Annotated in this window: 31 protein-coding genes and 1 tRNA gene; 17 read left to right on the top strand and 15 right to left on the bottom strand. The window is 28.9% G+C overall.

Annotated elements, in window-relative coordinates:
- Positions 1-208 precede the first annotated feature (208 nt).
- Genes KI686_RS15225 through KI686_RS15215 form a run of 3 tightly spaced genes read right to left on the bottom strand, consistent with a single transcriptional unit; the run spans position 209 to position 6,067 of the window.
- On the bottom strand, positions 209-1,078 hold the full coding sequence (locus KI686_RS15225) for a hypothetical protein (protein ID WP_237590194.1): 870 nt from the start codon (positions 1,076-1,078) through the stop codon (positions 209-211).
- A gap of 31 nt (positions 1,079-1,109) precedes the next feature.
- Entirely contained in the window at positions 1,110-2,978 is a 1,869-nt protein-coding gene (locus KI686_RS15220) for a SusD/RagB family nutrient-binding outer membrane lipoprotein (RefSeq protein WP_237590193.1), read from the bottom strand.
- Between the two features lie 8 nt (positions 2,979-2,986).
- The gene (locus tag KI686_RS15215) at positions 2,987-6,067 is read right to left on the bottom strand and encodes a SusC/RagA family TonB-linked outer membrane protein (RefSeq protein WP_237590192.1); all 3,081 of its coding nucleotides are present in this window, start codon (positions 6,065-6,067) and stop codon (positions 2,987-2,989) included.
- A 399-nt stretch (positions 6,068-6,466) separates the two neighbouring features.
- Here KI686_RS15215 and porQ point away from each other — a divergent pair, with 399 nt between their 5' ends.
- From porQ to KI686_RS15200, 3 genes are read left to right on the top strand one after another with little or no spacing between them, the layout of a single operon-like run.
- On the top strand, positions 6,467-7,489 hold the full coding sequence (porQ, locus tag KI686_RS15210; RefSeq protein ID WP_237590191.1) for a type IX secretion system protein PorQ: 1,023 nt from the start codon (positions 6,467-6,469) through the stop codon (positions 7,487-7,489).
- Positions 7,490-8,176, top strand: a complete 687-nt coding sequence (gene cmk / locus KI686_RS15205; RefSeq protein WP_237590190.1) for a (d)CMP kinase — start codon at positions 7,490-7,492, stop codon at positions 8,174-8,176. It abuts the gene before it with no gap.
- Positions 8,177-8,224: 48 nt separating this feature from the next.
- Positions 8,225-9,664 (top strand): hypothetical protein, encoded by a 1,440-nt coding sequence (locus tag KI686_RS15200; RefSeq protein ID WP_237590189.1) that lies wholly within the window; start codon positions 8,225-8,227, stop codon positions 9,662-9,664.
- A gap of 336 nt (positions 9,665-10,000) precedes the next feature.
- Here KI686_RS15200 and KI686_RS15195 read toward each other — a convergent pair whose 3' ends face one another.
- The gene (locus KI686_RS15195; protein ID WP_237590188.1) at positions 10,001-10,630 is read right to left on the bottom strand and encodes a 7-carboxy-7-deazaguanine synthase QueE; all 630 of its coding nucleotides are present in this window, start codon (positions 10,628-10,630) and stop codon (positions 10,001-10,003) included.
- Between the two features lie 243 nt (positions 10,631-10,873).
- Between KI686_RS15195 and rpsA the strand changes: the two genes are divergently transcribed.
- From rpsA to KI686_RS15180, 3 genes are all read left to right on the top strand, one after another.
- On the top strand, positions 10,874-12,694 hold the full coding sequence (gene rpsA / locus KI686_RS15190; protein WP_237590187.1) for a 30S ribosomal protein S1: 1,821 nt from the start codon (positions 10,874-10,876) through the stop codon (positions 12,692-12,694).
- A 291-nt stretch (positions 12,695-12,985) separates the two neighbouring features.
- Positions 12,986-14,377 (top strand): phosphoglucosamine mutase, encoded by a 1,392-nt coding sequence (glmM, locus tag KI686_RS15185; protein ID WP_237590186.1) that lies wholly within the window; start codon positions 12,986-12,988, stop codon positions 14,375-14,377.
- Between the two features lie 4 nt (positions 14,378-14,381).
- On the top strand, positions 14,382-15,233 hold the full coding sequence (locus KI686_RS15180) for a hypothetical protein (protein WP_237590185.1): 852 nt from the start codon (positions 14,382-14,384) through the stop codon (positions 15,231-15,233).
- Positions 15,234-15,304: 71 nt separating this feature from the next.
- Here KI686_RS15180 and KI686_RS15175 read toward each other — a convergent pair whose 3' ends face one another.
- Positions 15,305-15,892 (bottom strand): hypothetical protein, encoded by a 588-nt coding sequence (locus tag KI686_RS15175; RefSeq protein ID WP_237590184.1) that lies wholly within the window; start codon positions 15,890-15,892, stop codon positions 15,305-15,307.
- Between the two features lie 33 nt (positions 15,893-15,925).
- The gene (locus tag KI686_RS15170; protein ID WP_237590183.1) at positions 15,926-16,819 is read right to left on the bottom strand and encodes a lysophospholipid acyltransferase family protein; all 894 of its coding nucleotides are present in this window, start codon (positions 16,817-16,819) and stop codon (positions 15,926-15,928) included.
- 86 nt (positions 16,820-16,905) lie between these two features.
- Here KI686_RS15170 and KI686_RS15165 point away from each other — a divergent pair, with 86 nt between their 5' ends.
- Positions 16,906-17,562, top strand: coding sequence for a rhomboid family intramembrane serine protease (locus KI686_RS15165; RefSeq protein WP_237590182.1), 657 nt, complete (start codon positions 16,906-16,908; stop codon positions 17,560-17,562).
- Between the two features lie 87 nt (positions 17,563-17,649).
- On the opposite strand, the gene KI686_RS15160 is transcribed toward KI686_RS15165, so the two are convergent.
- The 9 genes from KI686_RS15160 to KI686_RS15120 all read right to left on the bottom strand — a co-directional run bounded on the left by KI686_RS15160 (position 17,650) and on the right by KI686_RS15120 (position 34,176).
- A tRNA-Gly gene (locus KI686_RS15160) sits at positions 17,650-17,722 on the bottom strand.
- Between the two features lie 66 nt (positions 17,723-17,788).
- The gene (locus KI686_RS15155; protein WP_237590181.1) at positions 17,789-18,229 is read right to left on the bottom strand and encodes a GNAT family N-acetyltransferase; all 441 of its coding nucleotides are present in this window, start codon (positions 18,227-18,229) and stop codon (positions 17,789-17,791) included.
- A 223-nt stretch (positions 18,230-18,452) separates the two neighbouring features.
- Positions 18,453-18,815, bottom strand: coding sequence for a response regulator (locus tag KI686_RS15150; RefSeq protein WP_237590180.1), 363 nt, complete (start codon positions 18,813-18,815; stop codon positions 18,453-18,455).
- A 1,307-nt stretch (positions 18,816-20,122) separates the two neighbouring features.
- Positions 20,123-20,776 carry a response regulator gene (locus tag KI686_RS15145; RefSeq protein WP_237590179.1) on the bottom strand — a complete coding sequence of 218 codons (654 nt, stop codon included), beginning with the start codon at positions 20,774-20,776 and terminating at the stop codon, positions 20,123-20,125.
- A 3-nt stretch (positions 20,777-20,779) separates the two neighbouring features.
- Complete coding sequence (locus KI686_RS15140) at positions 20,780-26,695, bottom strand: PAS domain-containing protein (RefSeq protein ID WP_237590178.1); 5,916 nt, start codon at positions 26,693-26,695, stop codon at positions 20,780-20,782.
- 353 nt (positions 26,696-27,048) lie between these two features.
- Complete coding sequence (locus KI686_RS15135) at positions 27,049-28,755, bottom strand: RagB/SusD family nutrient uptake outer membrane protein (protein WP_237590177.1); 1,707 nt, start codon at positions 28,753-28,755, stop codon at positions 27,049-27,051.
- A 16-nt stretch (positions 28,756-28,771) separates the two neighbouring features.
- On the bottom strand, positions 28,772-31,996 hold the full coding sequence (locus KI686_RS15130; protein WP_237590176.1) for a SusC/RagA family TonB-linked outer membrane protein: 3,225 nt from the start codon (positions 31,994-31,996) through the stop codon (positions 28,772-28,774).
- A gap of 363 nt (positions 31,997-32,359) precedes the next feature.
- A complete protein-coding gene (locus KI686_RS15125) occupies positions 32,360-33,070 on the bottom strand; it encodes a LytR/AlgR family response regulator transcription factor (protein ID WP_237590175.1) in 711 nt (236 codons plus the stop codon).
- 35 nt (positions 33,071-33,105) lie between these two features.
- Entirely contained in the window at positions 33,106-34,176 is a 1,071-nt protein-coding gene (locus tag KI686_RS15120; RefSeq protein ID WP_237590174.1) for a sensor histidine kinase, read from the bottom strand.
- Positions 34,177-34,305: 129 nt separating this feature from the next.
- Between KI686_RS15120 and KI686_RS15115 the strand changes: the two genes are divergently transcribed.
- The 10 genes from KI686_RS15115 to KI686_RS15070 all read left to right on the top strand — a co-directional run.
- Positions 34,306-36,555, top strand: a complete 2,250-nt coding sequence (locus KI686_RS15115; RefSeq protein WP_237590173.1) for a GH92 family glycosyl hydrolase — start codon at positions 34,306-34,308, stop codon at positions 36,553-36,555.
- Complete coding sequence (locus KI686_RS15110; protein WP_237590172.1) at positions 36,555-38,438, top strand: sodium:solute symporter family protein; 1,884 nt, start codon at positions 36,555-36,557, stop codon at positions 38,436-38,438. The genes KI686_RS15115 and KI686_RS15110 overlap by 1 nt, the downstream gene beginning before the upstream one ends.
- Positions 38,439-38,468: 30 nt before the next feature.
- Positions 38,469-39,434 (top strand): glycoside hydrolase family 130 protein, encoded by a 966-nt coding sequence (locus KI686_RS15105; RefSeq protein ID WP_262914011.1) that lies wholly within the window; start codon positions 38,469-38,471, stop codon positions 39,432-39,434.
- Positions 39,435-39,465: 31 nt separating this feature from the next.
- Positions 39,466-40,515 carry a carbohydrate-binding family 9-like protein gene (locus tag KI686_RS15100; RefSeq protein WP_306665759.1) on the top strand — a complete coding sequence of 350 codons (1,050 nt, stop codon included), beginning with the start codon at positions 39,466-39,468 and terminating at the stop codon, positions 40,513-40,515.
- Between the two features lie 8 nt (positions 40,516-40,523).
- Complete coding sequence (locus tag KI686_RS15095; RefSeq protein ID WP_237590170.1) at positions 40,524-41,636, top strand: family 10 glycosylhydrolase; 1,113 nt, start codon at positions 40,524-40,526, stop codon at positions 41,634-41,636.
- A gap of 4 nt (positions 41,637-41,640) precedes the next feature.
- A complete protein-coding gene (locus KI686_RS15090) occupies positions 41,641-43,893 on the top strand; it encodes a GH92 family glycosyl hydrolase (protein WP_237590169.1) in 2,253 nt (750 codons plus the stop codon).
- 8 nt (positions 43,894-43,901) lie between these two features.
- Positions 43,902-44,921 (top strand): glycosylasparaginase, encoded by a 1,020-nt coding sequence (locus KI686_RS15085; RefSeq protein WP_237590168.1) that lies wholly within the window; start codon positions 43,902-43,904, stop codon positions 44,919-44,921.
- A 13-nt stretch (positions 44,922-44,934) separates the two neighbouring features.
- Complete coding sequence (locus tag KI686_RS15080; protein ID WP_237590167.1) at positions 44,935-47,265, top strand: glycoside hydrolase family 20 protein; 2,331 nt, start codon at positions 44,935-44,937, stop codon at positions 47,263-47,265.
- 9 nt (positions 47,266-47,274) lie between these two features.
- A complete protein-coding gene (locus KI686_RS15075; protein WP_237590166.1) occupies positions 47,275-49,500 on the top strand; it encodes a GH92 family glycosyl hydrolase in 2,226 nt (741 codons plus the stop codon).
- Positions 49,501-50,005: 505 nt separating this feature from the next.
- Positions 50,006-50,696 (top strand): 6-phosphogluconolactonase (locus tag KI686_RS15070; RefSeq protein WP_237590165.1); only part of this gene is annotated, 691 nt, incomplete at its 3' end.

The following is a 50,696-nucleotide window of genomic DNA, read 5'->3' as shown; positions in this document are numbered from 1 at the left end:
AAATAGCCCAGACAATTAACGACTGTCCTCGACGCATATCGCCTGCTGTAAAGATGTTCTTTACATTGGTCTGGTATTTACCATATGATGCCTGGTAATTTGATCGAGAATCTCGTTTAAGGCCTAATAGGGGACATTTATTCTAATAAAAAAGGCAATTAATTTATAAATTAATTGCCTTTTTTATCATATTTATATATTCAATTCTCTATAGTGCCGTATGCTGGTATACTCTACCATAAAAAGATGTGTTATCTACTCGATATCTAGAAAGGATATGTTGTCTATAGCTACCTATATACCCTGTCCAATAATCTCCATATTCTACCATACCCCATGATCTTTCTACTGTTAAATTTCCTTGATCAGAGCCATCATCTCCAATTATTCTAATACGGTAATCAACTCTTGCATAACCAGAAGAAATTTCTATTGTTTTATTAACAGTTACTGGTTCCCATCCAGTTGCTTCTCCAAAAGACACTGGTTCTCCAACATTAATCCATTCACTTTTTTCACCTGTATCCCAATCTGTAGTATATTGATATTGGTATTGTAATTTTAAGGTAGTTGGAACTCCTGGTGTTTCATAAAGAGAATTATGGAACTTTATCCATGTTGTTTCTCCTGTATGTTCTGTAGTTATTTTAGGATATTCTCCATAATCAACCATTGTAGGCATTTTATCAAAGTCATGAATAATTAAAGTTGTTTTTCCTGCTGGTAATTCTATTTCTTTATCGTAAACTAATGTTAAATTATCTGCAGAACCTTTGTATAATTTTAGATTTATTACCCCTGAATCTGTTGTAAAGAATTTACCACCTGTTGCACTATACGGAATAAAATAATTTGTATACAAAGGAAATGTTTCATTTGTAAGTAGCTGATCATTTAATTCTATTCTATTTATATCATTTGCGGTACCACTTGAAAGAGGAACCATATAGTGTATTTGAAATTGAGCTGTTGTTTCAATATCAATTTCTGTGGTATCGTATTCTACTATGTGTTGCTCACATGCTACAATTAAAAAAGTGTATACAAGAAAGAGAGCTATTCTAGTTATTTTTTTCATGTTTTTATATTTCTTAAGTTAATATGTGCTGTTATTCTGGTATATCTCCTGGATAAACAAACCATGGAATAGAAGTATGATAATTATCTGCTGTACCTGGTGTAGGTTTTATAGCTTCTAGTGAAGGTAAATTCCACATATATTCTGAATTAAAACGCGGTCTTATTCTATAACTCGGAGAACCTTCATTTTGAGTATAATATGATCCTTTTCTTCCTTCTACTTGTGCTGGTGCTAAATACAGACCTTTATAAACTTTTGTATCATCTGTATCCTTTTTTTGTTCAACAATTCCATGTACAAAACCATTACCATTGCTAGGAATTTCACCAGTATATTCAATATCATAATTATATTTACGCATATCAACCCATGCTTCTGATGCTCCCCAAGGATATAAAGCAACCCATTTTTGCATCATAATATGAGATAATGTAAAATCATCTATAGCTAAGGCTCCAACAAAAGGACCATTTAAATAATCAGAAGCAAGTGAGTTAAAAACTCCGGTTGTTATTTTATCACCACCAGAAGCACTACCTTCTGTACCTGTAGTTATATATCTAGCAGCAGTTTGCATATCTGCACTAACACCTCTTTTAAAAGCTTCATAAGCTTCTGTTTTTTGATTTAATTTCCAATAAGCTTCTGCTAAACAGAACTGTATTTCAGCATAAGTTGTTAATATATAAGGAGCATCATCTCTATATATCCAACGACCTGTACCGTCGTGAACAGTACCCTGATATTGAGATGTTAAACTTCTACCATAAAAAGAAGGAGCTTGCCCAATTGGACCTGTTTTACCAGTAAACGTTCCTCCATAATATTCGTAAGTTTTTATACTATCTGCATTATTTAGGTTTAAATATGTAGGATTGCTTTCTGTTGCTAGTTTAACAGTAACTCTAGGATCAAAATGACCTGTTTCATTAACTAAAGTGTCTGTAATTATTTGTTTATCTGCAAGTTCGAAAGGGTGGTATGGATTACCATCTATAATGTGAATTTTATCTCCTGTTGATTCTTCATATTCTGGTACAGTACCTGTAAATACTTGAACTGCATAATCGTGCTGATAGTAGTTATAACTTAAATTACCTCTTGCTGTACCCCAGAAATTATTATAACTACTATAAGGAGCAGACTGTGAACCACCGCCAATTTTTACGGTAGCATCATCACTAGGACTTTGGAAAGATTTGCCTGCTGCAGTAATTAACTCTTGAGCATATGTTCCTGGAAAATCTGTTTTATTAGTTAGAGAAGCCAAATTACGAACAATAACAGCGTAACAAAACTTAATCCACATTTCTTTATTGCCACCATAAATAAAATCATTACTACTTATTTTATCTCCATATGATTGGTCATCAGTTTTTTCTAGTAACTCAATAGCCTCATATGCCCATTGACGAACTTGATCATAAACTTCTTTTTGATAATCATAATCATGTTGTAATAAGCCAGGAACAAAAGCATCATTCATAGGAACTTCTCCATTAACTTTTGTTAATAAATCCCAACTAAAAGCTTTCATAGCTAATCCAATTCCGGCTAAAGTCCAATCTTCTGCTTCTAGAGATTGATTTATTAAATTTTCTAGGTTTTGACCTTGAGTAAAATAAACCATTTTCCAGATTTCACCTCCAGAGTCACTACCTAAACTATAATAATGATTTGCAAAACTTGTATAACTTGTTGTACCCATCATTTGAGTCATCGGAGCAATTGCTCTAAGGTCCCAGTATATACTTTGGTATTGTTGCGTTATTCCTGCTAGATATAAATATCCGTCTACATAATCCGGAGCATCTATATTTTCATTTACATCAAGGTAATCTTCACAACTACTTAAGCTAAAAAAGACGATTAGTATGTATATTAATTTATTTTTCATGATGTTTTTTAATTTAAGGTTAAACTTAATCCGATTGAATAACTACGAGGGTTTGGCATTGAGAAAACGTCAATACCTTCTCCACCAGTACCTCCAGCAGCAGCAGAAACAGTGTTACCAACAGCATCAATACCAGAATAGTTTGTCCAAGTAAATAAATCATTTGCTACAAAGTATAGATTCATTTGAGAAAAAAGTTTTGATTTATCAAAAAGATCTTCTGGTACACGGTAAGAAAAACGTAATTCTTGCATTCTTAAATAGTTAACATTTTTTTCTAACCAATCTTCATCTCCACCCGTAAATATAGAAGAACCATACATACTATAATCAACAGCAATAGTGTTTACAGTAGGATTATCACTATTTTCATTACCATCTCTAATAACACCATTAAACACTTGAGGACCACTTTCTCTTAAAGCAACAGATTCCCAACTTGTTCCTCTTTCCATCATATACCTTTTTGTACCGTTAACAACAGTAGCACCTAAACGTCCGGCAAATAAACTAGATAATCTAAAGTTTTTATATTTAAAACCAGTTGTTATTCCAAAACGTAACTTAGGTTCTCTATTACCTATTATAGACCATTCACTAGCAGTAATAGGTAGCCCTGTAGTTGGACTAATTAATATATCTCCGTTGTCATTACGTTCATAAGCTCTACCTGTTATGGTAGAAATAGGCTCACCTTGCATAATTCCATTTCTAATATTTCCAGAATTCCAAGTATAAGAGTTATAGTATTCTGTTACATTTTCTGGAAGTGAAACAACTTCAGAAGTTCCTTTAGAACCATTAACTCCAACATTCCAAGTAAAATCATTTGTTCTAATAACATCTACATCTATATTAGCTTCCCAACCTTTAGTTTTAAAAGTACCCACATTTAATGTATTTAATACGAAACCTGTTGCATAACTTAATCGGAAACCTTGTACTATTTGATCTGAATTTTCTGTTGTAAAATAAGTGAAGCTTGCTTTTACTCTATTTTTAAATAAACCTAAGTCAATACCAATTTCATTGGCAGTTGTAATTTCTGGTTTAAGATTAGGGTTTGGTCCTGTAAAACCATATTGAAAACCACCACCAGTTAAATAGGTTTGTTGTAATTGAGGATCAATTTGTAACGGTCTTGCATCTTTACCAACTTGAGCCCAAGAACCTCGAAGTTTTAAATGATTTATTGTTTCTAATTTTTTCATAAAATCAAAATCAGAAACGATTAAAGATCCTTCTATAGCAGGATAAAAATAACTATTATTTTCTACAGGTAGTGTAGAAGACCAGTCGTTTCTAGCTCTTAAAGTAACAAAAGCCATATTATTATAACCAAATTCAAAAGAACCAGAAATTCCCTGTACTCTTCTTGTCGTATTTCTTTGACTAGATGTTTGTGTTAAAGGATCTGTATTGTTGATAGATTGAAAATCTGTTTCTATAAAATTACTACCATAGCTGCTAGATCTAGTTACTCCATTTTCAACTTGGTGATATCCTAATTGAGCAGAAAAAGAGAATTTATCATCAAGAAAATTATTAGTATAACCTGTTATAATATTAACTGTTGGATCAGAAAAATTTGATTGAGTTATACTGTAACTACCTTCACCTGCATTAGCATTTGCATAATATGGATGAGTTGATGTTATGTAAGTTTGCATACCAACATCCCAACCAACTTGAGCTCTTAAAAATGCATTTTCTATAGGGGTAATATTAACAGATATATTACTAATAAACCTATCAGATTCATCATAATATTTATTTTTATGCATCCCAAAAAGAGGATTTAATAAATCGTCATCAAGGTAATAATCTGGTGTTCTCATATGACTACCATCTTCTGCAAGGTAATTACTCATATCATCTACCATTGGCCATAACATAGCACGATATAAAGGACCAGCAGTACCTGTTCTAACTTTATTGTTTTCTGTACTAGTGTATTGTAGAGCTCCTTCGAATGTTAACCAATCAGTAATATCAGCTTTACCAGATAAGCTTAAATTAGTTCTTTTATATTTAGTAGTTTTAATTACACCTTTTTCATCTAATTGAGAAAAACTACCACGTATTGTTGCTTTTTCTGACCCTCCTTCTACAGAAACATTGTATCGTTGTTGAAAACCTGTTTGAAGGACAGCATCAATATTATCATAAATTTTTGTACCCTCTGGGTATAATCCTCCGTATTTACTTGTATAATAGTAATTGGTTGTTCCTTTAGCTCCGTTTGCATATTTATCTTGCATATCTGGGTATCCGTATGCTTTACTAAACTTAAGAAAATTACTAAATCTTACCGTACCTTTTCCTGCTTTACCTTTTTTAGTTGTAATAATAATTGCACCATTAGACGCATCAGAACCATATAAAGCAGCAGCACTAGCTCCTTTTAAAACCGTTATAGATTCAACATCTTCTGGGTTAAAGTCATTTCCTCTAGAAGAAAAATCCATGTCGCGGACAGAGAATTCTCCACCAGACATTCCACTTGGATCAAAAGTAGAGTTATTCATAGGAATACCATCTACAACATAAAGAGGTTGATTATTACCAGAAATAGATGTAATATTTCTAAGAACTACATTTGTAGAAGCACCTGGGTTACCACTAGTAGAACCTATATTAAGGCCAGGGACTCTACCTGCTAATGCTGTAATAAAGCTTTCTCTACCAGAATCGCCAATTGTTTTTCCATCAATATGTTGAACAGAAGAACCTATACTACGTTTTACACGTTTTAAACCAAACTCTGCAGTAATTACAACCTCACCAAGAACAGAGGTGTCTTCTTCTAAAACAACTTTAATAGTTGAACCATTTACAATAACTTCTTTTTTTTCGAAACCAAGTGAAGAAAAAATAAGAGTTTTACCTTTTTCTACTGATATGTTATAGTTTCCGTTAAAATCAGTAGACGTACCTTTATTAGTCCCTTTAATTAGAATAGTTACTCCCGGCAAAGGGTTGTCAATTTTATCAACAACAGTTCCTTTTACTGCTATGTTTTGTGAAAACAGAACAGAGAATGAAGTTGTAAAAAAAACCAGAAGTGTAACTTTAATTTTTTTAATCATAAGTTATTTTAATTTGGTTAGTTAAGACAAACTTAACAATTTAAAACAATATTTATGCGTTTTTTTTATTTTTATTGCGTTTTTTATGCTGTTTTTATGCGTTTTTAAGTGTTTTTGTGAAGAATTGTTTGGTTTTTTGCGTTATTATGAGGTTTTTTTTAAACTTTTAACAATGGGTTTGTAATGTTTTTATTTACAGTTGTTTATGGTTTGTAAGAAAAAACATCTAAAATTGCTGGTTAAAAAATATTATTAATTACATAGATTTATAAAATCTTAGAAAGTTAAAAATTACTAATCAGTTTATTCTTTTAAGAAGATTTTTAGTGTTTACTTAGTAATTTTTATGATGCTAGTCCGTTATAAAGTATATTTGTATAACCAAACTAAAATTAGTTGATGATAAGGTTATTTTGTGTTTTTATTTTATTTTTATCTGTCTCATTAAAAGCTCAAACAGGAGGAGAAGAAGTGTTTCAGTTTCTTAATTTACCTACTTCTGCTAGGCAAGTAGCTTTAGGAGGAGAAGTTTTAAATTTATTAGATGATGTTAATCAGCCAATTTCTAACCCTTCTGTAATTAATGAAGATCTTGATAATAAAGTATCTGTAAACTATACAAGTTATTTAGGAGGAATTAATATTGGATCTTTATCTTACGCAAAAACAATTTCTAGAAGATTTGGTACAATACACGGAGGAATAAAATATGTAGATTATGGTTCTTTAATAGGTGCCGATGAACAAGGAAATGAAACAGGTAGTTTTGGTGCTAGTGATATTGCCATTTCTTTAGGATATGCTGTTAATATACCTAATACCGATTTTTTTATTGGATCTAATATTAGAGTTATAAACTCTAATATTGCTAGTTATACTTCAACAGGAATTTCTACAGATTTAGCAGTTTTATTTAGTAATCCATACAAACCTTTTACAGTTAGTTTAGTTGTAAGAAACATTGGTGTACAAACTAAATCTTACACAGGTACAAAAGAAAAGTTGCCATTAAAAGTTGCTTTGGGTGGTTCTTATAAGTTAGAACATGTGCCTCTTAAATGGTATGCAACTATAGATAATTTACAACAATGGGATATTTCTGTTGCTAATCCATCTGAACAAACAACAGATTTAGAAGGTAATGTTACAGAACAAAAGATTGGTTTTATAGAAAATTCTTTTAGACACTTTATAATAGGTGGAGAGTTGTTTCCAGAAAGTGCTATAAACTTTAGATTGGGTTATAACTTTAGGAGAGCTGCAGAGTTAAAGTTACAAAATGTAAGAACATTTAGTGGTTTATCTTACGGTTTTGGAATTAAATTAAATAACTTAAAGTTTAATTATGCATATTCTAAATTTCATTCAGCCTTTAATACAAGTACATTCAGTTTATTAATAGATTTAAATAGAAGAAAGTAAATGAGTAAAAATATTATTATTGCAATTGATGGGTTTTCATCAACAGGAAAAAGTACAATTGCCAAATTAATTGCAAAAAAATATAATTATATTTATGTTGATACAGGTGCAATGTACAGAGCTGTAACTCTTTTTGCAAAAAACAATCAATTAGTAGGCTTAGATTTTTTAAAGGATGAAGAATTAATAGATTCTTTAAAAGACATTACACTAACGTTTAAATTTAATAAAGATTTAGGTTTTGCAGAGATGTTTTTAAATGGTGTTAATGTAGAAAAAGAGATTAGATCTATAGAAGTATCTCAATTAGTTAGTAAGGTTGCAGCAATTTCTGAAGTAAGAAAAAAACTAGTAAAAGAACAACAGTTAATGGGTAAAGAAGGTGGTGTTGTAATGGATGGTAGAGATATAGGAACTGTAGTTTTTCCGGAAGCAGAATTAAAGTTGTTTATGACAGCTTCTGCAGATAAAAGAGCAACTAGACGTTATAAAGAATTAATAGAAAGAGGTGATGATGTTAATTTTGAAGAAATACTTTTTAATGTGCAAGAACGAGATAGAATAGATTCTACAAGAAAAGATTCTCCTTTAGTAAAAGCAGAAGAAGCAATAGAATTTGATAATTCTGATATGAGTATAGAAGAGCAGTTTAAAAGTATTTGCACTTTAGTTGACAATAAGTTGTAAACAATTACATATGAAATCCAAATTAACTTATTAAGTACTATTGAAAATATGAAATCTAAAAAATATAAACCTATATCAATTTTAATATTGATTTTAATCGGAATTAACCAGACTATATTCTCTCAAGATTTAATTAAGAGTATTCCAATCGAAGGCAGAAACTTAACTAATCTTTCAGGTGCAGTTAACGATTCAATTTCATTTCACATAGTAATAAATAAAATTTCCACAGGATACAATTCAAAAATATATTTTTTGGATAAAAACAATGAAATTAACAATTTAGAAATATATAATGAGGTAAATAAACCTAATTACTTGACTTTCCATGTTAATGATAGTACGTTAACGATTGTAAGGGAATCTACCAACAAAAAGATTATTGTACAAGATATAAATTACATAAATAGAAAAATAACTTTTTCTAAAATTCCATTTGAGGCTAAACAAATTTTCTCTCATAAAAATATTACATTTATTGTAGGCCAAAAAACGAATGTTTCATATCCTTTTGCGTTTATAAAAAAAGCATCAAATACTGTAGCCAAAATTATTACTCCAAAGACCCAACTTGATAAATCTTTTTTTAGTTCTTTAAGAAAAAAATCTGAATTTGTGAATGATAAACAATTTCTTGCTAATGGACCTATTTTAGATTATAAAGGCTTTTATAATGGTGAAGAATTAGTTTTTACTAATGAAGATAAAAAAAAAGGAGTCACTAATATTCTAACTATTAAACCTTCAGGTAAAATTATTAATCGAAAGATTCAGGTTAGAAATAAAAACGAATTAAAAAGATTAAGTTCTTTTGTTAAAGACTCTTTACTTTTTACATTTAAAATGTACCAGGAAGAATCTTTTTTTGATATATATGCACTAAATTCGTTGGAAAAACTAAAAACTTTTCATTATACTAAATCAGAGTTTGGTAAACACAACAAAATTGTAATGAGAGGAAAAGATATTACGAAGTCTTTCAAACCAAAAAAAGTATATAACGATTTTACACCACAAGCAATTGGTTCAATGTATTTACCTGCCCTTAATATTTCTGTGAATAAAACTATAGATAATGAGTACTTAGTAAGAATAGGTCATTTAGACCAAAATTCTTATAACAATAAAACAACAAATAACTTTTGGTGGAATAACAATGCATATGCTTTAAATTATAATCTAAATTCTGGTGCATTTTCGATTAATGGTACAGGTGCTCAAATGATGATATTTAAAGCACTCGCAGATGCAAAAAATACTGGGAACTATTTTGAAGTAAATTTAAATTCGTCTTTAGAAAAAATTGACAGTGATAATGCCTATAAATATTATGATATTGATGAAAATATTTATAACAATAGATTGAAAAATATTATGAATCTAGAAAGACATTTTTATATTATTCAAAAAGATAATATAAGGTTAATTAATTATGACAAAAAACTTAAGACTTATAACATATATAATTTAACAAAAATTAATGAATAATTACAGATATCATTAAAGGAGTAAACTGTTTACAACAAAATATAAATTTTATTGCCTGCTTTTAGCTTACTTGCGAAAGTCCTCGCAGACTTTCTAATCAGTAATAATTTGCTTACTTTTAGCTAAACAAACACGGAACAAACCATATACAAATAAGTTAGCGTAAAACTATAAACTTATAAATAGGTTTAGCCCTGATTGTAGCATTTGTTTGAGCTCTTTTTTAGATTGATTTTATAAAAAGATATTTTTTATAAAACCAATCTAGCGAAGCGAAAAAAAAAGCGAGTGCGGAAAGCAGGAAATAGCTTCTAAAAAATATTAAATATCTGAATATTATGGAATATTCAGATATTTATGTGTTTGTAAAGAAATTTTCCACTTCGGATTTTTCATTACATAATCTACAATTTGCTCGGTCATTTTCTCTTTTTTACTCCATTCTGGCTGTAAATACAATTTACATTCCTTACCAACTTTAGCGGCTTGTTGTTCAGCAAAATCAAAATCAGATTTATTATGAATAATCATTTTTAATTCATCTGCTTCTTTATAACATTCATCTAAAGGTAATTTTGTTTTCTTAGGCGAAAGGCAAAACCAATCCCATTTACCAGAAAAAGAATAAGCACCAGAAGTTTCTATATGGGTTTTTATATTGTTGTTTTGTAGCAATTCTGTTATATAATCCATAGGCCACATTAAAGGTTCTCCACCAGTAATAACAACAGTTTGTGCGTATTTTTTTACATTATCTACAATTGTGTCTGCTAAAGTTGGTGGGTGTAAATCTGCATTCCAACTTTCTTTAACATCGCACCAATGGCAACCAACATCGCAACCACCAACTCTAATAAAGTAAGCTGCGGTTCCTGTATGAGACCCTTCACCTTGTATTGTGTAAAACTCTTCCATTAACGGAAGCATTATACCTTTATCTACTAAATCTTTTGTTTTTTTATCCATCTTCATTAATATCAACCCGTGGGTTTTTAAAAATGCAAAGGTAGTTTTTTGTAATTCAAGAATAAAAAGAATAATAATTTAATTATTAGGTGTTTAAAATAAAATGTTTTTTGTAAATTTGCACTCCTTTTTACGAGAACAGATTTATAAAAGGATTTAGATATAACACATTATAAAAACAACTCTTAGCGTTTTATCGTTAGAAATCTGAAAAACAATAAGATACAAAATTAATTTAGACACATGTCTGAAGAAACAAAAAACACAGAAGAGCAAGTAGTTGCTACTGATGTACAAGAAACAGCTACTCCTGCTGTAGATCCAAAACAATTTTTAGCTGATTTTAACTGGCATAAATACGAACAAGGTATTGAAGCTGTAGATGAAGATAAATTAGCCGAGTTTGAAAAAGCTTTAGAAGGTACTGTAGGATTTGTAAACGAGCGTGATGTAATTGAAGGAACTGTAGTAAGAATTACAGAAAGAGATGCAATTATTGATATTAACTCTAAATCTGAAGGAGTTATTTCTTTAAACGAATTTCGTTACAACCAAGCATTAGCTGCTGGTGATAAAGTAGAAGTATTAGTTGATAAAAGAGAAGATTCTTCTGGTCAATTAGTATTGTCTCATAAAAAAGCAAGAGTTATTAAAGCATGGGAACGTGTTAATAATGCTCATGAAACTGGTGAAGTAGTTAACGGTTTTGTTAAATGTAGAACTAGAGGTGGTATGATTGTAGATGTTTTCGGTATCGAAGCATTCTTACCAGGATCTCAAATTGATGTAAAACCAATTAGAGATTACGATCAATATGTTGAGAAAACAATGGAGTTTAAAGTTGTTAAAATCAACCACGAATTTAAAAACGTTGTTGTATCTCATAAAGCTCTTATTGAAGCTGATATTGAATTACAGAAAAAAGAAATTATTGGTCAATTAGAAAAAGGACAAGTATTAGAAGGTGTTGTTAAAAACATTACTTCTTACGGTGTCTTTGTTGATTTAGGTGGTGTAGACGGATTAGTACATATTACTGATTTATCTTGGTCTAGAATCAACCATCCAAATGAGGTTGTAGAATTAGATCAAAAATTAAACGTTGTAATTTTAGACTTTGATGATAACAAATCTAGAATTCAATTAGGATTAAAACAATTATCTGCTCACCCATGGGAAGCTTTAGATGCTAACTTAAAAGTTGGAGATAAAGTAACAGGAGAAGTTGTTGTTTTAGCTGATTATGGTGCGTTTGTAGAAGTAGAGCAAGGAGTAGAAGGATTAATCCACGTTTCTGAAATGTCTTGGTCAACTCACTTACGTTCTGCACAAGATTTCGTAAAAGTTGGAGATAAAGTTGAAGCTCAAATTTTAACTTTAGATAGAGAAGACCGTAAAATGTCTTTAGGTATCAAACAATTACACCCAGATCCTTGGACAGATATTACTAGCAAATATCCTGTTGGTTCAACTCATACTGGTACAGTAAGAAACTACACTAACTTTGGTGTGTTTGTAGAGTTAGAAGAAGGTATTGATGGTTTAGTTTACATCTCAGATTTATCTTGGACTAAGAAAGTTAAGCATCCTTCAGATTTTGTAACTGTTGGTGATAAATTAGAAGTACAAGTATTAGAATTAGATGTAGAGAACAGAAAGTTAAACTTAGGTCATAAGCAAACTCAATCTAACCCTTGGGATGAGCATGAAGCTACGTATGCAATCGGTTCTAAACATGAAGGAACAATCAAAGAAAAGAATGATAAAGGAGCAGTTGTAACTTTTGCTGATGGAGTAGAAGGTTTTGCACCAACAAGATTCTTAGAAAAAGAAGATGGTTCTAAATTAGAAAAAGGTGATGCAGTAGAATTTGTAGTTTTAGAATTTTCTAAAGAATACAGAAGAGTTGTTGTATCTCATACATCTTTATTTAAAGAGCAAGAGAAAAGAAATGTTAAGGCAGCAGTTAAAAAAGCAGCTGAAGCAGAAAAAGCTACTTTTGGAGACATCGGTGGTCTTGCAGACTTAAAAAAGAAAATGGAAGCTGGTAACAAAAAGAAGTAATTCTTTTTAACTGAACAAGTTTCAGAACTAGTAGATATTTATAATATACTAAAAGCCGTTACATTTTGTAACGGCTTTTTTTTGTTTTAAATTTATTTTGGCGTTTCCTTTCAGGTCGGGCTTTTCGCACTCGCTTTTTTTCATTCTTCAAAAAAGAGCTCATACAAATGCTACAATCCCTAACGCATTTTTTTGCCAATAAATTTCTAACCCAAAATTTAACTGATTACTAATTTAATTAATGGTTTAATAGAATTATATTTGTTCTGCTTAAAAAAGACGATAAAATATATGACATTAATAAAATCGATATCAGGAATAAGAGGAACCATCGGCGGAAAAACCGCAGATAATTTAACACCAATAGATGCAGTAAAGTTTGCGTCTGCATACGGTGCTTTTATAAAAGAAAGAAATTCTGATAAAGAAAAAATAAAAGTAGTAATTGGTAGAGATGCTCGTATTTCTGGTAAGATGATTTCTAGTTTAGTAGCAAATACATTAGTTGGTTTGGGTATAGATGTTATAGATTTAGGTTTATCTACAACACCAACAGTAGAAGTTGCTGTACCTTTAGAAAAAGCAGATGGAGGAATCATTTTAACAGCTTCTCATAACCCAAAGCAATGGAATGCTTTAAAGTTACTTAATGAAAAAGGAGAATTTTTAAATGGAGTAGAAGGAGAACAAATTCTTGAGTTGGCAGAAAGCGAAGATTTTTCTTTTGCAGAAGTAGATGATTTAGGAACCTACTCTAAAGATAAAACTTATGTAGAAAAACATATTAAAGAAGTTTTAGATTTAGAATTAGTAGATGTAGAAGCTATTAAAAAAGCTAATTTTAAAGTTGTTGTAGATGGAGTAAATTCTACTGGAGGAATTTTTATACCTGCTTTATTAAAAGAATTAAATGTAGAGTGTGTAGAATTGTATTGTACACCAAATGGGCAATTTCCTCATAATCCAGAACCTTTAAAAGAACACTTAACAGATATTTCTGAATTGGTTGTTAAAGAAAAAGCAGATTTTGGTATTGTTGTAGATCCAGATGTAGATAGATTGGCTTTGGTTTCTGAAGACGGTTCTATGTTTGGCGAAGAGTATACTTTAGTTGCTTGTGCAGATTATGTTTTAGGAAAATTAGGTGGTGGAAATACAGTTTCTAATTTATCATCTTCTAGAGCGTTAAGAGATATTACTGAAAAACATGGAGGAACGTATACTGCATCTGCTGTAGGTGAAGTAAATGTTGTTATTAAAATGAAAGAGACAAACACCGTAATTGGTGGAGAAGGTAACGGAGGAATTATTTATCCTGCTTCTCATTATGGTAGAGATTCTTTAGTTGGTGTTGCTTTATTTTTATCGCATTTAGCAAACAATAAAATGTCTTGTAAAGAGTTAAGAGATTCTTATCCTAGTTATTTTATGAGTAAAAATAAAATTCAATTAACACCAGGGATTGATGTTGATAAAATTTTAGAAACAATGGCATCTACATATAAAAATGAAGATGTAAATACTATTGATGGTGTAAAAATAGATTTTGCAGAAGAATGGATTCATTTAAGAAAATCGAATACAGAGCCAATTATTAGAATTTATACAGAAGCAAAATCACAACAAGCAGCAGATAATTTAGCTGTAAGATTTATCAATGAAATTAAAGAAATAATAGCATAGTATTTTGAAAAAAGCAATTGTAATTTTATCGTTTTTATTAATAAGTATTGCCTCGTTTTCTCAAGAGGAAAAAGTAGATAAAATATCTTATAAAGGTAAAATGTTTTTTTATTGGGGTTGGAATGGAGCTAGTTATTCTAATTCTGATATTCGATTAAAAGGAAACAATTATGATATTACTCTTAAAGATGTTGTAGCAAAAGATAGACAAACTCCTTTTAATTTTAACGATTATTTTAATCCCGCTAAAATAACAATACCACAAAATAATTACAGAATTGGTTATTTTTTAAATGATAACTATACTATTTCTTTAGGTGTAGATCATATGAAATATGTGATGGTTGCAAACCAAACGGTAAAAGCAAATGGTTTTATAAATTCTGGGACAGATTTTGATGGAACATATAATAATCAAGATCTTTTATTATCAGAAGACTTTTTACAGTTTGAGCATACAGATGGTTTAAATTATGTAAATGTAGAGTTTAGAAGATTTGATGAAATTGGTCATTTATTTGGTTTGAATAGTAAAAATTTTCAAATTAATGTTACAGAAGGTTTTGGTGCAGGAATTTTGTTGCCAAAAACAAATGCAACGTTATTTAACCAAGAACGTTGGGATGAATTTCACCTTTCTGGTTGGGGAGCATCTGCTGTAGTTGGTTTAGATTTAACTTTCTTTAAATATTTTTATATTCAATCAGATTTAAAATTTGGGTATATAAATATGCCTGACATTAGAACTACATCAAATAAAAGTGATAGCGCTTCTCAAAGCTTTACCTTTTTTCAGAAAAATATTTTAATAGGAGGAAGGTTTAGCGTTTTTGGAGGGAAAAAGAAAAACAAATAAAAATTATATATTTTTAATTTAAATAAGGTTACATTTTTTTGATTGAGAATTTAAATCAACAAAATGTAACCTTATTTTTTACGCTTTATTTTCTTTTTATTTTCATATCTAAACTCATGTAATTCTTTTAATTGAGTTGTTATCTTTTCTTTCCATTTTAAGACTTCTTTTTCATTAGTACCGTTTTGAGTATCTTCTATTAATTTAAGTCTAATTTCAGAGAATTCAGCCATTATTTCATTACTAATTTTATCTAAAACAGAAAAACCTTTTGTAATATTCCATTTATCTAAAAAGAGTCTTTGTCTAAATTTTCTTGCTTGAATTTCAGCTAAATCAAATTGTACTTGTTGAAAATCTACTTGTTTATCTAACTCTTTAATTTTAGAGGTATTTATCCAAGAAGCTTTACCTATAAACAAATTTTCAACTCTTTGGTTTAAATTTCGTTTTATAAAATCAAATCCTTGTGCAGAGTAGGATATTAAAAACTGACTAGAAATTACAGTATTATTATCGTTATTAATTTTAATTTTAAAATCGTCTATAGTTAATTTTTCATTGGCAGACCATCTTATTTGTCCGTCTTGTAATTTTTGACTAAAACTTAGATTAAAAGTAACAATACTTATTATAATAGTTAAAAATAGTTTATTCATTTTACAGTTTTAATTTAATGATATAAAATAAGATTATAAAAACTCTTTTGGTACTTTATTTCTATGTTTAAAGCGTTTATGAGACCATAAATATACTTCTGGTTGATTTCTTATATTCCTTTCTGTTATTTCTAAAAACTTGTCTGTAAGCTCGTAATTTTTGTATTCTTTAGGGTTTTCTGTTATCAATTCAAACTCAATTTCATAATAACCTCTTTTAATTTTTCTAGAAGTCCAATAAACAAAAGACATATCGTATCTTTTAGATAAAGCTTCTGCACCTGTGTGTACAGGCACTTTAACTCCCATAAAATTTGCCCAATATTGAGTTTTACTTAGTAACGGAGATTGATCGCTTAAAAGAATATAAATTCCTTGTTTTTTATTTACAAAATTTCTGTGAAGATTTCTAATAGTATCTGAAGTTCTGTATAAAGTTCCGCCAAATTTAGAGCGAGACATTTTAACTACTTTTTCAAAATGTTTGTTTTCTACTTTGGTGTAAGCAGCATAAAAATCAGGATTTTTTATATGTAAAGGTAAGCCTGTAAGCCATTCCCAATTTGCTTGATGAATACCAACTAAGGCAATACTTTTTCCGTTTTTTGCTACATTTTCTAATAAATCTATGTTTTTATATTTTATTCTTTTAGATATTTCTTTCTCAGAAATTGTAAAAGTTTTAATACTCTCTACAATAAAATCGGTTAAATGTTTAAAGAAACCTTTGCTAATTTTTTTTATTTCTTGATCACTTTTATCAGGAAAAGAGAGTTTTAAGTTGTTTAAAACCACTTTTTTTCGGTAACCTATAATGTAGTAGTTTAAGATGTAAAAAACATCAGAAAAAAAATATAATACTCTCATAGGAAGTTTAGAAATTAACCATATAAACGGATATATAAGAGTAAAAATTATTAAATGCATAAAAAGTGTTTTTTTAAAATACAAATATCGTATATAAATTTAATAACAAATAGTATTAGGTTGTTAGATTTTATTATGTTTGTTGAATGATGAATAATATAAACCAAGCTATTTTACTGATTATTATTGCTAATGTTATTGTTTCTATAAAAGGATTTAATGATTATTCTTTTTTAGATAAATATAAATTTCAGGTAGGTAAAATTTTAGCAGGAGAAAAAATTAGAACACTAACATCTGGTTTTTTACATGTAGATTGGCTGCATCTTGGTTTTAATATGTATGCTTTATATCTTTTTGGAGGTATTGTAGTTGGCTTTTTAGGGATTCCTAATTTTTTAATTGTTTATTTTGCTAGCTTGTTAGCTGGTAGTTTGTACACTTTACAATATCATAAAAACGAACCTTATTATAGTGCTGTAGGTGCTTCTGGTGCTGTTTCTGGTATTATCTACTCAGCAATACTTTTATATCCAGAAATGGAGTTGTTTTTATACTTTATTCCTATACCTATACCTGGTTTTGTTTTTGGTATTGGTTATTTATTATACTCTATATATGGTATGAAAAAGCAATTAGGTAATGTTGGTCATTCTGCACATTTAGGAGGTGCTATAGGTGGTTTTGTTATAACTTTATTACTAAATCCATCATTATTTATTTCTAATAAAATCTTAGTAATTTCTTTAGGTTTATTAATCATCCTTTTATTGGTCTTTGGTGATAAACTAAAAAAAATATAAAAATAAAATAGAGGATAAAAATATTTGTTTTTCTTGTAAAGTTTCTAACAAAAAAAAGACTTCATAATTTAATTATGAAGTCTTTTGAGCGAAAGACCAGGTTCGAACTGGCGACATTCAGCTTGGAAGGCTGACGCTCTACCAACTGAGCTACTTTCGCGTTTTTGGTAAGCGGTTGCAAATATACAAACATTTTTTAGTTGTACAACTTTTTATCAAAAAAAAATTAATAAAATTTTTTGTCGTCTCGTAAAACCTTTAAAAAGTGAAATCCATATATATCATAACCTTGGTTGTAGTAGAATTTATGCGATTTTGTGTTGCCAGAATAAGTGTTTAATTCTATAGCTTCACACCCTTTATTTTTTACGTGATTGTCTATCCAGTTAAAAAATTGATTTCCTATTTTTTTTCCTCTTAAAGATTCATCAATAATAACATGATCTGGTTCTACAGTTTTGCCAATATAGTGCCTTGTAGAATACCAAAGACCGCAAATACCCGCTAGTTGATTATCAATATATAAACCGACACATTCATAATTAGTATATTTAGACATTTCTAAAACCCTTTCTTTAAGTGTAGCTTGTGGTGTTTTTGAGTTTAATTTTGTTAAAAGAGGAATTATAGATAAAATATCTTCTGATTTAATAATATGTATTTTCATATTTGTTGAATAATAAATAGTGTCAGATAAAATAAAAAAAAGGTAAATTTAATCTAAAAACTTAATTTTTTAAGTGATAAATTAAAAAATATACTTTGTAATGTTTTTGATTGCATTACATTAAAATAATTTATCAGAATTAAATTTATTTTAAAGAAGATTGGTTTTAATAATTATGGATAGAGTAGGAGTAATTAATGTTTTTTGAAAACTAGAAGGAGGGTTAATTGATTACTTTAATTGTTTCAATTAATTTATCAAAATCATTGGCTTTATCAAAAAAATCGTAAGCTCCGTATTTTAAACAAACTTGTTTTAAATTTGTACTTGTAGAAAAAACTAAGATTTTCTTTTTTTCTTTTTCTCGAAATAATTTTAATAATTCTAAACCATTTCCATCGGGTAAACTTAAATCTAATACAATTAAATTAAAATTTAATTTATTTGTCAAAGAAATGGCTTCTTGTATAGAGTCGGTTAAATGGATATTTCTAACACTATCAATTTCTTTGACAGAATTAAGTATACTATTACCAATATAAGCATTATCTTCTACTATTAGTAAGTCTTTTAATTCTGCTTTCAAAATATCTAGGTCTAGATTAACATAATTTGTTGATTCGAAATTAATTAAACTATATTATTAATGCTCTAAGCAATTTGCTTAATTAATTTTATTGGTTTATTAATTAAGAGAATTGCTTATACTTTCACTCTGGCTTTAATTATATTTTTGAGGCATAGAAATAGAGTTAAGGTTATTTTAGTTAGTTCCCTCAAAATAAACTAGTTTTTTATAAAAGCCGAACTTATCCCTCAAAAGTTTGGCTTTTGTTTTTTTTTAAAACAGTTGAGGGCTTTTATTTAAGTGTAAAATTCTATTGATTTTTTAAAAACCTAAAGATTAAGAGAATTGCTTATACTTTAACATTGCCTTTAATTATATCTTTGAGGTATAGAAATAAAGTAGAGATTATTATAATTTGTTCCCCTTAGAATAAATAGTTTATATAAAAGCCAAACTTGTCCCCCGAAGTTTGGCTTTTGTTTTTTTAAAACAGTTGAGGGCTTTTATTTAAGTGTAAAATTCTATTGATTTTTTAAAAACCTAAAGATTAAGAGAATTGCTTATACTTTAACATTGCCTTTAATTATATCTTTGAGGTATAGAAATAAAGTAGAGATTATTATAATTTGTTCCCCTAGAATAAATAGTTTATATAAAAGCCAAACTTGTCCCCCGAAGTTTGGCTTTTGTTTTTTAAAAAACAGTTTAAGGCTTTTATTTAAGTGTAAAATTCTATTGATTTTTTAAAAATTTAAAGATTAAGAAAATTGCTTATAATTTGTAGTTAGCTTAAGTTATATCTTTGAAGTGTAGAAATAAAGTAGAGGTTATTTTTAGTTAGTTTTACTTAGAGTAAACTAGTTTTTATAAAAGTCAAGCTTGTCCCCCGAAGTTTGGCTTTTGTTTTTTTAAAACAGTTTAAGGTTTTATTTTTAGTATAAATTTTTCTGTTTTTTTTTTAAGAATTTATAAATTAAGAGAATTGCTTATACTTTAACATTGCCTTTAATTATATCTTTGAGGTATAGAAATAAAGTAGAGATTATTATAATTTGTTCCCCTAGAATAAATAGTTTATATAAAAGCCAAACTTGTCCCCCGAAGTTTGGCTTTTGTTTTTTAAAAAACAGTTTAAGGCTTTTATTTAAGTGTAAAATTCTATTGATTTTTTAAAAACCTAAAGATTAAGAAAATTGCTTATACTTTGTAGTTAACTTAAGTTATATCTTTGGAGTATAGAAATAAAGTAGAGGTTATTTTTAGTTAGTTTTTTAGAGTAAAATTTTTTTTAAAAGTCAAACTTGTCCCCCGAAGTTTGACTTTTTTTATAAGTCTAAAGATGTTATTCCTTGTTGTATTGCATATTTTGTCAATTCAGAAATAGTATATAAATCAATTTTTTTCATAATATTATTTCTGTGAACATCAACAGTTTTAGAGCTTAAAAATAAAATATCTCCAATTTCTTTAGAAGAATTACCTTCAGAGATTAATTGTAAAACTTCTTTTTCTCTTGTTGTTAATTTAGCTTTTTCTAAAGATTCTCCTTTTTTTAATAAAGATAAAAAGTCTTGATTTATTTCTTTTGATAAATATTTCTTGTTTTGTACTACAGAAATTATTGCTGTAATTAACTCATCAGAATCTCCATCTTTTAACAAATAACCAAAAGCACCAGCTTTAAACATACCTTGTATAAATGGCTTACTAGAGTGCATAGAAAGCCCTATTATTTTTATATCAGGATTAATTTTATGAATTTGTTCTGTAGCTTGTATACCATTTAAACCAGGCATTGCAACATCTATAATAAGAACATCTGGTGTTAGTTTAGAGCAAATTTTTATTGCTTCTCTACCGTCTGAGGCTTCACCAATTATATGTAAATTAGATTTTTGTTCTATTATGTTTTTTAAACCATCTCTTAATAGTTTATGATCATCTACCAGTACTATATTAATTTTATTTAGTTTGTTCATTTTTTATAGAGGGATAAAGATATTAACTGTTGTTCCTTTGTTGATTATTGATGAGATTATAATTTCTCCATTAATGTTTTTAATACGTTCTTTTACCGTAAACAGGCCAAAACCAGAATCTGTATGTTTATTATGTTTTTTTAATACATTGGTGTCAAAACCAATACCATTGTCTGATATAATAATTTTTAAACCAGCTTTATTTTTATTGATGTCTAATGTTATTATTGATGCTTTTGCATATTTTATTGTATTATTTAAAACTTCTTGTATACTTCTAAAGAGTAAAATCGATTTTGTATCATTAAGAGTAATCTCATTTACATAATCATTAAATATACATTTAATTTTATGTTTAGACTCTACATCATTAAGTAGCCAATTTAAAGCTTCTACAATACCTAATTGATACAATACAGGAGGAGAAAGATCGTAAGTAATTTTTCTACTATTAGATAAAGCGTCAGAAATATGAGTATCTATAAATTGTAAATCATCATTTATTATTTTTAACTGAGGATTCTTTTTTAACGCATTAATTTTCATTTTAGAAATAACTAAAGATTGGCTAAGATGATCGTGTATATTAGTTGCAATTTCTCTTTTTTGTTTTTCTTCTATTAAAGTAATTTCTGTAGTTAACTTTTGTAATGAGTTTTGATATTCTTGAATTTCTTGTTTTGCTAACATCATACTTGTTACGTTTCTGGCAGATATAACAAAATAGTTAATTTGATTATCAACATAAACAGGAGATGATAATGCTTCCATCCAAATATAATGACCTTTTTTATGACGAACTCTTAAGGTAAAAGCACTATCGTAATTATTACTAATCTTTCTGTAATTAATTTTTTCTTTTAAAAGTTTGATATCATCTTTATGTATAATATCAAAAACTTGTTTGTCCAAATAGTCTTCTATGTTGTAATCTAAAAGATTTTTTGCAGAAGGACTAGCGTATTTTAATGTTGTATCTCGGTATAACAAGCAAATTATATCTGTAGAGTTTTCTGTTACAAGTCTGTATAATTCTTGTGTTCTTTTTATTTCATCTAAAATTTGTCTTTGTTCTGTTATATCTTGTGTGGTACCATAACAACCAATAGCTATATTATTTTTATCGTATAAAACTTTACCTCTAATAGTTACATGTTTTAGACTACCGTTAGAGCTATAAATATCTAGCTGAATATTAAAAGATAATTTATTAATAAAACAGTCTTCAATTGCTTTTTGTAGAATATAAGAACTTTCTTCGGTAAAATATGAAATATATTCAGAATAATTTCTTGGCGGACCTAATGCAGGCGAACGTTCAAAAATATTATATAATTCTTTAGACCAAGTAAAATATTCTTTGGTGTTAATATATTTCCAGTTTCCTACTTTTGATATTGATTGAGCTTCGTTTAATGCATGATTTAGGTTAAATAATTTATCGTTTTGTTGATCTAATTTATTTTGTTTAATTGTTTGATCTGTAATGTTTTGAATGATTCCTCTTCTGCCAATAATTTCGTTATTGTCATTAAAAATTGGTTGTCCAACGTATCTTATCCAAACATATCCTTTTTGTTTGTCAAATAATTTTAACTCTAAATCAAAAGGAGTACCTCTTTTTTCTATTTCTTCAAAGGCTTTTAGTAGTTTTATTTGAGATTCTCTATAAAATACTTTTATTACCTTTTCTAATTTTGGAATTCCGTTTATAGGATTAAAGCCTAAAACTTCATAAACATAATCAGACCAAGTGTAAGTGTCTGTTACAGAATTATAATCTTGATATCCTATTTTAGCAATTTTACTTACTTCGTTTCTAGAATGCTCACTTATTTTTAAGAGTTCTAAAGACTGTTTAATTTTTTTGTTAGTTTCTTCTAATTTTAATAGAATTTTTTTATGTTCTGTAATATCTTGGTTAACACCTTTTAATTTTATTACTTTTCCGTTTTTATCTTTTATAGTTTCGCAGATAACCCTTATTGTTTTTTGCTCATTTTTAGAAACTATAATTCTTAATTCTATATCAAATGGAACTCCAGAAATTTCTGCATCTTTTAAACATTTGTTATGAAAATCTACATCATCTGGATGAATTTTATTCATTAACTCATTAAAACTAGGGTAACCATCTTTAGGGTCAAAACCAAAAATATTAAAAACTTCATCAGACCAAATAAACTCTTTAGTAATAGGGTTTGCAATCCAATTGCCTAAACGACCTATTCTTTGCGCCTCGTTTAATTCTTTTAAAGATTCTTTAAGAGCTAATTCTGCATTTTTAATTTTTTGTATACTTTGTATAGTTACTGGTACTGTTTTTTGTTCTTCTATATTTTGAGGTATCGGAACAGATAAAATAGCTGTAAATTCTTTACCTTTTAAGGTTTTGTAATTTACTTCTGTTGTAAAGTTTTTAGTATTATTCCAAATTGCTTCAATTAGGTTTATAAAAACTTTTTCTGCACCACGGCCAAAAGATAAATGTATATTTTGTAAAAACTCATGATGATTTTTTGCCTTAAATAACTCTAAGGTAGCTTTGTTTACATAATTAACTTGTACTTTACTGGTTAAGTTTAGTAGAACATTTGGGTTTTCTTCTAAATATAATTTAATATTATTTATATTAAGTTTTTTTAATTTGTCTATTTCTTTATAGAGTAAAGTTAAATCTTCATTCCAAATAGAAATTGTTGCATTGTCAAATAACTTTATATAATCATTTTTGATTTTTAAATTCTCTTCTTCAATTTTTTTTCTTTCTGTAATATCTTGTGCTACACCTCTTCTACCAATAATTTTGTTATGCTTATCATATAACGCTTGGTTAGACATTCTAATCCAGATTTCTTCTTTTTTAAAATTGGTAAGTTTTAGTTCTAAATCATATGGTATACCATAAGTTTCTAAATTTTCTGTAGCTTTTTTTAATCTAGTTACAGATTTTTCATCAAATAAAGATACAAGTTTTTCTCTTGACGGTATTTTTTGATTTTGATCTAAACCAAAAATATTATATAGATACTCAGACCAATAAAAGGTCCCATTTATACTATTATATTCATGATAACCTATTTTGGCAATTTTACTTGATTCGCTTTTGGTGTATTGGCTTTCTTCTAAAAGTTTTAGAGATGTATTAAGTTCTTTATTTTTATTTTCTAATTCAATTTGAATGTTTTTTAGAGTTGTTATGTCTTGCGCAGTACCATAACAACCAATTACATTATTATCTTTATCTGTTAATGCTTTTCCTCTTATAATTATGTGTTTAATTTCTCCTTTAGTGGTGTTTATATCTAGCTCTAAAATGTAAGGAGTTCTATTGTTAATACAATCTTGCACAGCCTTATTCATTAAAATATAGCTTTCTTCTTTAAACAGCAATTTATGTTCTTCGTAACTAGGAGCACCAATTTTATAAGGTCGTTCAAAAATATTGTGTAACTCTTTAGACCATATAATTTTATCTGTTATTGTATTGTATTCCCAGTTTCCTAAACTAGATATTTTTTGAGCCTCTTTAAGTTCTTTATTTAATTTACTTAACTTTTCATTTTGAGAGTCTAGTGCAATTTGAATGTTTTTTTGGTCGGTAATATCTTGTATAATACCTCTTAAACCAATTGTTTTACCAGTTATATCTACTATAGGGTAACCAATAGCATTTACCCATAATTTTTTATTTTGTTTATTTAAAAACCTTAGTATAAGGTTGTATTCTTTGTTTTCAGAAATACATTTTTTTATTGCTTTTTCTAAAACTTTTTCAGATCCTTCTATATAAAATCCAATAGCTTCTTCTACAGTAGGGACTTTACCTACAGGGAGTCCGTGAATTTTAAAAACCTGATCTGACCAACGTATTTTGTTTGTTTTTAAATTTAGTTCCCACCCACCAATTTTAGCTAATTTGCCGGCTTCACTTAAAAGAAATTCGCTACTTTCTAGTTCTAATTGAGTTTTTTTAGATTCTGTAATATCTTGTATTACACCTCTTCTACCAATAATTTCATTTTTATCATTATAAATAAGATGTACTATACTTCTAATCCAAACTATTTCATTTTTAAAGTTTGTTAGCTTTAACTCTATATCATAAGGTTCTTTATTTGTAAGTATTTTTAAAGTAGCTGCTTTTATTTTTTTTTGAGATTCTTCATCATAAAGCTTTATCATTTCTTTTCTACCAGGAATCTTATCTTTTAATTTTAATCCAAAAATTTTATATGAATAATCAGACCAGATATAGTTGTCGGTTTCTGTGTAATGATCCCAGAATCCTATTTTTGCAATTTTACTAGATTGGTTAAGGGCTTCGTCTTTATTCTTTAATAAGTCTAAAGAGTTTTGTATTTTAAGTTGTGTATTTTTATAATCTGTAAAGTCTTGTATTATACCTCTTATACCTATAATATTATTTTCTTTATTAAAAACAGGTTCTATAATAAGTTTTAACCAAATTTCTTTTTTAAGATTATTTATAGCTTTTCCGTCTATATTAAAAGACTTACCTTCTTTTTTTAAGGTTTTTAAATTTGTAATTATTTTGTATCTTAAATCTTTATCAAGAAAAGATAAAAACTCTTTACCAACCGGAATTTTATCTGTTAATTTTAATCCAAAAATAGAGTATAAATAATCTGACCATATGTAGTTATTTGTATATGTATTATATTCTAAAAAACCTACTTTACCTATTTTACTAGCTTCATTTAAAGTATACTCTCTTTTTTTTAAAAGCTCTAAAGAGGTTTTAAATTGGTTAGTTGCTAAAACTCTTTCTGTAATATCTCTAGCAGAGGTAACAAAAGAGGTTATTTTTTTATCATTGTATATAGGAGATGTATTGTATTCTATCCAAACATAATAACCTTTTTTATGTAATAACCTAAAGGTGATGGTATTAATGCCTTTATTATTACTGTAAATTTTTTTATCAATAGAATCTATTAAATTTTGTAAATCATCTTTATGTACAATTGTAAAGATTTTCTTTCCTAAAAAAGTAGATTGCTCATAACCTAATATTTTTTTTATAGACGGACTAATGTATTTAAAGGTACTGTCTGGTTCTTGTAAACAAATAATATCATTAGAATTATCTGTTAAAACACGATACATTTCATTCGCCTTTTTTATATTATTAACTGCAGTTTTAAATTTTTGTTTATAGGTAAGGGGTTTAAAAACATTTTCTACTTTAAAATGTAGTAAGTCTTTATCTGTTTCATCTAAATATCTTAAATACAAATAAAAGAGAAGGCTATAATAAAAAGTAAAACTTCCTTTAGATACTATACCTTGTTTTAAAATAGAACTTAAACTTTCTAATTCCCAAAAAACCAATGTTGAAAAAAAGACTGTATCAAAACTAGTAACAATTAACATAGTTACTAAAATTTGTAAAAATAAGAACCTTGTTTTTTTAGAGAAAAACTCGAAAATGGTTATTAAAAGCAATACGTCTAAAAATAGTGTAATATTACCAACAATATATGTAGAGTAATTTCTAAAAATACTATTTGTAATGCGTAACGGATTGTCTGAACTTGTTTGATTAAGGTTCCAAAAAAAAGCGAAGAAAATAAGGTTTATTAAAATATTTACAATAAGTATTGAGTAAAACATTTTTTTTGTTTCTATAGCATCTTCTTTTATGTATACTATTAAAAAAGCAAAAAGTGTGATGGTAATAAAAACAGATGAACCTGGTAATACGAGAAATTCATTTGCAAAAGAACCGTAATTGGTATTTAAAATAAAGGCGATTACTTGTATGAACTGAAATAAACCAATAGAGGCATACAGAACTCCTATTCCTAAACTTTTTCTAAACTTAAAAAGTAAAAGAATTACAAAGGCAATTAAAGATCCTTGTGTAAATAGAATTAATATATTATTAAAATCCATAACTTGAGGGATAGTTGGTTTTATGAAAAAAAATATTTTTATATAAAAGTAGTAATTAAATATTTTTTTAACGATAAATATATTAAATCGATAAATTATTTTTGATTATATGGAATTATTTTAAATAACGAAGTTTTGTGGATTGTTTAGGTTTTGTATTTTATTTAATTCAATTCAAAATTGTAAAATACTGATTAGTAGGTGTTTTTTTTGTCTTTTTGTGTAAAGGATGTTAAAAAGTATATATTTTAAGTTTGGTTTGTTACAGGTTTAAAAAATCAATAAAAAAAATATGGCCATAAAAATTAACCAAATTTTTACGACCATATTAAAAAAAATTAACTCAAATAATATTACCAACCAGGATTTTGCGTCAAGTTTGGATTTAACACTAACTCATCTAAAGGTATAGGTTGTAAATAAGCTTTAGATTCATCAAAATTGTAAATTCCGGTAGAAGCAAATGGTAATATAAAACCATCTTCATCTAAAGTAACGTTAGAGGCGTCTAGTTCTACACCAACAATTCCGTCATTTAAATATGCTCCTCTCGGTTGATCATTGTCAAATAACGTATGTGCTCTCCATCTATATAAATCATCAGCTCTAAAACCTTCTGCCATTAATTCTACAGTTCTTTCTCTTCTTACTTCGTATAATATACTAGAAAGAGAATAACCGTAATTTGGCCAATTAGGATCTACAGTGATAGCACCTAAAGTAATATTAGGCATATTTACTCGAGCACGTAATAAGTTAATAGATTTATCTAAATCTCCTTGTGTTATAGTACCTAATTCTGCTTTTGCTTCTGCAAAAATTAATAATGCTTCTCCGTATCTCATAATAATTCTAGAAGTATCTTCTGTAAAATCATCATAATTACCATCAAAAGAAACGTTTCTGTATTTTTCTGATTCGTAACCTGTTAAACCTGTGTCTGTAGAGCTAAAGTTTGGGTTTTCCCAATAAACTTCTGTACCGTCAGATTTAATTTCTACTAAATCACCAGGTACCATAATTGTAGCTGCTAATCTAGGGTCTCTATTAATTTCTATTGTAGATAAATCTGTATTACCTTGATATAGAGAACTAACAGAAATAGGGTCTCCATCTGTACATAAATAACTGTCTACAGCAAATTTAGTGTAACCACATCTGTTAGGCCAAGATTGTTGTAATACATTGTTAATACCTAATACAATAGAGTTGTAGTCTCTAGAAAGTAATACTTCGCTATTTCCACTATAACCAACTTGATTAAATAGACTTTTATAATCACTATGTAAAGAGAAAACACCGCTATCTATTAAGTCTTCAGAAGCATCTGCTGCTATTTGTAAAAACTCTGATCCATCATATCCGCTTACACCAAAGTCTGTACCGCTATGGTATTTTTCCCAAGTTCCTTCATAAAGAGCAACTCTAGCTTTCATTAAAAGAGCAACTTCTTTACTTATACGAGAAGTAGCAACATCCGGAAAAGATTGCATTAAAGAGATTGCTGTATCTAAATCAGATATAATAAAATCTGCAACTTCATTTCTTGGTGATCTAGCAGCGTAAACATACTCTTCATCTGTATTATCAAAATATTCTGGAAAAATTGGTAAATCTCCATATCTTTTTAACAGTTCAAAGTAATAATAAGCTCTAAAAAAGTAAGCTTCACCAGAATACTGGTTTATTAAAGTTTCGTCTCCAGAAGCTTGGTCTAAATGATCTATTAACCAATTAGTTTCTCTTACTTCATCAAAACTCCAAACAGATGCACTTGCAGATGTTGGTACAGTATAGCTTAAACCACTAATTCTACTACTTGGTTCTTGTGCCACACCTATATCAGAATACATATCTGGTAAAATGTTAAATCCAACTGAGGTTGCAGCCCAACCAGGAAGGTCGTTGTAAAAACCATTAACAGCTGCTTGTAAATCTGATGGTGTGCTATAAAAAGCAGTTTCAGAAACATCATCTAATGGTGTTTTATCTAAAAATTCTTCACATGATGATAGTGTTAGAATTGTACTTAGAATAAATAATTTTAATATATTTTTCATAATTATTATTTTTTATTTAAAATGAGATATTTACTCCTGTAGAAATTATTCTTGATAATGGATAAGATTGAGCACTACCAGTTAATCCAGATGTATTAGTCTCAGGGTCAAAGAACATTAAGTCTGTAAAAGTTAATAGATTTTCTCCTGTTAGATAAAGTCTAAGTTTATTTACCTTAAATTTATTAGTTACTTTAACTGGTATAGTATAACCAATTTGTAAGCTTTTTAACCTTGTATAGGCTGCGTTTTGTAAAAGTCTGTCTGTATTATAGCTGTAGTTTTTATTATTTCTACCACCACCATTTAAGTAAGGTGTAGGGAAATAACCATCTGTGTTAGCACCTAACGGACTTGTAGTATCTTCTGGTCTAAAGTAATCTAAATGACCTTCCCAAACAAATGCGTGGAATGGACCGTTTGCAGGACCTTTAAAACGTTGTTGTGTTGCAAATGATAAATCTCTTTTACCAACACCTTGTATTAAAGCATTTAAATCCCAGTTTTTGTAAGTCATTGCAAGGTTAACAGAATATTGATAACGAGGAGTAGAGTTACCAATTACAGTGTAATCTCCAGTATCTCCAGCAAGGTAATTTCCTCTATCTATTACATTATTTCCGTCAATATCTTTGTATTGAATGTCTCCAGCTACACGAGCCCAACCTGTAATAAAAGAATAATCAACAAGTGAAGTAACTTCTGTTGCTTGTGCATCTGTTTGGAATAATCCTTCTGTTTGGAATCCCCAGATATCTCCTAAGTCTTGACCTTCAAAATAGTTAGTTAATGCTTTTGTATCATTAGGATATTCTACAATACTTCTTTTGTAATCACTTAATACACCTCTAATGCTATAGCTAAAATCACCTAATTTTTGTTTCCAAGTAGCTTCTACTTCCCATCCTTGTACTCTAGAAGTACCTATGTTTGTTAAAGGAGCATTAGTACCTAATTGAGCAGGTAAATCTGCACCTTGAGCAGCCATACCTTCTATGTCTGTTCTATACCAAGAGAAACCAAGATCTAATTTGTTATTAAAAGCACTTAAATCAAAACCAATATCTGTAGTTTTTACGGTTTCCCATGTTAAGTTTTGGCTATCTATACTTGGTGTTTGTGCATAGGTTAATCTATCGCCATCAAATAAATAAGAAGTACCTGTTGTATTTAAAGGTATTGATGTAAGGTATAAGTAGTTACTAACATTTTGATTACCTAAAGTACCGTAAGAACCTCTTAATTTAAGAGTACTAATTTGATCTATGTTCCAGAAATCTTCTTTAGCAACGTTATAACCTGCAGAGAAACTAGGGAATCCTGCCCATCTATTATCTGGCGAAAATCTAGAAGAACCATCTCTACGGTAACTAAATTCGAATAAATATTTTTCTTTAAAGTTATATCTAAATCTACTAAATACACCAACTGTAGACCAGTGAGAAATAGCTTCGCTTACTAATTGATCATCATCTAAAGATGCGTTTAAAGAAACTATATTATTACTAATTAAGTAATCTGATGTTGCACCAAGTGCATAGTAATCATAAATTTCACTTTGAAAACCAACTGTAGCATTAAAGTTATGGTTGTTTATAGATGTATCATAAGTAGCAAAAATGTTAGGAGAGAAATACTCGTTAACAATTACAGTAGGACTGTAAGATGTTGCTGCTTGACTTACTTTATCAACAATTCCGTTAGGAACTACCATTTGACTAGCTAAAATTGATGTTTCTTGGAAATTGTTGTTTCTCTTATAATTTAAGTTAAAATTAAATTTTAAGTCTTCTATAGGTTCTATAACTATTTTAGGGATAAGAATTACTTGATCGTTTTCTGTTTTTACACGTTGTGTATCCCAAAAAGGGTAATAAGCATGTTGTAATAATTCTTCTCCATAAATTGGGTCGTATTGAGGTAATGTAGGTTTAATTTTAGTAATTAAATCTAGTACTCTAGACTTGTTCCAAAATGTACTTGCATTATTTGCTTCGGTAGGAAAATCTGTAAAGCTTTTTCTAAACTTAGTTAATAATTCTATTTTTAACCAATCGTTTACTTGGCTAGATATTTTAGCATCTAAATTATATCTTTGGTAAGATTCGTTACCAACTTTTAACAATCCATCTTCATCATAAGCACCAGCAGATAAGTAGTAGTTAGTTTTTTCATTACCACCAGTTATGCTTACGTTATGTTTAACTCTTTGAGCCCATTCTTTCATAATTACATCGTCCCAATTAGTAGCACCTGTAGCTTCAATACCAATAGTACCGTAATTCCACGCATTACCAGAAGCATTAGATACAATAGAAGGTGCGCTACCAGGGTTTTCCATATTAGCCATAATGTTTGCTAAATCAGTTTCATCATAATAAGCAGCTTGGTTATTGTTTATTCTAGCATCATTCATTGTATAAGCAAAGTCTATAGGACTTGCACTTTCTGGCCAAATAGAAGGCTGTGTAATAGAATAACTAGTGCTAACGTTAACTCTTACATTACCATCTAAGTTTTTACCACTTTTAGTTGTTACTATAATTGCTCCTGCTGCTGCTTGAGAACCATAAATAGAAGCTGCTGCTGCATCTTTAAGTACAGAAACAGACTCAATATCTTCTGGGTCTATATCGTTTAGACTCATTTCTATACCATCAACAAGTACTAATGGGCTAGCGTTACTTAAAGTTCCTGTACCACCACTTGTTATAAAACCACGAATATTAATATTTGCAGATGCACCAGGCTCACCACCAGATGCAGAGTTAGATATTACAAGTCCAGGTACTGTACCTTGTAAAGATCTAAGGGCATTTGCTGTAGGTCTGTTTTCAAAAACCTCTGTACCTACTTGAGATACAGCTGCGGTTAAATTTACTTTTTTCTGAGTACCATAACCAACAATTACGATCTCATCTAAAGTGTCTGAGTCTTCATTTAAGACAATAGTAAAATTGGTTTTACCATTTAAAGAAACTTCTTTTGTTTTAAAACCGATGTAAGAAATAACAATTTTTGTGTTTAGATCTGCAACGGATAAAGAAAAGTTACCATCAAAATCTGATTGCGTACCGTTAGAAATGTTTCCCTTTTCTGTAATGCTTGCGCCGGGCAAAGGTTCTCCTTGAGCATCTGTTATAATACCAGTAATTTTTTGTTGAATACTTTTAGAAGTACTATCAACATTTGGTGTTGCTCCAAAAATAGAAGCAAAAAATAAGAAAATAAAAGATCTCATAATGAGAAGCAGTAGTCTTTTCCTAAATGTAAAAAAAGAGTGTTTTGGTTTAAATTTCATAGATGTTGAATTAAATTGATTGAAAATATTAAGATTTGCAATTATTATATTTAAAGTTATTTTAGTTCATTTAAATTATTTAAATGAAAAAAATGTTAACATTTTAGTATATGTTACATAAATGTTAACGATATCTTAAATATTTAATAAATCTAACTTTTTTTATTTCTTGAAAAATAAAAATTTCGACGAATAACTTTTCAACTCAGATAAAAAACAAGCTATTAAAATTAAAACTAATAATTAAAAAAAGTATGTAACTTTTTAAAGATAAGAGGGTAAGAGAGGTTTTAAAGTTGTTAGTTATAAAGAAGATTTAAGAATCTTTTGTTTTACATCATCTATATAAGATCTACCAATAACATACCTAAGACCTTGTATTTCAATGCTGTTTCCTTCTAGGGTGTCTATTTTATCTATTGCTACTGTGTAAGATCTGTGTATTCTTATAAAATCTCTAGAAGGTAATTGTTCTGTAAAGCCAGATAATGTACTGTGTATAATGTGTTTTTCTGTAGTTGTATTAATTTTTAAATAATCTTTTAAAGACTCTATTACTAAAATTTCATCTAAATATATTTTTCTCATAGTCTTTTTATTAATCTTAATAAAAATATATGGTCGATCATTTATTTTGTCTACAGGTGCTATGTTGGTTTTTAGTCTTCTATTTATTTTATTTAGAGCTTTCATAAAACGAGGAAACTCTATAGGTTTTATTAAATAGTCTAATACATCTAGCTCGTAAGTTTCTACAGCAAACTCATGATAAGCAGTAGTAATAATTATTAAAGGAGGGTTTTGTAAACTTTTAATAAAATTTACTCCGTCTAAAACAGGCATGTTTATATCTAAAAAAATAACATCTACTGTGTTGTCTTTTACAAAATTTAAGGCATCAATAGCATTGTTAAATGTTTTTACAACCTCAAAACCTTCCATTTGTTCTAAGTAGTTTTTTATAACATTTATTGCTAAAGGTTCATCGTCTACAATTAAACATTTTATTTTCATGTGTATCTATATATTTTTTAAAGATAAATTTGTAATTATTTAGCGTTTGCTACTCTTATTCTAAGTTTTACAAAAAATCTTTTCTTATTGTTTTTAATAACTAATTTGTAATCATTTTTATGATATCCTAAAGCTAGTCTTTTTTTTACGTTTTTTAAACCAATACCACTAGATTGATTGTAAGGTTTTTCATGTTCTGAGTTTGCGGGCATTGGATTTGTGATTGTAAAAAAAAGAAAATCATTTTTAATAGAAAAATCAATATCGATTTTTACTTTTCCAATATTTTTGTATGCACCATGTTTAAAAGCGTTTTCTATAAAAGATAATAATAGAATAGGTGCTATTTCTTTATCTTCTATATTTCCAGAGATAGACATGTTTACTTCTAGGTCATCATTATGTCTTACACGTTCTAAATCTAAGTAGTTTTGAATGCAAAGTATTTCGTTTTCTAAAGTTTGTCTTTTACTTTTTGTTTCGTACAAAAGATATCTCATTAACTCAGATAATTTTAAAATAATTATTTGAGTTTTTTTAGATCGTTCTACAGCTAAAGAATAAATGTTATTTAATGTATTAAAAAAAAAATGAGGAGAAACTTGTGTTCTTAAAAACAGAAGTTCGGTTTCTAATTGTGCTTTTTCTAAGCTAGTGACCCTTTTTTGTTCTTTAAGAAGGTCTAGAGTAATTTTTATGGCAGTTACAAAAGTAATAACATACAACTCACCAATCATGTTATCTAAAATATAAGTAAGTGTTATATTGTTTGCGGTATTTAAACCTTCTTTCCAAGCATCAGAACTTAATAAATAGTAGTTTAAATAAAACTTTGCCAACACCATTAAAAATATAGAAGACAAAATTAGTACTATATACGTGGTGTACCTTTTATTATTAAAAGCAAATTTTGGCATAAACACATATACATTTAAATAAACCAAAATCATTTCTATAGGAAAACCTATTAATGTAGTTTTTAAAGAGTATAAATAATTTTCATGAATTCCTCCCCATCTAATAACGGTTATAACAAAGTATATAGACCAGAAAATAATATGGTGTTTTAAAGAAATTTGATAATGTTGCTTAGAATTGAAATTCATTTTTTAAAATGATTTGTTTTTTTGAGGTTTATTGATGTTTAACTAAGTTAATAGGTTGTCTGTCTAAATTACTTTTAAATATTGCTAAATTTATGAATTTTTATGTTATTATAGCAATACATTATTTTTATGAGGAAGATTATACCTGCCTTTTTACTTCTAATTTTTATAGTTAGCTGTAAAAAAAATATTAAACATAAAACATTAAAAAATAGTAATTTAACTACTTATGTAGATGCCTTTATAGGTACTGGTGGTCATGGGCATACATACCCAGGCGCAACGGTTCCTTTTGGTATGTTACAAGTAAGCCCTGTAAACGGAAGAAGTAGTTGGGATTGGTGCTCTGGTTATCATTATTCTGATTCTATAGCCGTAGGTTTTAGTCATTTAAGTTTAAGTGGAACTGGTATTGGAGACCTAGCAGATATTTTATTTATGCCAATAAATAAAAAAGTAGATTTATCTTTTATGCCAGATTCTAGAGATTCTATATCTTATAAATCATCTTATAGTCATAAAAATGAAAAATCAATTCCAGGATATTATCAAGTTTTTTTAGAAGATCATGATGTTAATGTAGAGTTAACATCAACATTAAGAACTGCTTATCATAAATACACTTTTAAAGAAAATGATACACAATCTTTGGTTGTAGACTTAGGTTTTGGTATCAATTGGGATAAAGCTACAAAGTCTTCTATTAATGTAGAAGATAAATATACCATTAGTGGTTACCGTTATAGTACTGGTTGGGCAAAAAATCAAAAAGTATTTTTTGTTGCAAAGTTTTCTAAACCTATAATAGATCAAGAATTGTTATCAGATAAAAAAGTTTTAGAAGGTAATGTAGTCGAAGGAAAGAAAACTGCAGCACAATTATTTTTTAAGACAGATGATAATAATGAGTTATTGGTAAAAGTTGCACTATCTTCTGTAAGTATTGCAAATGCTAAAGATAACTTAGACACAGATGAGTATAAATTTAATGATGTAAAAATAGAGGCAAATAGTACATGGAATGAGGCTTTGTCTAAAATTAAAGTAGAAACAACAGTAGATTCTTTAAAAACTATTTTTTACACAGCAATGTATCATTCGCAATTAGCACCAGTAACATTTAGTGATAAAAACGGTGAGTTTAGAAAAGAAAACGATAGTATAGAGGTTGCCAAAGATTATTCGGCTTATTCTACCTTGTCTTTATGGGATACTTTTAGAGCAGAACAACCATTACTTACATTGTTAGATCCAGAAAAAGTTTCTGATATTATTAATACAATGTTAGCGTATTATGAGACTAAAAAAATTCTTCCGGTTTGGACGCTTTACGGTAACGAAACAAATACTATGACAGGGTATCATTCTATACCTGTTATTGTAGAAGCTTATTTAAAAGGTATTAGAGGTTTTGATGCAGAAAGAGCATATAAAGCAATGAAAACTACCATGATGCAAAACGAAAGAGGATTAGAATTATATAAAAAGTATGGATATATTCCTTATAATTTATTAGATGAATCTGTAACAATAAGTTTAGAATATGCTTATGATGATTGGTGTGTAGCACAAATGGCTAAGGCTTTAGGTAAAACAGAAGATTATAATTACTTTTTAAATAGATCTAAAGCGTACAAACATTTGTTTGATGCAGAAACTGGTTTTATGAGAGGTAAATCTGATGATAGAAAATCTTGGAATGTGCCTTTTGATCCTAAATATTCTAATCATAGAGAACATACAGATTATACAGAAGGTAATGCTTGGCAACACAGTTGGTTTGTGCCTCATAATGTTGAGAATTTTATTGATTTACATGGTAGTGATGATGTTTTTACAGATAGATTAGAGCAACTTTTTACAGAAAGTTCAGAAATTACAGGTTCTAATACTTCTGCAGATATTTCTGGTTTAATAGGTCAATATGCACATGGTAACGAGCCAAGTCATCATATAGCTTATATGTTTAATACTGCAAATAAACCATGGAGAACGCAATATTGGGTTCGTAATATTTTAGATACACAATACAATACAACACCAAATGGTTTAAGTGGTAATGAAGATTGTGGGCAAATGAGTGCTTGGTATGTTTTAAGTTCTATAGGTTTATATCCTATGAATCCAGCATCAACAGAATATGAAATAGGAAGTCCTATTTTTGATAAGTCAACAATTTCTATTTCAAAAGATAAAGTATTTACTATTGAAGCAGAAAATGTATCATCTAAAAATATTTATATACAATCTGCAACTCTTAACGGACAAGTATTTAATCAATCTTCAATAGCCCATAAAACAATTTTAGAAGGCGGAACACTTCATTTTGTAATGGGAGACACACCAAATAAATCTTGGGGAAATAATAAAAATAACTAATGCATAGTGTAGATTTTATAATAATTGTACTGTATATTCTATTAACTCTAGGAGTTGGTATTTGGATTTCTAAACGTGCATCTAAAGGATTAGATTCTTATTTTTTAGGAGGTAAAAGTATAAAATGGTATTACTTAGGTTTAAGTAATGGGTCTGGTATGTTTGATGTTTCTGGTACTGCCTGGATGGTAGGTTTACTTTTTCTTTACGGAGCAAAAAGTTTCTTATTTATGTGGATGTGGCCAATTTGGAATCAGATCTTTATTATGGTTTTCTTAGCCGTATGGATTAGGAGGTCGAATATAATGACAGGTTCTGAATGGATTTTAACCCGTTTTGGAGACGATAAAGCAGGTAGAGCATCACATTTAATAGTAGCCATTTTTGCAATTGTAGCATCTGTTGGTTTTATAGCTTACTTTTTTGAAGGTGTAGGTAAATTTATGTCTGTTATTTTACCTTGGGACATTACTCTAGCTTTAAACGATGTTGTATTATTAACATCTAGTCAAAGTTATGCGCTAATTATCATCTTTTTAACAACTATTTATACCATAAAAGGAGGTATGTTTTCTGTAGTAGCTACAGAGGTTTTACAATACGGTATTATGGTTTTATCAGGAGTTTTGGTGGCTATTTATGCATTTGTAACTGTTACAGATGTAGAAATTAATAACATTATTTCTACAGAATGGAGTACTATTTTCTTCGGAAATTCTATAGAAGGATCTTGGACGGGAGAACTTACAGCTTTTAATAAACTTGTAGATACACAAGGTTATAAAATGTTTGGTGCTTTTATAGGTATGTGTTTATTTAAAGGATTGTTTGCAAGTATTGCAGGGCCAACACCAAGTTATGATATGCAGAGAATTTTATCAACCAGATCTGTAAAAGAAGCTGCTTATATGAGTGGTTTTACAAACTTAATTTTATTTATACCTCGTTATTTACTTATTGGTGGTATTGTTGTTTTAGCTTTGGTATATTTAGCACCGTCTATGGCAGCTTCTTCAACTTTAAGTTTAGGCGATTTAGAAATAATTTTACCTACAGTAATTAATAACCATGTTCCTGTTGGTATAAAAGGGCTTTTGTTAGCAGGTTTATTGGCGGCATTTATGTCTACTTTTTCTGCGTTTGTAAATTCGGGTCCAGCTTATGTAGTAAATGATATTTATAAAAAATATTATAAATCTAATGAAAAAGAATCTCATTATATAAAAGCTAGTCATTTAACCTCTTTTGTTATTGTAATTTTAGGTGTTATAATGGGCTTTTTCGCAGAATCTATAAATGCAATAACATTATGGATTACAAGTGCACTTTATGGCGGTTATGTGGCATCTAATTTTTTAAAATGGATTTGGTGGCGTTTTAACGGTTGGGGTTATTTCTGGGGAATGACATCAGGATTAATAATAGCAACCTTACAGTTTTTAGTAGATATGAATAAAGATAATTTTGAGGTTGGTTCTTTTTTATATGATTGTGCTCATATAGATGTAATTTATATTTTTCCTATCATATTTTCGGTTTCTTTATTGGGATCTTTTTTAGGAACTTTATTTACGCCAGCCACAAATATAGAAACATTAAAGTCTTTTTATTTTAACGTACGTCCTTGGGGATGGTGGAAACCGGTATTAAACGAACTTAAAAAAGATGATAATACCATCACTAAAAATGGAGATTTTATATCAGATATGCTAAATTGCGTAATTGGTATTATTTGGCAATCAAGTATGATTTTATTGCCTATTTATTTTATGATTAGAGATTATCCAAAAACATTAATGGCATTGTTAGTTTTTGTAATAACCACAATCATACTTAAATTTACATGGTTAGATAAAGTAAAAAAACTTCCAGATACAGAGTAAATAATATAGAAATATCAAAAGATAATAAGAATGAAACAAATACCTTGGCAAGATAAGCCTAGTAACTGTAATGATGTTATGTGGCGTTATAATGAAAATCCTATTATAGATAGATATGATATTCCTTCATCAAACAGTATATTTAATAGTGCTGTAGTGCCTTTTAAAGATGGTTTTGCAGGTGTTTTTCGTTGCGATAATAAAGCAGTGCAAATGAATATTTTTGCAGGTTTTAGTAAAGATGGTATTAATTGGGATATAGAACACGAACCTATTGTGATGCAAGCCGGAAATACCGAAATGATAGAGTCTGATTATAAATACGACCCTCGTGTTGTTTTTATAGAAGATAGATATTGGATTACGTGGTGTAATGGTTATAACGGACCAACAATTGGTATTGGATATACATTCGATTTTAAAGAGTTTTTTCAGTGCGAAAATGCATTTTTACCATTTAACAGAAACGGGGTTTTATTTCCACAAAAAATTAATGGTAAATATGCGATGCTAAGCAGACCTAGTGATAACGGTCATACACCTTTTGGAGATATTTACATTAGCTATAGCCCAGATATGAAATACTGGGGAGAACATCGTTGTGTTATGAAAGCTTCTAATTTTGAAGATAGTGCTTGGCAATGTACCAAAATAGGAGCAGGACCAATTCCTATTTTAACAGACGAAGGTTGGCTTATGATTTATCACGGAGTAATTAATACATGTAACGGATTTAGGTATGCAATGGGATCTGCACTTTTAGATGAAAACGAACCTGATAAGGTAAAATATAGAACGCAACCTTATTTATTAGGACCTGCCGAAACTTATGAACAAGTAGGAGATGTGCCAAATGTAGTTTTTCCTTGTGCTGCTTTACATGATATTAAAGAAGATAAACTAGCAGTATATTATGGTGCTGCAGATACAGTTGTTGCTTTGGCTTTTGGTAAACTTAGTGAAGTTGTAGATTTTACAAAAAATAATAGTTTATAATATACAGAGTATGCAGTTTAAAAATACGTTTTTGAGGTTTGCATTTTGTGGTATAACTGTACTAAGTTTTGCTCAGAATAAAAAAGATATAATTCCAGAAACATATACAGCTTACAAAACATCAGAAAAAATTATTATTGATGGTGAAGACTCTGATGCTGCCTGGAATGCCGTGCAGTGGACAAATCTTTTTATTGATATTGAAGGTGTTAAGCAACCTAAGTATAAGACAGAGGCTAAAATGCTTTGGGACGATACTTATTTTTATATTTTAGCAAAAATAGAAGAACCTCATGTTTGGGGAGATATAAAAGATAGAGATGCTATAATATTTCATAATAACGATTTTGAAGTATTTGTAGACCCCGATGGAGATACACATAATTATTACGAGTTAGAAATAAATGCGTTAAACACACCATGGGATTTATTTATATCTAAGCCATACAGAAATGCAAATGTAGTTTTAAATGATTGGAATATTACCGGTTTAAAATCAGCAGTAAAAGTAAACGGAACACTAAATAATCCAAATGATGTAGATAAAGGTTGGGTTTTAGAAATAGCAATACCATGGGCTGCTTATAAAACAGGTTATTTTCATAAGAATGTACCATCTGATAAGTTTTGGCGTGTTAATTTTTCTCGTGTAAACTGGGATTATCAAATTACAGACGGTAAATACGAAAGAAAAAAAGATGCTAACGGAAAACGCTTACACGAATACAATTGGGTGTGGTCGCCAATGGGAGTTATAAATATGCATGAACCAGAAAAATGGGGTTATGTGTTTTTCTCTTCCCAAGCACCTAAAAAAGACAACAATTTTATAATTCCTAAAGACGATAAAATTAAATGGGAATTATATAAAATGTATCGTATTCAAACGGCGCACTATAAAGAGAACAAAGCCTACTTTACTTCAGTAGAAAAATTAAAAACATCAGAAATTAAAATAGACGGAAAACTAATAGAACCGAAATTAGAAACCCATAGTATGGGATGGAATATATCAGTTAAAAGTCCATTCACAAATAAAATACTAACGGTAAAAGAAGACGGAAAATTTATATCTAAATAACAATCAATATGAAATTAAGAATAGCAATAATTACCCTTGTATTAGGTTTTATGTCTTGCAACAATGCATCAAAACAAAATGCAGTTGTTGATTCTAAAGAGATAACAGAAAAAACTGAAGGAAAATATAAATATTGGAAATGGATTGCTGTAGGAGATAAAGAATCAGAATCTAGTATAGAAAAGAGATTTAGTATTTTAAAAGAAAATGGTATTGATGCTATTTTAATTAATACAAACGCAAATCCTAAAACATTATCTAAGGCAGCACCAATAGCAAATAAGTTAGGTTTAGAGGTGCATGCTTGGATGTTTACTACAAATAGACCAGGAGATTCTATAGCGCAACAGCACCCAGATTGGTATATGGTAAGTCGTAGCGGAAAGTCTTGCTTTGTAAAAGAAGAAAGACCGTATGTTGGGTATTATCAATGGTTATCTCCAAGTCATCCAGAGGCAAGAAAACACATTTTAAGTTTGGTAGAAGGTTTGGCTAAGGTAGAAGGAGTAACAAGTGTACACTTAGATTATATACGTTACCCAGATGTGTATTTACCAATTGGCTTACTTCCAAAATACGATTTAAAACAAGAGGAAGAATTACCAGATTACGATTTCGATTATTCTGATGCGAGTGTAGAGAAGTTTATGGCTCTTCACCATAAAGATCCAAGAAAAATGGAAAACCCTGCGATTGATATTGAATGGAAAAATTTCCGTTTAAATGAAATAAGATCTCTTGTTAACGAAGCATATGAAGTGGTACATAAACACGATAAAAAATTAAGTGCAGCCGTATTTCCTTATCCAGAAATGGCAGACCATATGGTGCGTCAACGTTGGGATAAATGGAATGTAGATATGGTTTTACCAATGATATATTACAACTTTTACAACGAAGAGTTAGATTGGATTGGTTATGCAACCAAACAAGGAGTTCAAGATTTAGAAGGAAAAGCAACCCAACTACATACAGGGTTGTATACACCTAAATTAACGCCAGAAGATTTAAAAAAGGCGATTCAAATGGCAAAAGATAACGGCGCAAATGGAATTGCATTTTTTGATGATGGAAAAATGACAGAAGAGCAATTTAAAATTATTAAAAATTCTAAAGAATAAATACATGACTAAAAGTATTTACATAGCGGTATTAATATTTTGTTGCTATGCCTGTAAAAAAGAAAAGCAAGTTGAAGTAGAAGTTAAACCTGATGCATTAACATCGTTTGTAAATACTTTTATCGGTACAGATGGTCCTGGAAATACATATCCAGGAGCAACGGTTCCTTTCGGAATGGTGCAATTAAGTCCAGATCATGGTATTCCGGGTTGGGACAGAATTGCAGGTTATTTTTATCAAGACTCTATAATTTCTGGTTTTTCACATACACATTTAAGCGGTACAGGAGCTGGAGATATGTATGATATTTTGGTAATGCCAACCAATAGTAGATCATCAAAAAAAATAAAAGAGAATAGTTATAAACCGTTTTCTAGTTTTTCGCATGATAGCGAAACATCTTCACCAGGTTATTATAGTGTTATGTTATCTGATTTTGGTATAAAAGCAGAAGTTACAGCAACAAGAAGAACAGGTGTTCATCAATATACTTTTCCTAAAGATAGCCTATCTCAAATTCATGTAGATTTAGGCTATTCTTTAAATTGGGATAAACCAACAGAAACTTATTTCAAAGTTGTTGATGATAAAACAATAGAAGGTTACAGAATGTCTAAAGGTTGGGCAAGAGACCAACGTTTATTTTTTGTAATAAACCTGTCTAAACCTTTTAAATCTTATACATTGTTAAGTGATGGAGAGAAGGTAACATCACCTGTAAAAGGCGTAAATACAAAATTGATACTTGATTTTAGTACTGTAGAAAATGAGAAAATTGTTTTAAAAACAGGTCTATCTACAGGTAGTATTGATGGTGCTTATAAATCTTTAAAAGCAGAAGCTGCTGGTTTTAATTTTGAAGAAATAAAAGCAAAAGCCGATGCTGTTTGGAATGCTCAATTACAAAAAATAAAGATTGAAACGAATGATATAGAAAAGAAAACAATTTTCTATACTATGATGTATCAATCTATGTTAGCTCCAACACTTTTAAGTGATTTAAATGGCGATTATAAAGGTGCAAACGATAGTATTATGAATGCTAAAGATTATGATCGTTACGATACATTTTCTTTATGGGATACATACAGAGCGGCTCATCCTTTACATACTATTTTACATCCAGAACGAGTATCTGATATGATAAATTCTCTTTTGGCACATTATAAAGAAACAGGTTTATTGCCTGTTTGGTCTATGCAAGGTAACGAAACCAATATGATGATTGGTTACCATGCAGTGCCAGTAATAGTAGATGCCTATTTTAAAGGAATTGAAAATTTTGATGCAGAATTAGCTTTTGAAGCATGTAAACAAAGTGCGATAGATAAAAACAGACAAATTGATGATTACATGAAATATGGTTTTGTACCTATTGATGGTCATCACGAAAATTGGTCGGTTTCTAAAACACTAGAATACGCTTATGATGATTGGTGTATTGCACAGTTTGCGAAAGATTTAGGAAAAGAAAACGATTATAAATATTTTTCTGAACGAGCAAACAATTGGAAAAATGTTTACGATTCTAAAAGTACTTTTATGCGTCCTAAATATAAAAATGGTAAATTTATAGAACACTTTATTCCTAAAGAATACACATCATATTTTTGTGAAAGTAATGCTTGGCAATACTTTTGGTCGGTTCCGCAAGATGTAGAAGGTCTAATAAAACAAGTTGGTGGTAATGAGGTTTTTGAAAAAAAATTAGATTCAATGTTTACTTACAGTCCGTTTCCTAGCGATAAATTACCTATTTTTAGCACAGGAATGATTGGGCAATATGCACATGGTAACGAGCCAAGTCATCATGTTGGATATTTGTATAACTATATTGGTAAACCATGGAAAACACAAGAAAGGGTTAGAGAAATATTAGAAACACAATATAAAAATGCACCAAACGGCCATTGTGGTAATGAAGATTGCGGGCAGATGTCTTCTTGGTATATTTTTAGTAGTTTAGGTTTTTATCCTGTTAATCCTGCGCAAGGTGTTTATAGTTTTGGGTTTCCTTTATTTGATAGAGCAGAGTTAAATTTAGAAAACGGAAATACTTTTATAGTAGAATCCGTAAATAACAATTCCTCTAACAAGTACATTCAAAAAGTAGTTTTAAACGGTGTAGAATTAAATAAAAATTACATCACACATAAAGAAATTATTAAAGGAGGTAAACTAGAGTTTTTTATGGGAGAAAAACCAAATGAAGATAAAAATTTTTTAATAGCACTTTCATCCGAAGTATTTAAATAAACAATTTTATGAGTAGTAGAAGAAAATTTATAAAAAAAGCAGCATTAGGTTCTGTTGCAATTAGCTCTTTATATACTTACGCCAACAAATCAAATAAAGAGGATGCATCAACAAATGATGTTCTAACTACTAATATCAAAAAAAAGCCAATTATTATTTCTACATGGAGACATGGTTTGGCAGCAAATGAAGAAGCTTGGAAAGAATTAAAAAATAATAAACCAGCTTTAGATGCTATTGTATCTGGTGTTGGTATTCCAGAGGCAGACCCAAATGTACGAAGCGTAGGTTATGGTGGTTTACCAGATAGAGAAGGTAAAGTAACATTAGATGCTTGTATTATGGATAAGAATAGCGATTGTGGTTCGGTTTCATTTTTACAAGGTATAAAACACCCAATAGCAGTAGCAAAAAAAGTTTTAGAAGAAACGCCACATGTAATGCTTACAGGAAAAGGAGCATTGCAATTTGCATTAGAAAAAGGTTTTAAAGAAGAAAATTTATTAACTGAAAAATCTAAACAATCTTGGATAAAATGGTTAGAAAAATCTAAATATAAACCTGTAATAAATATTGAGAACCACGATACAATAAGTATGTTGGTTTTAGATGAAGATGGTAATCTTTATGGTGGTTGTACAACAAGTGGAGCTGCGTGGAAATTGCATGGTAGAGTGGGAGATTCACCAATTATAGGAGCTGGTCTTTTTTTAGATAATGAAGTAGGTGCAGCTGCCGCAACAGGTTTAGGAGAAGCTGTAATAAGAACAGCAGGAAGCGCAATGGTTGTAGAGTTAATGAGGCAAGGGAAATCGCCGACAGAAGCTTGTAAAGAAATTGTAGAGCGTATTTATAAAAAGCACTTAAACCATAAAGATATGGCTTATTTACAAGTTGGTTTTATTGCTGTAAATAAACAAGGTGAGTATGGTGGTTATAGTATTAGACCAGGTTTTAATTATGCTGTTTACGATGATGAAAAAGGTAATCGTATGGAAAAAGCCGCTTCTAAAATAGTAAGAAAATAAGATTTTTTTGATGATGAAAAAAAAGATTTATCTATACCTTTTATTAGTTTTTGTCATAATAATCAATGCTTGTAAAGAAAAATCAACAAAAATTTTTTCAGAATCAGATATTACTATTATACCTAAGGTTAATAGTTTAAAAATTAATCCAGGAGTTTTTAAGTTTGATAAAAATACTGTTTTTGTTACTTCTAAAAAAGAGCAAATAACTGCAGCAAGTGTTTTAATAGATAAATTTAAGAATGCAACAGGTTGGGCTTTAAAGACTGTAGAAAAATTACCAACATCAAATTATATTCTTTTTAAAAGTGATGAGAAACTACTTCCAGAAACTTATACTTTAACTATTAAAGAAAAGCATATAAATATTACAGCATCAGATAATGCAGGTTTTCTTTATGCAATACAAAGTCTTAGACAGCTATTACCAATTGAAATAGAAAGTAAAAAAAAAGTAGAAGATATTGTATGGCAAGTACCTAATGTAGAAATAAAAGATGGACCAAGATTTAAGTGGCGTGGATTAATGTTAGATTTATCTCGTCATTTTTTTGATAAAGAATACATAAAAGAAACCATTGATGCATTATCTATGCATAAGATGAATATACTTCACCTTCATTTAGTAGATGATCAAGGATGGCGTATAGAGATAAAAAAATATCCAAAACTAACAGAAGTTGGTGCTTGGAGAGTAGATCAAGAATCTACTCCTTGGAATTCTAGAAAAGATAATAATCCAAAAGAAAAAGGTACCTACGGTGGTTTTTTAACACAAGAAGATTTAAAAGAAATTGTAGCTTATGCATCTTTAAAAGGTGTTGAGGTTGTACCAGAAATAGAAATGCCAGCGCACGTAACTAGTGCTATAGCTGCGTATCCAGAATTATCATGCTTATCAGAACCTGTAGCAGTTCCTTCTGGTGCTATATGGCCAATAACAGATATTTATTGTGCAGGAAAAGAAAGTACATTTCAGTTTTTAGAAAATGTTTTATCAGAAGTAATAGAAATTTTTCCATCTAAATATATTCATATTGGAGGTGATGAGGCAACTAAAACCAATTGGATTGAGTGTCTGCATTGTAAAAAAAGAATTAAAGAAGAAGGTCTAAAAAATGTAGATGAACTGCAGAGTTATTTTATTAAGCGAATGGAAAAGTTTATTAACTCTAAAGGAAAAAAAATAATTGGTTGGGATGAAATTTTAGAAGGAGGTTTAGCACCAGATGCTACTGTAATGAGTTGGCGTGGTGTAAAAGGAGGTGTAGAAGCTGCTAAGCATGGTAATGATGCAATAATGACGCCTGTATCTCATTCTTATTTTGATTATTATCAAGGGCCGCCAGAATTAGAACCTATAGCAGGCGGTAGTGTGTTGTCTGTTAGTAAGGTGTATACTTTTGATCCTGTTGTAGAAGAATTAACAGAACAAGAAGCGCAACATATTTTAGGAGGACAAGCAAATCTTTGGGCAGAACATATTTCTACAGAAGAGCATTCTCAATACATGATTTTTCCTAGATTAACAGCTTTATCAGAAACAGTTTGGAGTACAAAATCTTCTAGAAATTGGGATGATTTTTCTAAACGATTAAAAGTAATGTTAAAAAGATATGAGACTTTAGATATTAATTTTGCAAAAAGTACTTTTATCATTGGTTCTAAAGCAACAACCGATAATCAAAATAAAACAATAGCATTAACGTTATATAATGAATATAAAGATTCTGATATTAGATATGCTTTAAATGAAGAGGGACTTAATAAGAATTCAACAAAGTTTGATAAACCAATTATTTTAAAAGAAACTACCTCAATAAAAGCTTCTTTATTCGAAAATAATTTACCAGTAGGTAACGTTTTTACAGATACTATTGTGTTTCATAAAGCGGTTTCTAGTATAATTGATTACCAAACAAGTTACCACGAGAGGCATAAAGGTTCAGAAAAATTTAATTTAGTTAATACATTAAGAGGTAGTAAAAATTTTAGAGATGGTCGTTGGCAAGCTTGGTTAAATAAAGACGTAGATATTGTTATTGATTTAGAAGCAGAAAAAACAATTAAAGAAGTTGTAATTGGTAGTATGCAAAATCAAAAAAATGGAATATTTTATCCAGCTAAAATTAATATTCTAACTTCTACAGACGGAAAAAAGTTTACAGAAATACAGTCTTTAACTAAAGAGTTTAAAGAAAATAACCAGTCAGAACTTAAAGATTTTAAATTAGAATTTAAACCACATAAAGTAAAGTTTATAAAGTTAAAAGTTAATCTTTTAAAAAATAACAAAAATCGTAATGAAGTTTGGTTTTTTATGGATGAGATATTAGTTAATTAAAATATTTAGATGAGAGTTAAGCTTTGTATATTATTTCTTTTAGGAAATCAGTTAATTATTAATGCACAACAATTAGTAGATTATGTAAATCCATTTATTGGAACATCTAATTTTGGCGCTACAAATCCTGGGGCAATTGCACCAAGAGGTATGGTTAGTGTTTCTCCTTTTAATGTTTCTGGTAAACAAAATTCTTTAGAAAAAGATAGCAGGTGGTTGTCTAATCCATATGTAAACGAAAATACTTTTTTAACAGGCTTTTCTCATGTAAATTTAAGTGGAGTTGGTTGTCCGGATTTAGGTGTAATATTATTTATGCCAACAACAGGAGCTTTAGAAACAAACCATTTAAAATATGGTAGTACTTATACAAATGAAATTGCTAAAGCAGGATATTACAGTACTATTTTAAAAAAATATAACATAAAAGTAGAAACTACTGCAACAACAAGAACAGGCGTTTCTAAATATACATTTCCTAAAGGAGAATCTAATATATTATTAAATTTAGGTTTGGGTTTAACCAATGAACAAGGAGCATCTGTAAAAGTGGTTTCTTCTACCGAAATAGAAGGAGTTAGAACTGTAGGTTCTTTTTGTTATTACAAACCAGAAGAAGCTTATCCTGTATATTTTGTAGCAAAATTTAGTAAACCTGCAGATGATTTTGGAGTTTGGAAAAAAACAAGAAAATACAAAGGAGTAGAAGCTAAATGGATGCCTTACAATGGTAAAACTAGAATAAAAAAAGGGTATAAAAAAGAAGTTATAGGAGATAGTATTGGTACTTATTTTAAATACAATTTTTTAAAACCCACAGAGGTAGAAGTTAAAGTTGGTGTTTCTTACGTAAGTATAGAAAATGCAAGAGAAAACTTAGAAAAAGAAACACAAAATTTGTCTTTTAATGATATTTATAAGTCTACATCTTTTGAGTGGAACTCGCTTTTATCAAAAATAAAAGTAGAAGGAGGTACAAAAGATGATAAAACAATTTTTTACACAGCATTGTATCATACTTTAATTCATCCTAATACATTAAATGATTTTAATGGAGAATATCCAGGTATGACAACTCGTCAAACATTAAAAACAGAAGGAACCCGTTTTACAGTGTTTTCTTTTTGGGATACTTACAGAAATTTACATTCATTAATGTCTTTAGTGTATCCTAAACAGCAATCTAACATGGTAAAAAGTATGTTAGATATTTATGATGAAAGTGGTTGGTTGCCTAAATGGGAACTAAATTCTACAGAAACAACCACAATGGTTGGTGATCCAGCAGGAATTGTTTTAACAGACACTTACTTAAAAGGGATTAAAGATTTTGATATAGAAAAAGCATACAATGCTATGCATAAAAGTGCTACAGTTTTAGAAAATAATCCATTAAGGCCAGGCATAAATGAGTATGTTAAAACAGGATATTTAACAACAAAAAATATTGGTTCTGTATCTACAACTCAAGAATATAATATAGGTGATTATTCTATTGCGTTATTAGCAAAATCTTTAGGTAAAAAAGAAGATTATAAAAGATTTTTAAAACAGTCTTTAACTTATAGAAATTTATTTGATAAAGATTTAAAACTATTAAGACCTAAAAATCCTGATGGTTCTTGGTATGAGCCTTTTAATCCGTTAAAAGGTGCTGATTTTGAAAAGAGTATTGGTTTTATAGAAGGTAATGCTTGGCAGTATGCTTTTATGGTTTCTCATGATATTAGAGGATTGATAAAATTAATGGGCGGAAAAAAATCATTTATCAATCAGTTACAAAAAGTATTTGATAAAGATCAATTTGATATGGCAAATGAGCCAGATATAGGTTATCCTTTTTTGTTTAATTATGTAAAAGGAGAAGAGTGGAGAAGTCAACAAAAAGTTAAAGAGTTAATTTCTAAATACTTTAAAAACAGTCCAGATGGATTACCTGGTAATGATGATACAGGAACAATGTCTGCATGGTTAATTTATAGTATGATGGGTATTTACCCAATTTCTCCAGGAGAACCTTTTTACACAATTACAACTCCAGTTTTTGATAAAGTAACCATAGAATTAGATAAAGATTATTATACTGGTAACCAATTAATAATTACTAAAACAGGTAATAAAAAAGATGGTTTTATAAATAAAATTAAAGTTAACAATAAAATACACAAAGAATATTTTATAGACCATAAAGATTTGGTAAATGGTGCAACTTTAAATATTATACTAAAAGAATAATAATGCTATTTTAACTGAATTGGCATTGTCTTTATGTAATTTCTATACATTTTAATAACTTTTTACTTTTAATTTATTAGATATTAATGTTTTTTTTCTAATAAATACACTAATGTTTGTTTAGTAATCTTCTAACTTTTTTATTTTGAGAAGAGTATAAAAAATAATTTATTTTAAATTTTGCGAATATTTAAAAGAATTAGTTTTATTTTAATGAAATATCTAAAAATTAAAAAAAATAATTCAACTATTGGCTCGTTTCTTAAGATATTACTTTTAAAAAAATAAAGAACCAACATCTTTTCAGGATTGTTATTGGTCGAACAAATTTTAATATGTATTCTTTTGTTGGTTTTTTTATGTAAAATTAGTCTTAGAATATTTTTACTCTAGAAATGTCTTAATCTTTTTATTAAATAAATGATTAAAAAAAGAAACAGAACTTTCTAATATTAAAGATAACTTTTGGCTGATAACTAATATTTAAATCAAAAAATAAAATAAAATGTTAAAGAGTAAAATAGATATTGCTACTGGATTTGAAAAGCGATTTGAGAACGTTGGTACCATAGTTTATTCAGATTCTACTTCTGCCTCACAGTCTATCGCTCAAGAGATAGCAAGTTTAATAAAGGTAAAACAGTCTCAAAAACAACCATGTATTTTAGGTTTAGCTACAGGTTCATCACCAAAAGGCTTGTATGCAGAATTAGTGCGTTTGCACAAAGAAGAAGGTTTAAGTTTTAAGAATGTTGTTTCTTTTAATTTAGATGAATACTATCCAATGGAGCCAGATTCTGTAAATAGTTACGTTCGTTTTATGCAAGAACAATTGTTTAATCATGTAGATATTTTACCAGAAAACTGTTTTGTACCAGACGGTACCTTACCAAAAGATAAGATTAGAGAATATTGTAGCGATTACGAAGCAAAAATAGAAGCTTTAGGAGGCATCGATTTACAGATTTTAGGAATTGGAGGAAACGGACATATTGGTTTTAATGAATCTGGATCATTACAAAATTCAAAAACAAGATTAGTAGCTTTAGATCACATAACAAGAGTTGCAGCAAGTGGAGATTTTTCTGGTTTAGAAAATACGCCAAGAACAGCAATAACATTAGGAGTAAAGAAAATAATGGAAGCCAAGAGAGTCATTTTAATGGCTTGGGGAGAAAGCAAATCTAATATTATAA

Origin of the sequence: Polaribacter sargassicola, from assembly GCF_021991835.1 — a bacterium.
GTDB lineage: Bacteria > Bacteroidota > Bacteroidia > Flavobacteriales > Flavobacteriaceae > Polaribacter > Polaribacter sargassicola.
This window is presented reverse-complemented; position numbering and strand designations above follow the sequence as displayed.

Excerpts from the sequence above, each read along its gene's own strand:
- KI686_RS15110 (WP_237590172.1), top strand. The coding sequence starts at position 36,555 with ATGCATAGTGTAGATTTTATAATAATTGTACTGTATATTCTATTAACT.
- glmM (WP_237590186.1), top strand. The coding sequence starts at position 12,986 with ATGACATTAATAAAATCGATATCAGGAATAAGAGGAACCATCGGCGGA.
- KI686_RS15145 (WP_237590179.1), bottom strand. The coding sequence starts at position 20,776 with ATGAACAAACTAAATAAAATTAATATAGTACTGGTAGATGATCATAAA.
- KI686_RS15155 (WP_237590181.1), bottom strand. The coding sequence starts at position 18,229 with ATGAAAATACATATTATTAAATCAGAAGATATTTTATCTATAATTCCT.
- KI686_RS15075 (WP_237590166.1), top strand. The coding sequence starts at position 47,275 with ATGAGAGTTAAGCTTTGTATATTATTTCTTTTAGGAAATCAGTTAATT.
- KI686_RS15165 (WP_237590182.1), top strand. The coding sequence starts at position 16,906 with ATGATGAATAATATAAACCAAGCTATTTTACTGATTATTATTGCTAAT.
- KI686_RS15090 (WP_237590169.1), top strand. The coding sequence starts at position 41,641 with ATGACTAAAAGTATTTACATAGCGGTATTAATATTTTGTTGCTATGCC.
- KI686_RS15220 (WP_237590193.1), bottom strand. The coding sequence starts at position 2,978 with ATGAAAAATAAATTAATATACATACTAATCGTCTTTTTTAGCTTAAGT.
- KI686_RS15195 (WP_237590188.1), bottom strand. The coding sequence starts at position 10,630 with ATGGATAAAAAAACAAAAGATTTAGTAGATAAAGGTATAATGCTTCCG.
- KI686_RS15085 (WP_237590168.1), top strand. The coding sequence starts at position 43,902 with ATGAGTAGTAGAAGAAAATTTATAAAAAAAGCAGCATTAGGTTCTGTT.
- KI686_RS15215 (WP_237590192.1), bottom strand. The coding sequence starts at position 6,067 with ATGATTAAAAAAATTAAAGTTACACTTCTGGTTTTTTTTACAACTTCA.
- KI686_RS15170 (WP_237590183.1), bottom strand. The coding sequence starts at position 16,819 with ATGCATTTAATAATTTTTACTCTTATATATCCGTTTATATGGTTAATT.
- rpsA (WP_237590187.1), top strand. The coding sequence starts at position 10,874 with ATGTCTGAAGAAACAAAAAACACAGAAGAGCAAGTAGTTGCTACTGAT.
- KI686_RS15175 (WP_237590184.1), bottom strand. The coding sequence starts at position 15,892 with ATGAATAAACTATTTTTAACTATTATAATAAGTATTGTTACTTTTAAT.
- KI686_RS15125 (WP_237590175.1), bottom strand. The coding sequence starts at position 33,070 with ATGAAAATAAAATGTTTAATTGTAGACGATGAACCTTTAGCAATAAAT.
- KI686_RS15200 (WP_237590189.1), top strand. The coding sequence starts at position 8,225 with ATGAAATCTAAAAAATATAAACCTATATCAATTTTAATATTGATTTTA.
- KI686_RS15120 (WP_237590174.1), bottom strand. The coding sequence starts at position 34,176 with ATGAATTTCAATTCTAAGCAACATTATCAAATTTCTTTAAAACACCAT.
- KI686_RS15105 (WP_262914011.1), top strand. The coding sequence starts at position 38,469 with ATGAAACAAATACCTTGGCAAGATAAGCCTAGTAACTGTAATGATGTT.
- cmk (WP_237590190.1), top strand. The coding sequence starts at position 7,490 with ATGAGTAAAAATATTATTATTGCAATTGATGGGTTTTCATCAACAGGA.
- porQ (WP_237590191.1), top strand. The coding sequence starts at position 6,467 with ATGATAAGGTTATTTTGTGTTTTTATTTTATTTTTATCTGTCTCATTA.
- KI686_RS15130 (WP_237590176.1), bottom strand. The coding sequence starts at position 31,996 with ATGAGATCTTTTATTTTCTTATTTTTTGCTTCTATTTTTGGAGCAACA.
- KI686_RS15115 (WP_237590173.1), top strand. The coding sequence starts at position 34,306 with ATGAGGAAGATTATACCTGCCTTTTTACTTCTAATTTTTATAGTTAGC.
- KI686_RS15095 (WP_237590170.1), top strand. The coding sequence starts at position 40,524 with ATGAAATTAAGAATAGCAATAATTACCCTTGTATTAGGTTTTATGTCT.
- KI686_RS15080 (WP_237590167.1), top strand. The coding sequence starts at position 44,935 with ATGAAAAAAAAGATTTATCTATACCTTTTATTAGTTTTTGTCATAATA.
- KI686_RS15135 (WP_237590177.1), bottom strand. The coding sequence starts at position 28,755 with ATGAAAAATATATTAAAATTATTTATTCTAAGTACAATTCTAACACTA.
- KI686_RS15140 (WP_237590178.1), bottom strand. The coding sequence starts at position 26,695 with ATGGATTTTAATAATATATTAATTCTATTTACACAAGGATCTTTAATT.
- KI686_RS15225 (WP_237590194.1), bottom strand. The coding sequence starts at position 1,078 with ATGAAAAAAATAACTAGAATAGCTCTCTTTCTTGTATACACTTTTTTA.